51 protein-coding genes and 1 tRNA gene (1 of these 52 cut by a window edge) are annotated in these 56,320 nt (G+C 62.0%); 27 read left to right on the forward strand and 25 right to left on the reverse strand.

The features are described 5' to 3' along the window. Positions 1-234: transposase (locus tag AC1DVW_RS25325; RefSeq protein ID WP_477326762.1), on the forward strand; the 234-nt coding region annotated here is incomplete at its 5' end. Between the two features lie 89 nt (positions 235-323). Here the strand turns inward: AC1DVW_RS25325 and AC1DVW_RS25330 are convergent. Next, entirely contained in the window at positions 324-797 is a 474-nt protein-coding gene (locus tag AC1DVW_RS25330; RefSeq protein ID WP_477326764.1) for a hypothetical protein, read from the reverse strand. 53 nt (positions 798-850) lie between these two features. After that, on the reverse strand, positions 851-1,846 hold the full coding sequence (gene moaA / locus AC1DVW_RS25335) for a GTP 3',8-cyclase MoaA (protein ID WP_477276160.1): 996 nt from the start codon (positions 1,844-1,846) through the stop codon (positions 851-853). Positions 1,847-2,043: 197 nt separating this feature from the next. On the opposite strand from moaA, the gene AC1DVW_RS25340 reads away from it, so the two are divergent. Next, on the forward strand, positions 2,044-2,397 hold the full coding sequence (locus tag AC1DVW_RS25340; RefSeq protein ID WP_477247004.1) for a gamma-butyrobetaine hydroxylase family protein: 354 nt from the start codon (positions 2,044-2,046) through the stop codon (positions 2,395-2,397). 66 nt (positions 2,398-2,463) lie between these two features. After that, on the forward strand, positions 2,464-3,075 hold the full coding sequence (locus tag AC1DVW_RS25345; RefSeq protein WP_477326868.1) for a pyridoxamine 5'-phosphate oxidase family protein: 612 nt from the start codon (positions 2,464-2,466) through the stop codon (positions 3,073-3,075). A gap of 22 nt (positions 3,076-3,097) precedes the next feature. Here AC1DVW_RS25345 and AC1DVW_RS25350 read toward each other — a convergent pair whose 3' ends face one another. Then, a complete protein-coding gene (locus AC1DVW_RS25350) occupies positions 3,098-3,550 on the reverse strand; it encodes a MarR family winged helix-turn-helix transcriptional regulator (RefSeq protein WP_477247000.1) in 453 nt (150 codons plus the stop codon). 48 nt (positions 3,551-3,598) lie between these two features. Between AC1DVW_RS25350 and AC1DVW_RS25355 the strand changes: the two genes are divergently transcribed. Further along, positions 3,599-4,510 carry an alpha/beta hydrolase gene (locus AC1DVW_RS25355; RefSeq protein ID WP_477326766.1) on the forward strand — a complete coding sequence of 304 codons (912 nt, stop codon included), beginning with the start codon at positions 3,599-3,601 and terminating at the stop codon, positions 4,508-4,510. Positions 4,511-4,517: 7 nt separating this feature from the next. Here AC1DVW_RS25355 and AC1DVW_RS25360 read toward each other — a convergent pair whose 3' ends face one another. Further along, the gene (locus AC1DVW_RS25360) at positions 4,518-4,922 is read right to left on the reverse strand and encodes a rhodanese-like domain-containing protein (protein WP_477246996.1); all 405 of its coding nucleotides are present in this window, start codon (positions 4,920-4,922) and stop codon (positions 4,518-4,520) included. A gap of 276 nt (positions 4,923-5,198) precedes the next feature. On the opposite strand from AC1DVW_RS25360, the gene AC1DVW_RS25365 reads away from it, so the two are divergent. After that, positions 5,199-7,079 (forward strand): L,D-transpeptidase family protein, encoded by a 1,881-nt coding sequence (locus AC1DVW_RS25365; protein ID WP_477276152.1) that lies wholly within the window; start codon positions 5,199-5,201, stop codon positions 7,077-7,079. A 29-nt stretch (positions 7,080-7,108) separates the two neighbouring features. On the opposite strand, the gene AC1DVW_RS25370 is transcribed toward AC1DVW_RS25365, so the two are convergent. The 3 genes from AC1DVW_RS25370 to AC1DVW_RS25380 all read right to left on the reverse strand — a co-directional run bounded on the left by AC1DVW_RS25370 (position 7,109) and on the right by AC1DVW_RS25380 (position 8,788). Beyond that, positions 7,109-7,555, reverse strand: coding sequence for a hypothetical protein (locus AC1DVW_RS25370; RefSeq protein ID WP_477247198.1), 447 nt, complete (start codon positions 7,553-7,555; stop codon positions 7,109-7,111). A 147-nt stretch (positions 7,556-7,702) separates the two neighbouring features. Beyond that, positions 7,703-8,446 (reverse strand): lysozyme inhibitor LprI family protein, encoded by a 744-nt coding sequence (locus AC1DVW_RS25375; protein ID WP_477326768.1) that lies wholly within the window; start codon positions 8,444-8,446, stop codon positions 7,703-7,705. Positions 8,447-8,530: 84 nt separating this feature from the next. Continuing rightward, the gene (locus tag AC1DVW_RS25380; RefSeq protein WP_477246990.1) at positions 8,531-8,788 is read right to left on the reverse strand and encodes a PepSY domain-containing protein; all 258 of its coding nucleotides are present in this window, start codon (positions 8,786-8,788) and stop codon (positions 8,531-8,533) included. Positions 8,789-9,217: 429 nt separating this feature from the next. Between AC1DVW_RS25380 and AC1DVW_RS25385 the strand changes: the two genes are divergently transcribed. Further along, complete coding sequence (locus AC1DVW_RS25385; RefSeq protein ID WP_477246988.1) at positions 9,218-10,990, forward strand: adenylate/guanylate cyclase domain-containing protein; 1,773 nt, start codon at positions 9,218-9,220, stop codon at positions 10,988-10,990. 127 nt (positions 10,991-11,117) lie between these two features. Beyond that, the gene (locus tag AC1DVW_RS25390; protein WP_477326770.1) at positions 11,118-15,443 is read left to right on the forward strand and encodes a cytochrome P450; all 4,326 of its coding nucleotides are present in this window, start codon (positions 11,118-11,120) and stop codon (positions 15,441-15,443) included. 16 nt (positions 15,444-15,459) lie between these two features. Here AC1DVW_RS25390 and AC1DVW_RS25395 read toward each other — a convergent pair whose 3' ends face one another. Continuing rightward, entirely contained in the window at positions 15,460-16,146 is a 687-nt protein-coding gene (locus AC1DVW_RS25395; protein WP_477246984.1) for a Crp/Fnr family transcriptional regulator, read from the reverse strand. 159 nt (positions 16,147-16,305) lie between these two features. Next, positions 16,306-16,608, reverse strand: a complete 303-nt coding sequence (locus AC1DVW_RS25400; protein WP_477326772.1) for a hypothetical protein — start codon at positions 16,606-16,608, stop codon at positions 16,306-16,308. A gap of 269 nt (positions 16,609-16,877) precedes the next feature. On the opposite strand from AC1DVW_RS25400, the gene AC1DVW_RS25405 reads away from it, so the two are divergent. The 3 genes from AC1DVW_RS25405 to AC1DVW_RS25415 all read left to right on the forward strand — a co-directional run bounded on the left by AC1DVW_RS25405 (position 16,878) and on the right by AC1DVW_RS25415 (position 22,453). After that, positions 16,878-20,543 carry a S8 family serine peptidase gene (locus tag AC1DVW_RS25405; protein ID WP_477326774.1) on the forward strand — a complete coding sequence of 1,222 codons (3,666 nt, stop codon included), beginning with the start codon at positions 16,878-16,880 and terminating at the stop codon, positions 20,541-20,543. Next, on the forward strand, positions 20,536-22,056 hold the full coding sequence (locus AC1DVW_RS25410; protein WP_477246978.1) for an MBL fold metallo-hydrolase: 1,521 nt from the start codon (positions 20,536-20,538) through the stop codon (positions 22,054-22,056). Before AC1DVW_RS25405 ends, AC1DVW_RS25410 begins: the two co-directional genes overlap by 8 nt. A 121-nt stretch (positions 22,057-22,177) precedes the next feature. After that, the gene (locus tag AC1DVW_RS25415; RefSeq protein ID WP_477326776.1) at positions 22,178-22,453 is read left to right on the forward strand and encodes a hypothetical protein; all 276 of its coding nucleotides are present in this window, start codon (positions 22,178-22,180) and stop codon (positions 22,451-22,453) included. Here AC1DVW_RS25415 and AC1DVW_RS25420 read toward each other — a convergent pair. The 4 genes from AC1DVW_RS25420 to AC1DVW_RS25435 form a co-directional block, all read right to left on the reverse strand. Next, on the reverse strand, positions 22,450-22,830 hold the full coding sequence (locus tag AC1DVW_RS25420; protein WP_477326778.1) for a hypothetical protein: 381 nt from the start codon (positions 22,828-22,830) through the stop codon (positions 22,450-22,452). The genes AC1DVW_RS25415 and AC1DVW_RS25420 overlap by 4 nt on opposite strands. Positions 22,831-22,850: 20 nt before the next feature. Next, complete coding sequence (locus AC1DVW_RS25425; RefSeq protein ID WP_477246972.1) at positions 22,851-23,525, reverse strand: peroxiredoxin-like family protein; 675 nt, start codon at positions 23,523-23,525, stop codon at positions 22,851-22,853. A 490-nt stretch (positions 23,526-24,015) separates the two neighbouring features. Beyond that, positions 24,016-24,090: transfer RNA gene (locus AC1DVW_RS25430), tRNA-Val, on the reverse strand. A 140-nt stretch (positions 24,091-24,230) separates the two neighbouring features. Further along, positions 24,231-24,917, reverse strand: a complete 687-nt coding sequence (locus AC1DVW_RS25435) for a phosphoglycolate phosphatase (protein ID WP_477326780.1) — start codon at positions 24,915-24,917, stop codon at positions 24,231-24,233. 143 nt (positions 24,918-25,060) lie between these two features. Between AC1DVW_RS25435 and rpiA the strand changes: the two genes are divergently transcribed. The 3 genes from rpiA to gor all read left to right on the forward strand — a co-directional run bounded on the left by rpiA (position 25,061) and on the right by gor (position 27,891). Continuing rightward, positions 25,061-25,792: a ribose-5-phosphate isomerase RpiA gene (gene rpiA, locus AC1DVW_RS25440; protein ID WP_477326782.1), complete on the forward strand. Its 732-nt coding sequence runs from the start codon at positions 25,061-25,063 to the stop codon at positions 25,790-25,792. After that, on the forward strand, positions 25,779-26,378 hold the full coding sequence (locus AC1DVW_RS25445) for a DUF2059 domain-containing protein (RefSeq protein WP_477246967.1): 600 nt from the start codon (positions 25,779-25,781) through the stop codon (positions 26,376-26,378). Before rpiA ends, AC1DVW_RS25445 begins: the two co-directional genes overlap by 14 nt. 121 nt (positions 26,379-26,499) lie before the next feature. Beyond that, a complete protein-coding gene (gene gor, locus AC1DVW_RS25450; protein ID WP_477326784.1) occupies positions 26,500-27,891 on the forward strand; it encodes a glutathione-disulfide reductase in 1,392 nt (463 codons plus the stop codon). Positions 27,892-28,110: 219 nt separating this feature from the next. Here gor and mgtE read toward each other — a convergent pair whose 3' ends face one another. Continuing rightward, positions 28,111-29,475, reverse strand: a complete 1,365-nt coding sequence (mgtE, locus tag AC1DVW_RS25455) for a magnesium transporter (RefSeq protein ID WP_477326786.1) — start codon at positions 29,473-29,475, stop codon at positions 28,111-28,113. Between the two features lie 394 nt (positions 29,476-29,869). Beyond that, positions 29,870-31,756 carry an ABC transporter ATP-binding protein/permease gene (locus tag AC1DVW_RS25460; RefSeq protein WP_477326788.1) on the reverse strand — a complete coding sequence of 629 codons (1,887 nt, stop codon included), beginning with the start codon at positions 31,754-31,756 and terminating at the stop codon, positions 29,870-29,872. A 591-nt stretch (positions 31,757-32,347) separates the two neighbouring features. On the opposite strand from AC1DVW_RS25460, the gene AC1DVW_RS25465 reads away from it, so the two are divergent. Then, positions 32,348-32,782, forward strand: a complete 435-nt coding sequence (locus tag AC1DVW_RS25465) for a hypothetical protein (protein ID WP_477246959.1) — start codon at positions 32,348-32,350, stop codon at positions 32,780-32,782. Position 32,783: 1 nt separating this feature from the next. On the opposite strand, the gene AC1DVW_RS25470 is transcribed toward AC1DVW_RS25465, so the two are convergent. Next, on the reverse strand, positions 32,784-33,464 hold the full coding sequence (locus AC1DVW_RS25470; protein WP_477326790.1) for a DsbA family oxidoreductase: 681 nt from the start codon (positions 33,462-33,464) through the stop codon (positions 32,784-32,786). Positions 33,465-33,488: 24 nt separating this feature from the next. Then, the gene (locus tag AC1DVW_RS25475) at positions 33,489-35,309 is read right to left on the reverse strand and encodes an extracellular solute-binding protein (protein WP_477326792.1); all 1,821 of its coding nucleotides are present in this window, start codon (positions 35,307-35,309) and stop codon (positions 33,489-33,491) included. A gap of 244 nt (positions 35,310-35,553) precedes the next feature. Here AC1DVW_RS25475 and AC1DVW_RS25480 point away from each other — a divergent pair, with 244 nt between their 5' ends. Continuing rightward, positions 35,554-36,180, forward strand: coding sequence for an invasion associated locus B family protein (locus AC1DVW_RS25480; protein ID WP_477246953.1), 627 nt, complete (start codon positions 35,554-35,556; stop codon positions 36,178-36,180). An 83-nt stretch (positions 36,181-36,263) separates the two neighbouring features. Here AC1DVW_RS25480 and hspQ read toward each other — a convergent pair whose 3' ends face one another. Both hspQ and AC1DVW_RS25490 read right to left on the reverse strand, forming a co-directional pair. Then, on the reverse strand, positions 36,264-36,587 hold the full coding sequence (hspQ, locus tag AC1DVW_RS25485) for a heat shock protein HspQ (protein WP_477246952.1): 324 nt from the start codon (positions 36,585-36,587) through the stop codon (positions 36,264-36,266). A 221-nt stretch (positions 36,588-36,808) separates the two neighbouring features. Then, on the reverse strand, positions 36,809-38,020 hold the full coding sequence (locus AC1DVW_RS25490; protein ID WP_477326870.1) for a UbiH/UbiF family hydroxylase: 1,212 nt from the start codon (positions 38,018-38,020) through the stop codon (positions 36,809-36,811). 60 nt (positions 38,021-38,080) lie between these two features. On the opposite strand from AC1DVW_RS25490, the gene AC1DVW_RS25495 reads away from it, so the two are divergent. The 8 genes from AC1DVW_RS25495 (at position 38,081) to AC1DVW_RS25530 (ending at position 46,338) form a co-directional block, all read left to right on the forward strand. Continuing rightward, positions 38,081-39,019: a DUF2182 domain-containing protein gene (locus tag AC1DVW_RS25495; protein WP_477246950.1), complete on the forward strand. Its 939-nt coding sequence runs from the start codon at positions 38,081-38,083 to the stop codon at positions 39,017-39,019. Between the two features lie 15 nt (positions 39,020-39,034). Continuing rightward, positions 39,035-39,649, forward strand: a complete 615-nt coding sequence (locus AC1DVW_RS25500; RefSeq protein WP_477246948.1) for a DUF1326 domain-containing protein — start codon at positions 39,035-39,037, stop codon at positions 39,647-39,649. Continuing rightward, positions 39,646-40,479, forward strand: coding sequence for a phosphatidylcholine synthase (gene pcsA / locus AC1DVW_RS25505; RefSeq protein ID WP_477246946.1), 834 nt, complete (start codon positions 39,646-39,648; stop codon positions 40,477-40,479). Before AC1DVW_RS25500 ends, pcsA begins: the two co-directional genes overlap by 4 nt. 25 nt (positions 40,480-40,504) lie before the next feature. Further along, positions 40,505-41,482: a quinone oxidoreductase family protein gene (locus AC1DVW_RS25510; RefSeq protein ID WP_477326794.1), complete on the forward strand. Its 978-nt coding sequence runs from the start codon at positions 40,505-40,507 to the stop codon at positions 41,480-41,482. 132 nt (positions 41,483-41,614) lie between these two features. Next, positions 41,615-43,192, forward strand: coding sequence for an ABC transporter ATP-binding protein (locus AC1DVW_RS25515; RefSeq protein ID WP_477326796.1), 1,578 nt, complete (start codon positions 41,615-41,617; stop codon positions 43,190-43,192). Continuing rightward, on the forward strand, positions 43,189-44,301 hold the full coding sequence (locus AC1DVW_RS25520) for an ABC transporter permease (protein WP_477326798.1): 1,113 nt from the start codon (positions 43,189-43,191) through the stop codon (positions 44,299-44,301). The genes AC1DVW_RS25515 and AC1DVW_RS25520 overlap by 4 nt, the downstream gene beginning before the upstream one ends. Next, complete coding sequence (locus AC1DVW_RS25525) at positions 44,301-45,221, forward strand: ABC transporter permease (protein WP_477326800.1); 921 nt, start codon at positions 44,301-44,303, stop codon at positions 45,219-45,221. Before AC1DVW_RS25520 ends, AC1DVW_RS25525 begins: the two co-directional genes overlap by 1 nt. A gap of 49 nt (positions 45,222-45,270) precedes the next feature. Continuing rightward, positions 45,271-46,338, forward strand: coding sequence for a BMP family ABC transporter substrate-binding protein (locus AC1DVW_RS25530; RefSeq protein ID WP_477246937.1), 1,068 nt, complete (start codon positions 45,271-45,273; stop codon positions 46,336-46,338). A 45-nt stretch (positions 46,339-46,383) separates the two neighbouring features. On the opposite strand, the gene AC1DVW_RS25535 is transcribed toward AC1DVW_RS25530, so the two are convergent. Continuing rightward, on the reverse strand, positions 46,384-47,349 hold the full coding sequence (locus AC1DVW_RS25535; protein ID WP_477326802.1) for an acyltransferase family protein: 966 nt from the start codon (positions 47,347-47,349) through the stop codon (positions 46,384-46,386). Between the two features lie 377 nt (positions 47,350-47,726). On the opposite strand from AC1DVW_RS25535, the gene AC1DVW_RS25540 reads away from it, so the two are divergent. Next, positions 47,727-48,170 (forward strand): hypothetical protein, encoded by a 444-nt coding sequence (locus AC1DVW_RS25540; RefSeq protein ID WP_477246933.1) that lies wholly within the window; start codon positions 47,727-47,729, stop codon positions 48,168-48,170. An 82-nt stretch (positions 48,171-48,252) separates the two neighbouring features. Here AC1DVW_RS25540 and rimO read toward each other — a convergent pair whose 3' ends face one another. From rimO to AC1DVW_RS25565, 5 genes are all read right to left on the reverse strand, one after another. Then, positions 48,253-49,566 (reverse strand): 30S ribosomal protein S12 methylthiotransferase RimO, encoded by a 1,314-nt coding sequence (gene rimO, locus AC1DVW_RS25545; protein WP_477326804.1) that lies wholly within the window; start codon positions 49,564-49,566, stop codon positions 48,253-48,255. 138 nt (positions 49,567-49,704) lie between these two features. Continuing rightward, on the reverse strand, positions 49,705-50,364 hold the full coding sequence (locus AC1DVW_RS25550; RefSeq protein ID WP_477246929.1) for a TerC family protein: 660 nt from the start codon (positions 50,362-50,364) through the stop codon (positions 49,705-49,707). Positions 50,365-50,572: 208 nt separating this feature from the next. Continuing rightward, positions 50,573-50,980, reverse strand: coding sequence for a DUF930 domain-containing protein (locus AC1DVW_RS25555; protein ID WP_477246927.1), 408 nt, complete (start codon positions 50,978-50,980; stop codon positions 50,573-50,575). Positions 50,981-50,999: 19 nt separating this feature from the next. Continuing rightward, positions 51,000-51,431 (reverse strand): hypothetical protein, encoded by a 432-nt coding sequence (locus AC1DVW_RS25560; RefSeq protein ID WP_477326806.1) that lies wholly within the window; start codon positions 51,429-51,431, stop codon positions 51,000-51,002. A gap of 106 nt (positions 51,432-51,537) precedes the next feature. Continuing rightward, entirely contained in the window at positions 51,538-53,274 is a 1,737-nt protein-coding gene (locus AC1DVW_RS25565) for a hypothetical protein (protein ID WP_477326808.1), read from the reverse strand. A gap of 242 nt (positions 53,275-53,516) precedes the next feature. On the opposite strand from AC1DVW_RS25565, the gene AC1DVW_RS25570 reads away from it, so the two are divergent. The 3 genes from AC1DVW_RS25570 to AC1DVW_RS25580 all read left to right on the forward strand — a co-directional run. Then, positions 53,517-54,380, forward strand: a complete 864-nt coding sequence (locus AC1DVW_RS25570; protein WP_477326810.1) for a bile acid:sodium symporter family protein — start codon at positions 53,517-53,519, stop codon at positions 54,378-54,380. A gap of 292 nt (positions 54,381-54,672) precedes the next feature. Then, positions 54,673-55,908 (forward strand): pilus assembly protein TadG-related protein, encoded by a 1,236-nt coding sequence (locus tag AC1DVW_RS25575; RefSeq protein ID WP_477246920.1) that lies wholly within the window; start codon positions 54,673-54,675, stop codon positions 55,906-55,908. A gap of 4 nt (positions 55,909-55,912) precedes the next feature. After that, a protein-coding gene (locus AC1DVW_RS25580; protein ID WP_477326812.1) for a TadE/TadG family type IV pilus assembly protein crosses the window boundary here: on the forward strand, positions 55,913-56,320 show its 5' portion. The gene runs 33 nt beyond the window's last position; 408 of the gene's 441 nt are visible here — the first part of the coding sequence; the start codon lies at positions 55,913-55,915; its stop codon lies beyond the right edge, outside the window.

A 56,320-nucleotide genomic window follows, 5' to 3' on the forward strand; every position in this document is an offset into this window, starting at 1 on the left:
GGGGCCGTGCGCCGCGCCATCCGCTCGGCCGGCGCCAGGCTGTTCTTGCTGCCCAAATACTCGCCTGACCTGAACCCCATCGAGAAGCTCTTTGCAAAGCTAAAGCATTGGCTCCGTAAGGCTGCCAAGCGTACCGTCGAAACCGTCTGTGACGCCATCGGCCAAATCCTCGGCACCGTCTCTTCAACCGAATGCAGAAATTACTTCACAGAGGCAGGCTATGCGCCAACCTAGATTCATCCCGCTCTAGGCCGGAACATGCTGGCGGTAAATCAGACAACCGCTTGCGGACGTGACTTTTTCCGGGGTGTTACCGAGAATGCTCATGGCCCCTTGAGGCTGCCGGCGATCGGCCCGACTAGAGGGTCGTATTTGGATTTCAGCGCAGGCGGATAGTCGATCCAGACGGTGCGGATGACGCTATCCTTGCCGAACAGGCGGCGCTCGTAAAAGATATTTTTGTCCTTGACGCCCGACAGCACCGCCCAGTCCTTGCCGGTCTTGCTGTAGGTGATCGTGTAGCCCGGCACCTTGCTGGCTTTCTCGGCAGCGACGAAGCTTTTCGGTGTGTCATCGTCGACGTTGTAGATGCCCGAGCAGGTCAGGCTGGCGCCGTCGGCGCTCAGCCATACCTGCCCGTCGCCATTGTCCGGTTCGGGTTGGCGATCGGTGAAGACCTCGTCGGGAAAGGTGCAGACCGTGCCGAAACGCTCGTTGACGTAGGTGAATGGCGCGGCAACAGCCGTGGTCGTTGCAATCGCTGCGAAAGACGCCAGGGTCGGGAAAAGTCGTTTCATGCCATGCCTCCAGCCAATGACGGAGGCGATCTTGCACGAGATCGGCGAAAAAATCAGCCGCCGGTGACGCTCATATGCCGGGAAACCGAGGGGCGGCTGGTGCGGCGGTCGATGATGAAATCATGACCCTTCGGCTTGCGGCCGATGGCTTCATCAATGGCATCGGCGACCAGTTCGTTGCCTTCGGAGGCACGCAGCGGTGCGCGCAGGTCGGCTGCATCTTCCTGGCCGAGGCACATATAGAGCGTGCCGGTGCAGGTCAGGCGGACGCGGTTGCAGCTTTCGCAGAAATTATGCGTCATCGGCGTAATGAAGCCCAGCCGTCCGCCGGTTTCAGTGACCTGGACATAGCGGGCCGGGCCGCCGGTCTTGTAGGGGATGTCGGTCAGCGTGAACTGGCGCTCCAGCGAAGCGCGCAGCAGCGACAGCGGCAGATACTGGTCGGTGCGGTCGGCGTCGATCTCGCCCATCGGCATGGTTTCGATGACCGTCAGATCCATGCCGCGGCCGTGCGCCCAGCGCATCATCTCCGGCAGTTCGGCGTCGTTGAAATCCTTCAGCGCCACCGCATTGAGTTTCACCTTCAGCCCCGCCGCCTGTGCCGCGTCGATGCCTTCCATGACCTTGCCGAGATGGCCCCAGCGGGTGATCTTGTGGAACTTGTCGGCGTCGAGCGTGTCCAGCGAGACGTTGATGCGCTTGACGCCACAATCGGCGAGCTCGGCGGCAAAGCGCGAAAGCTGCGAACCGTTGGTGGTCAGCGTCAGTTCTTCCAGCGCGCCGCTTTGCAGGTGTCGCGAAATCTGGCGCACCAGATGCATGATGTTCTTGCGCACCAGCGGCTCGCCGCCGGTCAGGCGCAGCTTGCGCACGCCCTTTTCGATGAACACGGTGCAAAGGCGGTCGAGTTCCTCCAGCGACAGCAGGTCCTTCTTGGGCAGAAAGGCCATGTCCTCGGCCATGCAATAGGTGCAGCGGAAATCGCAGCGGTCGGTAACCGACACGCGCAAATAGCTGATTGTGCGACCGAATGGGTCGATCATGTTCATGCTTGTGCGTTTCCCGTGGCCGCGAACGGCGGCGTTATATACCGCTATGTGATACGATCCGGCTTCGCATTCAAGATAGCGGCTCTCGATCTTTGGTAACATTCCCTGGCCGACATGGCATGTCGGTTGCCCCTAAAGCGCCTTTTCCCGCTGCGCGAAGCAGCGTAGGGAAGGGCGATCGATGCGGGTCTACCATCATGACGGCACCAAAGGAACTCAGGGTCTCGAAAGACCGCAGACTGCTCTCGGTGACCTTTCCGGATCACCGGCCGTTCGAACTGCCGGCCGAGCTGCTGCGCGTCGCCTCGCCTTCGGCCGAGGTGCAGGGCCATTCGCCGGAACAGCGCGTGACCGTTCCCGGCAAGCGCAACGTTGCCATCCTGAAGATCGAGCCGGTCGGCAACTACGCCGTGCGCATCACCTTTGACGATTTCCACGACACCGGCATCTTCACTTGGAACTACCTGCATACGCTAGGCCACGAGAAGGACGCGCGCTGGAACGCCTATCTCGCGGAGCTCGAGGAAAAGGGTCTCAGCCGCGATCGTTAGTTCTGGATTGTCGTCAAAACGTCACGGATCTGGGATAGCGCCGGCAAAGGTTCGGAGATGAACAAGATGTCCGTCATCACCTCGGTCGAACAGCTCGAAGCCCTCTATGGCCTGCCAGGCGAAGCGTCGGTGGTCAAGGAACTCGATCATGTCATTCCCGAATACGCCGCCTTCATCGAGGCATCGCCGTTTGTTGCGCTCGCGACCAGCGGGCCGGAGGGGCTGGATTGCTCGCCGCGCGGCGATCTCGCCGGCTTCGTGCGCATCCACGATCCGAAAACCCTGATGATGCCGGACCGGCGCGGCAACAACCGGGCTGACTCGCTGAAAAACATCATTCGCGATCCGCGCGTCGGCCTGCTGTTTTTGGTACCCGGCTCCGGCACCACGCTGCGCGTCAATGGTCGCGCCCACATCACCACCGATGCGGCGCTTTGTGCGTCGTTCACCGTCGAAGGCAAGCCGGCGCGCTCGGTCACCGTGGTCGATGTCGATTCGGTCTATTTCCAGTGCGCCCGCGCCATCGTCCGCTCGGAACTGTGGAACCCGGCAAAGCATGTCGATCCAAAATCGCTGCCGACGCCGGGACAAATCCTGGAAGTCACCAGCCGCAAGAACATTGACGGCGAGACCTACGACAAGGAATGGCCGGAGCGGGCGAAAAAGACGATGTGGTGAGTGGGTCGCGAGGCCGGTTGGATCACGCTTCCTTCAGTACGTCATAGATCTTGCGCATCTGCTCGCCGATCATGTCGCATTGTTCCGGCGTCGACTGGCTCATCGCCTTCTCGATCAGCGCCATATGCACCTTCAGCGCCTTCATCAACAGGTCCGTGCCGGCTTCGGTCAGGGTCAGCCGCAAAACGCGCTTGTCCTTCTCGTCACCTTCACGGCGCAGCAGGCCGCGGCTCTCCAGCTGCGGCAAGAGCATGGTGATGTTGGAGCGCCCGACCAGCAGGCGGCGGGCGAGATCGTGCTGCGACATGCCGGGGTGGCGATAGAGGTTCATCAGCACGTCGAGCTGCGCCGGCTTGAGGTCAAGCGGCGCCAGCTTTGCCGCCAGCGCCCGTTCCAGCGCATGGCAGGCGCGCGCCACCGCGACCCAGTTGCGAAAACGCGGGTTGTCCCAGGGTAGCTCTTGCTTAATGTTCATGTTTGAACTATTATGTTCATGCTTGAACGGAATGGATGGATCGCCACTATGCCATCATTTGGACTGAAGGTCATCCGGGGCGTGTTCGCAGCCACTGAACATGTCGCTCCGCGCCTGAGCGGCCGCGCGGCATTCGAATTGTTCTGCCGCACGCCGAATGTGAAGGCGCTTAGCGATGGCGAACGGCGCGCTGTCGCGCGCGCCGCCGATTTCATGGCCGAGGCGCGTCATCACCGGCTGAAGACCAAGACCGGCTGTGTGATGGTGCATGAATTCAGGCCCGAGCCGGGCAGGGCGTCCGCCGGCACGGTGCTCGTCATCCATGGCTGGCGTTCGCGCACCGAATATATGCGCACGCTGATCGAAGGCTATCGCAGCGCCGGCTACAAGGTCGTCTCGCTCGACCTGCCGGGCCACGGGCAGTCGCAGGGCCGTCGGTTGAACCTGGTCAATGCCGTCGAAGCCGCGCGAATCGCTGGCGAATGGTTCGGACCGTTCGCAGCAGCGGTCGGCCATTCCTTCGGCGGTGCCGTTGCCGCCAATGCCGTTGCCGGTTCGGTCAGGAACATTGCGCCGCTGGCGGCCGAACGGTTGGTGCTTATCGCTGCGCCGAGTTCGTTGCCGACGATCTTCGCCGACTTCAGCCGCATGCTCAATGTCGGCCCGCGCTCACAAATCGCGATGGCCGATCGGGTCGAAAAACTATCCGGCCGGCCGCTGCACGAATTCACGGGCGACCGCCAGCTTGCGCACAGGCCGGTGCCGACGCTGGTCATCCATGCGCCGGACGACCGTGAAGTCTCCGCCGATCACGCAACGCGCTATGCCGGCGCCGGCGACCATGTGCGGCTTCATTGGGCCAATGGACTCGGCCATCGCCGCATCCTCGCCGACAAGGGCGTGGTCGAGCGCGCCGTCGGCTTCATTGCCGACCATCGGGAATCGGTGCTGCTGCACTGAGCCGGGCTTACACGGTCTGTTTCTTCTTCTCGCCGGGCTCGACCGGCAGTCCGGCCGCTTTCCAGGCGGTGTAGCCGCCGAGAATATGCTTCACCGGCGAAAGCCCCATATCCTGCGCCGTCTTGGTGGCAAGCGCCGAGCGCCAGCCGCCGGCGCAGAAGAAGACAAAACTCTTTCCTGAGGCGAAGAACGGCTTGTGGTACGGGCTTTCCGGGTCGATCCAGAATTCCAGCATGCCGCGGGTGACATGTTTTGCGCCGGGGATCTTGCCGTCCCGCTCCACTTCGCGCGGATCGCGCAGGTCGACGAAGATCGTTGCTTCGTCGTCAAGCAGATCAGCCGCTTCCTCAGGCGAGACCACTTCGATCTCGGCATTGGCCTCATCGAGCAGCTCACGATATCCCTTTTTCACCGGCTATCCTCCCGACCGCGTGTTTGCCGGCCTTGCGGATTTCCAGCACAACGGCCGGCCTTTGTCACGCCGTGTCGGGGCCCGTCATCGCCCCTGCCAAAATCGCTTCGACCGTCACGATGTTGTGAAACCGTTCTGCAACAGACCCACCGAAATTTATGGAAGCTTAACGAAATCAGTATGAATCGGTATAGTTGCGCCTTACATCCGCCATGCGGTGGGCGAGACAATCTAGCGGCGCGGAACGGGGCCGGTTGCGACCGGAGCGGGTGATCCATGAAATTCCTTGGAAAAAGAGCAACCTTGGTGCCGCTCGCAGCGGTTGCAGCGACGCTGGCCTTCGGGGCGCCGCAGGCAGGCGCACAGGGGCTGTTCGATATGCTTTTTGGCGGCGGCATCAAGCACGGGCAGCAAGGCGAATTTCCTCCGCCCCCCAAGCGCAAACCCCCGGCAGCTGGCGGTGGCGGCGGCACCAGGATCAGCAGCCCGTCCTACTACACCTACAAGGCCGACCGGCTGGTGCGCGTCGACTTCGCGTCGCTGGTTGCAGCGCAGCCCCAGGTGGCGACGGCCGAGGACGCCGCCTTTGTGCCATCGGCGACGAGCACCGCCTTCCGCGAAGCGGTTGCCGGGCTGAGCGACTATGAACTCTATGCAGAACCCGACATCGCCAAGGCGCTGATCGCCTACTATTCGGCCAACCCGGATTTCATCTGGGTGACCGGAACGACCGTCAACAGCCGCGCCCAGGATGCCGTGCGCGTGCTCGGCGAAGCGGCGAGCTACGGCCTCACGCCTGCTGACTACACGGTCGAAGTGCCGGCCGCCAGCGCGTCGGCCGGCGATGCCAATGCCCAGATGAAGGAACTCGTCCGCTTTGAGATGGCGCTGTCGGCGCGCGTCCTGCGCTACGCCCATGATGCCCAAAGCGGCCGCGTCGATCCCAACCGCATGACCGGCTACTACGAATTTCCGCCCAAGCCGGTCGACATGGAAGCCGTGCTGAAGACGCTGGCGCACACCCAGGAAGTGCGCACCTATCTCGAATCGCGCCATCCGCAGAACCCGGAATACCAGGCGCTGCGCGTCGAACTGGAATCTTTGCAGGCCAGTGCCGAAAACGAAATCGTCGTCGACCCCAAGCTGTTGTTGAAGCCGGGCGAAACCAGTCCCGAACTGCCGAAGCTGCTGACGCTCATCGCGCGCAATCTCGATGACGAGATGGGCGGGGCCTATGGCGAGATCCTGGCCCGGCTCGGCACCAGCGAAGTCTATGTTCCCGAACTGGTGCCGGTCATCAAGGCCGTGCAGGTGAAGGCCGGCATGAAGGGCGATGGGGTCATCGGCCCGCGCACGGTCGCGTCGCTGGCCGGAACCTCCAAAGCCGACAGGCTGCAGAAAGTGCAGGTCGCGCTGGAAGAGTTGCGCTGGATGCCATCCGATCTCGGCAGTCCGCGCGTTTTCATCAACCAGCCCGCATTCACCGCAACCTATATCGACAATGGCGAGGAAAAGCTGAAGACCCGCGTCGTCATCGGCAGGACCACCAACCAGACCGCCTTCTTCTTCAAGGAGATCAAGCAGGTCGATTTCCACCCCTATTGGGGCGTGCCGCAGTCGATCATCGTCAATGAGATGCTGCCGCGCTTGCGCAACGATCCTGGCTATCTCGACCGTGCTGGCTACGAAGTGACCGATTCGCGCGGCAAGCGGGTTCCTTCGTCCTCGGTCGATTGGGGCGCCTACGGCGCCAACATTCCCTACAGCGTGCGCCAGCAGCCAAGCGAAGCCAATGCGCTCGGTGAACTGAAAATCCTGTTTCCCAACAAGCACGCCATCTACATGCACGACACGCCGCAAAAGTCGTTCTTCGAGCGTGACATGCGGGCGCTGAGCCACGGCTGTATTCGCCTGCAGGATCCGCGCGGCATGGCGGCGGCAGTGCTCGGCGTCTCTGTCGACGACGTCGCCGAGAAGCTGAAGCACGGCCATGCGACCGAAGACGTGACGCGCAAGATCCCGGTCTACGCCGCCTATTTCACCGCCTGGCCGAACCTGTCCGGCAATGTCGAATATTTCAACGACGTCTATGATCGCGATACGCGGCTGATGCAGGCGCTGGATGCGACCGAGGCAGTGCGCTCGCCGACGAGCTGAAGCCCATCCCAATTCGGAATGGGCCAATTCTAGGTTTGATCAAAGCGTTGATAAAGCGGGCGACGAAACCCGGCTTCGCGCCCGGCAATCAGCCAATAGATCAGGCCTGCGACAAGGCCGGCGGCGGCGATGATGCCTATATCGGCCCAGCGCTCCGTATCTTCCGGCGCGCCTGGCCAGATCAGAAGAAAGCCCGCAGCCGCCGATGTGGCGCCGAACAGCATGTGCAGTACGAAATTGCGCAGCGAAAAGAATTCGGCGATCAGCGCAAAGATCAGTGATTGCAGGCCTGTCAGGATGATCGTCAGGAAGTACACGAACATGCCGACCGGCGGCACCAGCAGCACCGCGATGGGCGTGACGCCCATGGCATCGAAATAGTCCGGCGCATTGGGCAATGAACTAAGCGCGCCGTAGATTGCCGCCACCGCGACCAGACCGACCAACACCGCAACGAAATAGCCGGCGAGCATCATCAGGATGCGTTTCAAGACATGCCCTACAGTAGCCACGCGCGCCCCCGTGCGATGCAATCATAAGGCGCAGTCAGCCATCAAAGACGAAATGGCGCAAGTGGAGGCTGAAGAGACTGTTGCCGCTGGCTCCGCCTTTGCCCGGTGCGCTCAGGCACCGCCGCACAGATGCTCCGAATCCGGCAGCACCCACCAGGCACTTTCAAAATTCAGATCGACGCCATAATAGACCCTGCCGCGCAAATCGCCTTCGGGGCAATCCCTGGGGATGGACATCAGGCACAGCACGGCGGGGTCACCGACCGTCGAAGCGGCCAGCCCCGGATCGCGCTCATAGGAAACCGCCGAGCCACCATTGACGAAGGTCGCGGCGGCACCACCGTCAGCCGAGGCGGTGGCGAGAGGATCGTCGCCGAGCCGTGTCGTAAGCGTGGCGATATGGGTGACCGCGCATTGGCCGATCGCGGCGGGCAGGGGCTGGTTGGCGCCTTTGGGTTCGCGTGCCCCGGTGTCCAGTGCCTTCTTGCCGATCAGTCCTTCATTGTAGGCTTCGACCCAATGCGGCGAGAAGCCGAATGTTTGCAGTGCGTTGTTCTGCGCGCTGACGATACAAGCGACGTCGCTCTTGCAGGCGTCGCGGTCGGCGACCAGCGCGCGGGCGATCTTGCGCTTGTCGCCACCAAAGGCCGGCTCGAAATCCTTGAAGGCCTTGGCTATCAGGGCGTCTATTGCCGACAGTTGCGGGTCTGCACAGATCGCCTTTTCCGTTGGCGAACTCGACCTTCCACAATCGAAGGACGGCCCCTCGGCGCGTGCCGGACCAAGAACGGCAAGGCCGCCGGCCATGACGACGGCTGGCAACAGCCGGTTGGAAATTCGGCTGCAATAACGCATGACCGCCCCCATTGTTCGATGGTGGGCACTCTAGGGAAAATGCGCGCCAAACGGAATGTCCGGCATAACAATCCAGCTGCGATGCTATTTCGGCGCGGCGGTCACCGGGTCGTAGGTGATCTCAACCTTTGCCTTGTCGGTCGTGTAGTAGGTGACGGTGTAGCCGTCGCTGTCCCAATCGACCTCCTTCACATAGCGAAAGCCGTCGCGCTGCTCGACCTTGGCGATGATTTCCGAGAGCTTTTTTGCATTCGGCGGCGGCAGCGGTTTGTCGTCGGCCGCGAAAGCCGATCCGCTGACGAGGAGACCTGCCAGACCGATCGCCAGAACAACAATGCGCATGATTGCCCTCATTTCATGTTGGCGTGAATTGTGTAGGAAAACTCGCTTCCATGCCGGTTTGTTCCGTCGCGCCCAGAACCGGTTTCGCCTCCTGATTGAGCCGGCGATCCAGGTCCATCTAAAAGTAGGTCCAATATGTCCATGAGCATCGTCTAATATTGGTAAAAGCCATTTTGTTTCAATGCGTAGGACGAATATGCCGTACAGAATATTAGGTAACGATCAAGTAACCATTGATGCTGCCGCGCTATGCCTTCCATTAGCTGATCGTGGTAGAGCTTTCACCAAGACCCTGTTAGACTTCCTGATGGGACAGGGCGGCATCGGCGCGCCGCACCTGCTGATATTTTCTTTCAGAAAAGCGGCGAAAATGTTCAGGAGCGGGTAGTCCCTGTGCTGGAGCAGAGCCAGAAGGACCGAGGCGTGAAAATGGCTGAACGGAATTACACCCGTCAGCTGGCGACGATTATTTCTATCGATGCTGTCGGATTTTCGCGCTTGATGGGTATCGACGACGAATCCGCCGTCGCCGCCTTCGAGGAGCGCCGCGACATTATCGCCGACAGCTGCGGCACATTTGGCGGCCGCACGTTCGGCGATGCCGGCGACAGCATCATGGCCGAATTCGGCAATCCGATCGAGGCGCTGCGCGCGGCCTTCGATTTCCAGGGGCGGATCGTTACGCTCAATGCATCGGTTGCCGAAGACATGCGCATGCCCTTTCGGGCCGGCATCAACACCGGCGACGTCATCGTTCGCGAAGGCCGCCTCTACGGCGACGACGTCAACATCGCCGCCAGAATCCAGGAATTCGCACCGCGCGACGGCCTCGCCGTTTCAGAGACGACATGGCACCATGTGAAAGACAAGACGGCAGCCGAGTTCACCGATCTTGGCGAATTCATGCTGAAGAATATCGCGCTGCCGGTGCGCGTTCTGATCGCGGGTCGCAGCGACAACGGTTCCTCGCCGGCGGCATCGTTTGCGGCCATTCCTCAGGTTAATGCACAGCAGAAGCTGTCGCCCAAAGGTCCGCCCGCGATCGCCGTCCTGCCGTTCCAGAGTGATGGCGACGAGCGCGACGTCGGCTATATGGCGGACGGCATCGCCGAGGACATCATCTATGGTCTTTCCAACACCAGATGGCTCTCGGTTATCGCCAAAGGCTCCAGCTTCCAGTTCCGCGACGATACTCTGGGAACGCGGGTGATCGGCAACGCGCTTGGTGCACGCTACATCGTCAGCGGCACGTTGATGCGCAACGGCGGCCAGATACGCCTGCACACCTCGCTGGCCGATGCGTCAAACGGGCGACTCGTCTGGTCGCAGCGCTTCGATCGCGATCTCGTCGACATATTCGAGCTGCGCGACCAGATCGGCGCGGAGATCGTCTCGATCCTCGACAAGGAGGTCGACCGGGCGGAGCAGGCGCGAACGTTCCAGGTGCCGTGGGAAAGCCTCGAAACCTGGCAGTTGGTGCGGCGAGGGCGCTGGCACATGAACCGGCGCACCCGCGGCGACACCGAAACCGCGCTGGAATTTTTCGAGAAAGCCTACCAGGAAGACGCCAATTCGAGTGCCGTGCTCAACGAACTGGCATGGTGGTATTTCTGGCGGGCGTGGCTGCGTTCCGGCGATGGCGACGATTTAAACAAGGTCGAGCAGTTCGCGCGCAAGGCGCTGCTGATGGACAGTCTCGATGCGCGTCCGCATGCCCATCTCGGCGCCGTCGCGATCATGCGGGGAAAACCCGGAGTCGCGGTCGAGCATCTGGCGGAAGCGATCCACATCAATCCGAGCTTTGCCTTTGCGCGCTCGGGGATGGGCAGTGCCCATCTGCTGCTCGGCAATGCCGCCGCCGCCATACCGTTCTTTGTTGATGCCGAGCGACTGAGCCCCTTCGATCTCTACCGGTTCCACAATCTGGGGGAATTGACGGCGGCTTATAGTTTCGTCGAGGACTGGCCGTCTGCCATCGCCACCGCCGACCGTTCGCTCAACCTGTCGCCCGGCTATTTCTACGCCAGGTTCCTGAAGATCGGCGCGCTGATGCGAAGCGGTCGGCCGGAACAGGCGCGGCACGAAATGGCCATTTTCGCTACGAGGCACCCCGATTTTTCCGAGCAGAGGGTTCGCTGGATACCGTTCGCGGACAAGGCGGCAAACGAATTCCTGATCGCCAATTTCGAAGGCGCCAAATGAGCTGCTGTCATTGGCTGGCCGAACGCTGACAACTGTGAAAAAATTCACATACGCAGAGCCGATGCAACCATAGGCCTTTGAGAGCCGGCATCGCAATGACGTGGACAGCCGGGGGGCTTGAACGCGCATGACAAAATATTTCGACGGCATTCGCAAGGCCCAAGAAAACCAGCGCCCGCTGTCGGAGATGCCGGCATTCGATCTGGGTCGGCTCCGCAAAACGGGCCTGTTGGCGCGCATCGGTGAATTCATCGTCGAAGATCATCCACGCGTCTGGTTGGCCTTCTTGCGACGCTTCCGCCCGAACATCACCGTGCTCGGGGTTCTGCTCGTCACCAAGAGCGCCGATGTCCGCGACATACTGGAGCGCGGCGACGAATTCCAGACCCCGTACGGCCCGGAAATGACCGAGTTCGCGCGGGGGTCCAATTTCATCCTCGGCATGCAGGACGGCGCCGACTACCGCCGCATGAAATCGTCGGTGCTGAGCGCCTTTCCGCCAGCCGAAGTGGAAGCCGCCGTCAGGCCGATCGCCGCGCGCCATTCGCAGGAGATCATGACCCGCGCCAGGCCCGGATTCGATGCGATCTCTGGATTGATGAAGCTCGTTCCGGTGCACATCTGCCGCGACTATTTCGGTATCGAGATCGACAATGAATCCGAATTTGCCGACTGGTCCATAGCTTTAAGCGCGTTGTTTTTTTCCGATCCGAGCGGGGCACCCACCGTACGCCAACTTGCAGTGGTCGCCGGCGATCGGCTGATCAAGGTTATCGACCGGTCCATCGATGCGATCAGGGACAAGGGGGGCAACAGCCAGCAGCCGCTGGCGAGGCTGGTTGCCCAGATGGATCAAGGGCGTCTGTCCAAGGCCGACCTTCATTCGATCATGCTCGGCATGATCGCCGGCTTCGTGCCGACCAATGTGCTGGCCGCCGGCAATTGCCTTGACGTGATCCTGTCGCGGCCGGATGCACGGCAGGCCATCGACGCGGCGCTCGCCGAAAACGACACCGGCAAGCTCGACCGGGCCGTTCTCGAAGCCATGCGCTTCAAGCCGATCTGGATCGGCCCGTGGCGCTACACCGCGCGCGACGCAATCATCGGCAAGGGCACGCACCGCGAGCGCCTGGTGAAGGCGGGCACTGTGGTGATGCCGGCAACGCTGTCGGCGATGTTCGACGCGGACGCCGTACAGAACCCGAACGCGTTCGACACGTCACGCCCGCACCGCGACTACATGGTCTTCGGCCACGGCATCCATCAGTGCATCGGTGCCGAGATCGCCAGGATCCAGATCGGCGAGAGCCTGCGCGCTCTATTCCAGAAGCAGGGTCTGCGCCGCATGCCGGGCAAGGCCGGGCGGATGACGCGCATCGGTGCTTACCCCGAAACCCTGAAGGTTGATTTCGAACCGGACGCCCTTTGCAAGACGGTCGACCAGTCAATGGTGACAGTTGTTTGTCCAGTCACCCGGGGCACCTCGTTGGACACCATCCGCACCAAGGTGGCAGAGCTCGGCAACCCCGCCGGCGACGCGATCCGCGACGCGCTCAACAGTGCTGGCACCATTCATTTCTCCAGCCTCGCTGTTGTCGGCACCGGCGAGACGGACAAGGCGTCAGGTCTTGAAAGAGGTGCGCTCGTTCTCGAGATCTCCGGCGACGGCAGCGCCGCTGAGGTGATCGCTGCTGTCGCGCAGGCAATCGAAAGCAGGCTGCGGCCGATCTTCAAGGCCTGCGGCTTGCCGGAAGGCGGAGCGCTGAGCGACTTCCTGCGCAAACACAATGTCGACATCTCGCCCTCTTTCGGCAGCAATGCCGGGCTGGTGTTTTCGGGCACGCCGGGGCACTCGGTCCAGCGCATCAAGGCCGAGCAGGCGCTTTTCGAAGCCGTGCGCGACATTGTGGAGAAGCCACGCAAGGGCACCGGCAACGCCCCGGCCGTGCTCGCTGAAGTTCGCCAGCATGTCCAGTCATTGGGAACGTTTGCCTGGGCATTCAAGCCGGCCGAAAGCAAGCTGGAAAAGCCGCCGGGCCATTGGGGCCGTGCCTTGATGACGACCCTGCTGGTGCCGCCGGTCTTCGTGACGGTGGCGGTCATCTGGGCCGCTTGCTGGTACATGACTTACAGCGTGGTGTTCGGCAGATCGATCGACATCAGTTCCCATGAAATCTCCTTCACCGCCATAGCCGTAGCAGTCACGTCGCTCCTGTTGTCGGGACTTGGGGTGTTGGTCGCGGCGGCGCTGCTGGTGTTTTTGTGCTTGCTGGCGCTGCGGCGCCGCGAGGACAAGGACCATGCGGAAAGCACATCGATCGGCATATCTGCATTGAACGCGATACTCGCCAAGGAGGACCACGCGGCACAGAACCATCTGACCGCGATTTCGACGATGAAGGCCGGCATCCTGCGGCGGCTGGCGCTGAGGTTTTCCTTCTACCTGATCTCGATCGCCGCGCAGAAGGTGTTCAAGCCAGGCTTTCTCAACACCATCAACACAATCCATTTCGCCCGCTGGGTGCTGCTGCCGGGCTCCAACAGACTGATATTCTTCTCCAACTATGGCGGCAGCTGGGAAAGCTATCTCGAGGACTTCATTGCCAAGGCATCCGCCGGCCTGACCGGCGTGTGGAGCAACACCGTGGGCTATCCACGCACACAATGGCTGTTCCTCGACGGCGCGCGCGACGGCGATCGCTTCAAGCGCTGGGCGCGGCGCCAACAGGTACCAACTCTGTTCTGGTACTCCGCCTATCCCGATCTCAACACCACGCGCATCCGGATCAATTCCCGGATCAGGCGCGGCATTGCTTCCGCCGTCGGCAACGAGGCGCGCGACTGGCTGAGCCTGTTCGGTTCGCTGCAGCGTCCGGCGAGCGAAACGACCACCGTTCAAAAGACCACCTCTGTGCTGGCCAACGTCAGTTCGGCCTTTCCGCCGCCTCTCGAGCAGCAGCTGGAAACCGGCGAGATCCAGTCCATCTTCTTCGGCCCGTTCGGCCCGCTTGGTTATTCGCATATGCTTGCGATCCAGGTGCCGGACAAATTGCCGGCAGCCAAACGCCGGGCCTGGCTCGATTTTATTATCGAACAGACGAGTTTCGGCGAAGGCAAGCCTGCCGGGCGAGCCATGACGGTAGCCTTTGGTCCCGGTGGCCTGCGGCAGCTTGGGCTCGACGAAGGCGTGGAGGACGATCCTCTGGACACATTCCCGATTGCCTTTCGCCATGGCATGGGCAACCCCGAGCGTAGGCGCATCCTGGACGACCGAGGCGACGCAGCGGACGAATGGGAGTGGGGGTCGCTGAAGAAACCTGTCGACCTGGTCATCGTCTGCTATGCGGAAGAACCGGGAAAGTTGCAGACCGAGATCGCCGCCGTGAAACGAAAGACGACCGGTGCAGGCATGAAGGTCGCCGCTGAACTGCCGCTCGCCGTCAATCGGGGTCCGACCAACAAGCAGACGAAATCGTCGAGTGCGGCGTCGAATGCGGCAAAGGGTGACGACAAGTCGGAACGTGGGCCAGCCTATGAGCATTTCGGCTTCGCCGACGGCATTTCGCAGCCGATTGTCCGCGGCACCACCCGCGCCAGCAGGGGCGCTGCATCAATGCATCTGGTCGCGCCCGGCGAGTTCCTGTTCGGCTATCGTGACGAGCACGGGTTCTATCCGTCCTCGCCCTCGGTAAGCGCATCACGCGATCGGACCGGCATCCTTTCGCAGGTGCGCCGTAGCCGGCTTGTTCCAGGCCTGCCGCCACCGCCGCGCGATTTCGGTCGCAACGGCTCGTTCCTCGTCATTCGCCAGTTCGAGCAGCATGTCGACACCTTCAACGACTATTGCAAAAAGGCCGCGGCGTTGGCGGCAAGCCAAACCGGCAACCAGGCCATCACGCAAGATTGGGTTGCCGCCAAGATGCTCGGCCGTTGGCAGAACGGTAGCTCGCTGGTGCGCAACCCCGATCATCCGGGACCCGTCATCGACAACAACTTCGCCAGTGGCGCCGAGGATCCGCAAGGGCATCGCTGCCCGCTCGGGGCTCACATACGCCGTTCCAACCCGCGCGATTCGCTGGGCGAGGACCGCGACACGCAGATCAATATCGGCAAGCGCCACCGTATCCTGCGGGTCGGCCGCACCTATGAGAAGCAGGACGGCGAGACTGGAAAGGTCGAGAAGGGGCTGCTCTTCATGTGCCTTAACGCCGACATCGAGCGCCAGTACGAATTCATCCAGCAGACCTGGGTTTCGTCGAGCTCGTTCCAGGGCCTCGTTGCTGAAAAGGACCCGACGATCGGTTCGCGCGACGGTGATGGCAAGTTCACCATTCCGTCCTGGGAAAAGGTCACGACGCTCCGGGACATGCCGCAATTCGTCACCACCAAGGGCGGCGGCTATTTCTTCATGCCGAGCCGGTCTGCGTTGCGCTACCTGATTTCGCGGCTGTGATTCGCCACCGAAATCGTCACTCGTCGTCCTGAGACTCGGCGATGTGGCGAAGAACGCCGCCGTCGGTTATGCGCAGGCCGCCGCGCTTAATGGCAATGATCGAGCGGTTGCGCCAGTCATTGAGCGTCTTGTTGACCGACTCGCGCGTGGCGCCGAGGAATTCCCCGAGCTCCGACTGCGAGATCGGAATCCATCCGGCGCTGTCCGCCATCACCTCAGCCAGAAACACCAGCCGCTTGGCGAGCCTTGCCTCGATGCCGAAGAAAGCCTGGTCGCCGAGCTCGCCGCTGACCCAGCGCAGCCTTGCGCACAGCAATTCGATCATGGCGCGCGCCAGGGATGGGTTTTTTTCAATACGATCAAAGAGTTGCGTTCGACTGAGCGAGACCAGTTCACAACTGGTGAGGCAGATGGCGGTGGCGGTGCGCGGACGTCCGTCGAGCGCGCCGATCTCGCCGACGAGACTGCGCGACAGTTCGATATTGGCCACCAGCTTCTGGCCACCCGGTGAATAGATCGAGATTTCCACCGTGCCGCTCATCACGCCGTAGATGCGGTCGCCGGCATCTTCCTGGACAAAGAGATGCTGGCCGACGGCATAGCGTTCGATCTTGCAGCCGCTGAAGAGCAGATCGAACTGGCGCGGATCAATCCGCGCGAGGCGCGGCAGATCGCTTCTGTCGTTCGCGCTGGCGGTCGGCATGATGAAATTCCGTCTGTCGTGGCTGTGATAGTTGTACGACAACGGCGCGATCGATCAAAGCAAATGTGGCAGAAGGCCGTCTGCACGCCCAGCCGGGAGGTGTCTGGAAGCGTGCAGACGGCAACTGTGAAAATGACTAGGTGATCGAAATTCCTGCATTTACTGGTTGTTGCCCAGCATCCACAGGGTGACGCGCTTGACGCCCTGCTTGGCTGGGATGTCGACGCCGACGGCCTTGTTCAGGCTGGCAAGGTCGTCGCAAGCAATCTGGACGACGATCTCGTCAGGGCGAAAACTGTGGGACAGTCCCAAGCATTGGCCAAAACCCCAATTGGTGGCCAAGACGTCGCCTGCCGCGCCGGATTCCGTTTCGATGAGGACATAGGCATCGGTGTTCGCCATCGCCGGAGCGGTGAACACTATTGCCGCGATAAATGTGCCAAAGGCAAACAAGATCCGCATCTGTCCTCTCCCGGCTGACCTCTCCCGGCTGAAAAATACTGTCATAAATCGCGGCGGGACTGGTCGCATTGGCGATGCCCGTTTCCGTTGATGCCCGTTTCCGTTCGAGCCATAGGGACGCGCAAATCGCTTCCCCGTCTGTGAAAGGGATCACAGAGATGACACGCAAAGGGTGCGATGGTCTTATCTTGCTTGTCACTCGGCATTGCTTCAGTCTGAAAGCAGTACCGCAGTTTTCTACTTTGACAGCTCGGGAAGTGGGGCGTGCCATGGCACTGGTGACAGGGCTCCTGATCAAGGTTCGTGGTGACGGTACCGGCTTTGCCGCAGGCAGCCCTTCGCTTGGCCTCGGCGCTGTCGAGGTCGAGCCGATCCTGACTGTGCCGCCCGGCACCGCCGGCAGCGATTTCGGCGCCGGCGCCGATCGCGGCGCAACCTGGTTCAGGCTTGCCGCGCAACACGCGCAAAACCCCTGGGATGACGCCCATGATCTCGTCGCTCGCGGCGAGGCTTTCGGGGCGGCCGGCGGACCCGAGGTGCTGGCCGTGGAGCCCGACCTCGTCCAGCAATGGGATTACAAGGACGCCAACGGCGACCGTGGCATGGCGGCAAGCGCAAGTCCCCCCTGTACCTTTGACGACCAGAACCCAAGCGGCGGACAGGCCACCGTGGCCGCCGGCGTCGCCTGGAATGCGGGTGCGGCCTTCAGCCAGTTCGCGACCGCCCGCACCAAGGTCGGCGCCAAGCAGGCCAACATCACCATCGCCCATCTCGACACCGGCTTCGATCCGGCGCATCGCACCGTGCCGGCCGCGCTGGCCACGGCGCTGCAGCGCAATTTCGTCAATGACGGCGCCGGGCCGAACAACGCTACCGATCACGCCCCGGCAGGGACGCTGACCAGCAATCGCGGCCACGGCACCGGCACGCTCAGCCTGCTCGCCGGCAACAGGCTCGACGGAACATCACCGCATTGGCCGGGCTTCACCGATTTCGTCGGTGGCGCCCCGCAGGCAAACATCATTCCGGTGCGTATCGCCGACTGGGTGGTGCGGCTCACCACCGGCACCATGGTGCAAGGCATCGACTATGCCCGCTCGAAAGGCGCGCAGGTGCTGTCGATGAGCATGGGCGGTCTCACCTCGCAAGCGCTGGTCGACGCGGTCAATCTTGCCTACGACAACGGCGTCGTGATGGTCACTGCGGCCGGCAACAACTTTACCATCACGCCGAGCAGCATCGTGTTTCCGGCCCGCTACAACCGCGTGCTGGCGGCTTGCGGCGTCATGGGCGACGGCGGCGCCTATTCCGGCCTCAGCTTCGGCACCATGCAAGGCAATTACGGGCCGCAATCGAAGATGGCGACGGCGCTTGGCGCCTATACGCCGAATGTGCCATGGGCGGAGATCGACTGCGCCAAGATCGTCGACATGGACGGGTCCGGCACCTCAGCCGCAACGCCGCAGATCGCCGCAGCCGCCGCACTCTGGCTGGCCGAGCATTGGGATGTCGTGAAGAACTATTCACAACCGTGGATGCGCATCGAGGCGGTTCGCTTCGCGCTGTTTTCCGCGGCGGCCAAGTCGACGGCCAAGATGGGAGCCGCCGAGACATTGAAAAAAATCGGCCAGGGCGTCGTCCGGGCGGATGCCGCGCTCGCGGTGATGCCGCGGGCCGAAAACCAGCTGCAGAAACTGCCGCCGGCCAAATATTCCTGGGGTTGGCTTGATTTGATCATCGGTGGCGGCAATTCCGTGGCGCCCTTGTCGCCTGTGGAGCGACAGCGCCGAAAGATGTTTGCGCTGGAGCTGACCCAGATGGCGCAGCGTGTCGCGTCGGTCGACCAGGCGATCGCCGACCCGGATGGCGATCCAGCAGGCATCTCGGCCGCCGCGCGCAACCGCTATCTCGAGGCCGCTCTCGATGAGGGCAAGCCGTCGAAGCCTCTGCGCGCTTTTCTCGAAAGCACGCTGGGCAGGGCGGGCGCCAAGCCGGTTGCCAGCAAGGCGACAAAGCCGGCGCCGCCGATCAAGCGCAAGCCGCGGCCATTGCCGCCACCAAAGCGCCGGCTGCGCATCTACGCGCTCGATCCGTCAGTGGCCAAGCGGCTCGATTCCGTTTCCATCTTTCAGGCAACGCTGTCCGTTCCGTGGGACGACAAGCCGTCGACCGCCAATGCCTTGTTGCCTGGTCCGGTCGGCGAATATCTCGAGATCGTCGATGTCGATCCGGCGTCCAACCGCGTCTACGATCCGGTCGACCTCAACGACAAGATGCTGCTCGCCCAGGACGGCTTGCCGCCATCGGAAGGCAATCCGCAGTTCCACCAGCAGATGGTCTATGCCGTCGCCATGACCACCATCGGGCATTTCGAGCGTGCACTGGGCCGTCGGGCGCTGTGGGCCCCGCACTATGCCGCTGGGCGCAGCGGCGACATGACGATGAAGGCCAACGAAGTGCGGCGGCTGCGCATCTATCCGCACGCGCTGCGGGCCGAAAATGCCTATTACAGCCCCGACAAGAAGGCCTTGCTATTCGGCTATTTCCCCGCCGAGGGCGGCGCGGGTGACGTCACCACGCCGGGCACGACGGTGTTTTCCTGCCTGTCGAGCGACATCGTCGCCCACGAAATGTCGCATGCGCTGCTCGACGGACTCCACCGGCGTTTCCAGGAAGCGTCCAACCCGGACGTGCCGGCTTTCCATGAGGCCTTTGCCGATATCGTTGCCCTGTTCCAGCATTTCACCCTCAAGGAGCTGGTCTCCTTCGAGATCGCCAAGGCGAGGGGCGATGTCTCGGCGGCAACGCTTTTGTCCGGCATCGCCAAACAATTCGGCGAGGGCAGCGGCCGCGCCGGTCCATTGCGTGACTACGGCAGCGCCGGCATGGCCGATCTCGACTACGACAAGACATTCGAGCCGCACGACCGCGGCTCGATCCTGGTGTTCGCCGTCTACCAGGCGTTTCTGGCAATCGCCAGCCGCCGCACCGACGATTTGATACAGCTGGCCACCGGCGGAACCGGCGTGCTGCCCGCCGGCACGCTGCACCCCAGCCTGGTCGAGCGCCTCACCGACGAGACCGCCAAGACCGCGCAGCAGATGCTGACCATGTGCATTCGCGCGCTCGATTATTGCCCGACCGTCGACATCACCTTTGGCGAGTATCTGCGCGCGCTGATCACGGCCGACATCGACGCCTTCCCCGACGACCCACTCCACTATCGCCTGGCCTTCATGGAATCCTTCCGCAAATGGAAGCTGTTGCCTCGCGACGTGCGCACCATATCGGAAGAGACGCTTGTCTGGAGCGCACCCGACGACCCTTCGCCAAGCTGGCTGACCGGCTTGTTGCGCGACATCGATCTGAGCTGGAACCAGAAGCTCGATCGCTCAGAGATTTTCGCGCTCAACGAGAAGAACCGCTACACGCTCTGGAAAGCCATGCGGCAGGCTTTCGTCGCCACCCCCGATCTCCATAGCCAATTCGGCCTGCTGCCGCATTTGCCGCGCTACGATGAGCATGGCGCGCTGATGCACAAGGCGCGCAAGGGCGAGACCACGTTCGACATTTTCGGCGTGCGACCGACCCGCCGAGTCGAGCCCGATGGCTCGTTCCGCACCGAGGTGATCGCCGTCATCCAGCAACGCGTTCCCGTGGGTCTAGACGGCACGCCGGCGCTGAACGGCGTGAAGAAAGGCGACGGCTTTTTCTGGTTCCGGGGCGGCGCCACCGTCATCATCGACCCGCGCCAGGGCCAGGAAGAAATCCGCTATTCGATCATCAAGAACACCGGCAGCGCCGATCGGCTGAAACGCCAGTCGCAGACAGCGACCGCGAACTTCTTGTCGCCGCTTCGGGCGCTTTATTTCGGCCGCGAGGTTTCTGAACCCTTCGCCATGCTGCATGCCAGCCATGGAGACGACGATGTCTAGAAAACCGTCAACCCGCAGGGCGCCCCGGCCTGCCGCGCCCGCGCCGGCCCAATTGCCCGCCGTCACCGTGCGCCATTATTGCCAGGGCATCGGCGACTGCCATTTGCTGAGTTTTCCCAAGCCGGACGGCTCGCTGTTTCGCATACTCATCGACTGCGGCATTCACGTCTCGATCAAGGGTGGACCGGCGCTGATCGGCGACATCGTCGCCGACATCAAGGACGAGACCGGCGGCAAGATCGACGTTCTCGTCATCACCCACGAGCACTGGGACCATGTCTCGGGTTTCCTGACCTCGGACGAATTGTTCGCGGGTTTTTCCGTTGGCGAGGTCTGGATGGCCTGGACCGAAAACCCTGGCGATGCCGAGGCGATCGAGCTCGATAAATTCAAGGCCCAGGCTTTGACGGCGCTGCAGGGCGCCAGCCAGAGGCTCGAGGCCGAGCAGGGCTTGAACCCGTTCATGGCCGGCGTCCGCGACGGCCTGCAATCCGTCCTCGGCTTCCAGTTCGGCGCCACCGGCGAAAGGGTGCGCGCCGCGCGCGATGCCGCCAAAAAGCTTTCGGCAAAACCTCCCGTCTATTTCGAACCCGGCGGGCCATTGCCGTCCGTTCCGGCGCTGCCCAATCTGCGCGTCTACGTGCTCGGCCCGCCGCGCGACAAGGCGGCGTTGCGCCTGGAGGACAAGGCGAGCGAAATGTTCCCGCTCAGCCTCGGCGGCCCCTTCGCGCGGGCGCTAAGCGCCGGCGTGGCCGTGAACGAAAACAGCGACGGAACCTATATCGACGAGCTCAGCCCCTTCGAGCGCAGCGTCGGCACCGAACTGTCGGCGGCGTTGAGCGCCGGCGCGGCAGCCGATGCGCCAGGCGACACGTGCGCCTTCGTCTGGGACCACTATTCCGGCCCCGCAGCCAACGCCCGGCCCGATGACGATCCCGACCAGTCCTGGCGCCGCATCGATGCCGATTGGCTCGGCATTGCCGCCGACCTCGCCATGCAGCTCGACCGCGGCGTCAACAACACCAGCCTGGTGCTGGCGTTCGAATTCATCGACACCGGCAGGGTTTTTCTCTTCCCCGGCGATGCCCAGATCGGCAACTGGCTGAGCTGGAAGGATCTGAAATGGCCGCAGGGGCAGACGACCGTCACCGCGGCCGATCTGATGGCGCGCACCGTCTATCTGAAGGTTGCCCATCACGGCAGCCAGAACGCGACGCCGCCAAAGCAAGGTCTCGATTTGATGACCAGCGCCGACCTGTCGGCCTTCATCCCGACCAACAAGATCGATGCCGTCAACGTGCACTGGGGCGCAATGCCCTACGACGCCATCCTGACCGCACTTGCCGCCAAGACCAGCGGCCGCGTCATCCGCGCCGACGATGCCTGGCTGGCCAACAAGAACGGCAAGCCGGCCTTTGCCGCGCCCTCCGGCTCGATCTTGGCCGTCCGCAGTGCCCCGCGTGATGAGGCGCGGGGTACGGGTGGGCTTTGGGTGGAACTGGATCTGGCGTGAGAGGCCCTAAACCGGATCGCCGCCGAGCCCGGCGCTAGCCTCGTCGCTGGCTACGCGCCAAAAAATGTCATGATGCGCGCGGCGACAATAGCGCGGCAAATCACTCAAGGGGGTCTTTCTCATGCGCACGCGTCATGCCGTCATGCTTGCACTTTCCATGCTGTCAATTCCGGCCGTTTTCATACCGGTGCAGAAAGCCAGGGCGCTGGAACCTGACCGCTACACGGTCTATTGCGCCAACGATCACATCGAGGTTTCATTCTGGGATCTCGAGCAGATGAAGGTGCGGAACGGCTCCAATGTCTGCCAGTTCCAGAGCTACAGCAGCGCCTTGAATTTCGCCCAGAAGAATTTTGGTGGGGAAGGGGCGAGTTGTACCTCAGGTCTCTCAGGCTAGAGCTTGGCAGACATGCGCAGGCATACAGAGACCTCACCCTTCCAGCCGACCATCGATGTCGGTGAGAAGGTAAGTCCATACCTTCCGGCTTGGGGAACCCGTGTGAGCTGCCACTTCTGGTCGTACTCAGTGAACACATGCTTTTCATCATCGGGTAGGTCAGCCACGCGCCAAAAGACAGGCTCATGGTATTCCCAGGTGTTGCTATCTTCTTCTCTGTTTTCGGTGGTGGCGCCACGCATAGCCAGGAACACGAAGGTTCCGGGCTTTGCGACTTTGATTCTGAATTCGTAATCTTTCGAAATCGATGTCCAGCAACCGGTTTCCTTGTCGACCGTGATGGTGATCCAGGAGCTCGCCTGCGCTGGTCCGTGCACCCGCTCAGCGCACTGCGCCGCTACTGACCAATATGCGACGCGACCGACATCATGGCCTCAGAGTTCGGGTGGGCGCCCAAGCCGCCATCGAAAACCTCGGAGAACGTCCAGCGAACGACGCCGTTGCGGTCGAGCAGGAACTGGCCCATGAGCTGGCCCACGCCGGTCGCCATCATTTGCTGGTCCGCTTCAGTGATGTCGTAGTTGTCTTTTTTGTTCAGATATTCGAGCGTGGCAAACGGATCCATCGGCTCAGGCATTTCGCCCGGGACGTTGACCCGCATCGCCTTCACATCGTTCATTGAGACCTTGTGCGGCAATGCGCTCTCGCCCTCAGTTATTTGCATATTGGGCAATCCAAAGGCGCGGTGTGAAACGCGCTCCGGATCGGATGCGGCAAGCAAACCAACCATCGGATGGTACCGGAGATAAAGGCGCGCCCGCTCAATGGGCGTGTTCACCACCGTGAGGCTTTCGATGCCCTTTGCGTTAAGGGCTGGTGTAAGCAACGAAACCGTCGCAATATGACGCCTGCAAAACGGACAATGCAGACCTCGATACAGCCCAACCAGCACTGGCCTTTCGCCGCGGAAATCGTCGATAGCTATCTTGCCCTCGCGAGTAATTGCGTCGAGTACGAAATTGGGCGCTCGTTCGCCCAGTTGCAGAGGGCCTACGTCGGTGCGGTCGGACATGCCTGATCCTCCTCGCGGGTCAATCCAGTAACGGAAGCGCGGCGGTGCATTGTAGCACAGAGATGGCGGACGTTGGGGCGCTAACGCCTACCGTGACCCAAAACATGGTCAGCTGGGGTAGTGTGACAGGTATAGCCGCATACAAATGACCGGCGAGTTGTGCTTCCGGGAAAGGGTAGCCACTGCCGACAGCACCCTCGAAGCTTCTCAGAGCCCGGCCCCAAACGGCGATATCGGACGCACTCGCTTTGATCGGCTGCACTACTGCACCTGTCTTTCGAAGACCTTTGCGTAGCAGGATTTGTGGTTATTAGCACCCGCGCTACGCGCCCCCACAGCCACCCACCCAAAGTGGATGCGGCAGTGGAGCACCTGGGAGCGTCGAGTTTTTCCGGCCAAGATTCTCGGGTTGCGCGCCAGTTACGCGCCAGTGCCGATTTTCAGGGATTTCTCTGAAGGCCAAATCATCTAACCATTTCGTGAGGTTAGATGGTGGGCGATGCAGGGATTGAACCTGCGACCCCACCCGTGTGAAGGGTGTGCTCTCCCGCTGAGCTAATCGCCCGCTCGTTGCCCGAAGGCCAAGCGAGCCGCGATATAAGGGAGGCCGGCAGTTGAAGTCAAGGCGGTGTGCGGCGTTGCGAACAGGATCGGATTTGCCGTGCTTTCGACCCTGTTTGCGACGTGACGCTGCCCCTTGCCCGATCAGCGTCCCGCTGCGGCCTTGATCAGCCTCTCCGCCAGGTCGAGCGTCAGCGCGTCGAAATGCGAGATCACCGCCGACGGTTCGAATTCGCTGACATGGCGATCGGTGTAGCCGAAATCGACGGCGACCACCGGAATGCCGGCGGCTTTGGCGGTATCGATGTCGGTCTGCGAATCACCGACCATCAGCGCGCGATCGGGGTCGCCGCCGGCCAGCGCGATGGTTTCCGTGAGATGGCGCGGGTCGGGTTTGCGGAAGGCGAATGTGTCTTGTCCGGCAATTGCCGAAAAGTGTTTGGTCAGGCCGAGCGCCTCGATCAGCGCCACGGAATTGGCCTCGTATTTGTTGGTGCAGATAGCCAGGAGATAACCGGCCTTCTCGAATCGGGCGATGGCCTCGACGACGCCGGCGTAGGGGCGCGATTTGCCGGGAATGTTGTCGGTGTAGTGATCGAGAAACAGCTTTAGCAGCCGGTCATGTTCGTCCACCGCGAGCGATTTTTGCTGCGCGGTATGCGCGCGCTCGATCATCACCCGGCCGCCCTGGCCAACGAAGCGCTTGAAGCCGGCTTCGTCGACGGCCGCGAGTTCGCTGGCGGCAAGGCTGTGGTTGAGGCTGTCGAGCAGATCCGGCGCGGTGTCGACCAGCGTCCCGTCGAGGTCGAACACGATGATCGGTCGGGTCATAGCCTGTCCTGTGGCGAAATGCGTTGCCGGCAGGCGATAGCCCTTGCTGCCCATTCAGGCAAGCAGGCTTGCTCGGTCCACAGCCTTTGACCGGGCCGGCAAAAATGCTAGGAGCGCCCGAACAAACGGATTCCGGGGCAGGCATGGATGCGAGGCAACTGAAGGTCGAGGCTGCGCGGGCAGCGCTTGCCCATGTCACCGATGGCATGCGGCTTGGGATCGGTACGGGCACCACGGCCGAAGAGTTCGTGCGGCTGTTGGCGGAAAAGGTTGCCACCGGGCTGACCGTTGTCGGCGTGCCGACGTCTGAACGCACCGCCATCCTTTGCCGCGAGCTTGGCGTGCCGCTGTCGACGCTGGAGGAAACGCCGGAACTCGATCTCACGATCGACGGCGCCGACGAGGTCGACCCGGAGCTGACTCTAATCAAGGGCGGTGGCGGCGCACTGCTGCGCGAAAAGATCGTCGCGGCGGCGTCCCGGCGCATGATCGTCATTGCCGACCGCTCGAAAATGGTCGAGACGCTCGGCCGTTTTCCACTGCCGATCGAAGTCAATCAATTCGGCCTGCGCGCTACCGAAATCGCGGTAGGTGCCGCGGCGCAAAGCCTCGGTCTTTTCGGGCCCGTTACATTGAGGATGACGGGGAGCCAGCCTTTTGTTACAGACGGCGGCCATTTTATCCTCGATGCATCTTTTGGCCGCATTCCGGATACAAGAGCGCTTTCGAATGCTCTCCACACCATTCCTGGTGTGGTCGAGCACGGTCTTTTCATCGGGCTGGCGTCAGCGGCCATCATCGCCGGCGGCGACGGCATCCAAACCGTCCATGCCGCCCGAAAACCAGGGAGTTCTACCGATCATGATGTTGCATAACCGGGTTCGCAACCTTTCCGCCATTCTGATGGCTTCGGCTGTCTTTGCGTTTTCGTCGCCGGCGTTCTCGCAGGACGTCACCGAAGCACATCTGAAGGCCGCGCGCGCCGCAGTCGCTGCCATCCACGCAACGGACCCGTTCGACAACATCCTGCCGCAGGGCGCCGCCGCACTCGAGCAGCAGCTGATCCAGAAGAACCCTGACATGGAAGAGTTGATCACCAAGACGGTGGCCGAGAAGGCCCTGGCGCTGGCCTCGCGCCGCACCGATCTCGAGAAGGAAGCAGCACTCGCCTATGCCAAGGTGTTTTCCGAAAAGGAACTCACCGACATCGCCGCCTTCTACAATTCCGATGCCGGCAAGAAGCTGCTCGACAACGGCCCGATCGTGACGCGTGAACTGGTGAAGGCCGCCGACATCTGGCAGAACGGCGTCGGCCGCGATCTCGCCCAGCAGGTTGGTGAAACGCTGGCCGCGGCAGCCAAAGCCAAGGCGCCGGCGCCGGCTGACGCCACTGCGCCTGCGGATGGTGCGGCCCCGGCCGATGGCGCGGCTCCCGCCGATGGCGCAGCGCCCGCCAACTGATCCCCTTTTTCGAGCGGCGTTATCGTCACTGGACCAGAAAGCCCGGCTTTGTCCGGGCTTTTCTTTTGGAACTTTGCAGCCTACCTGTGGCGCAAGTTCATCGCGCTTCGGGAGCCTCGTCATGGCCGGTTACGACTACGATCTTTTCGTCATCGGCGGCGGTTCCGGCGGGGTGAGGGCGGCCCGTATCGCGGCGGCGCTTGGCAAGCGCGTCGGCATCGCCGAGGAATTCCGCTATGGCGGCACCTGCGTCATCCGCGGCTGCGTGCCGAAAAAGCTCTACGTCTATGCCTCGCAATTTCCCGAGCATTTTGCTGATGCCGCCGGCTATGGCTGGACGGTGCCCGAGGCGAGCTTCGACTGGCCGACACTGGTCGCCAACAAGGATCGCGAGATCAGCCGGCTGGAGGCGATCTACGAGAAGAACGTCAAGGGCGCCGGCGGCGACACATTCCATTCGCGTGCCATGCTGGTCGACAAGCATGTGGTGCATCTGCTGGGCGAGGACCGCACCGTCACCGCCGACCAGATCCTCATCGCCACCGGCGGCCGCCCGGCGCCGCATCCGGCACTGCCCGGTCATGAACACTGCATCTTTTCCAACGAAGCCTTTGACCTCAAGCAACTGCCGAAGGCGATCATGATCGAAGGCGGCGGTTATATCGCCGTAGAATTCGCCAACATCTTTCATGGCCTGGGCGTCGACACCACGCTCGTCTATCGCGGCAAGGAGATCCTCTCGCGCTTCGACATGGATCTGCGGCGCATGCTGCACGACACGATGGAAAAGAAGGGGATCAAGATCCTCTGCCACGCTGTCACAGAATGGATCCGCAAGCGCCCGGACGGCCGGCTCGATGCACTGGTCACCGGCGGCAGGATACTGACCGTCGACCAGGTCATGCTCGCCATCGGCCGCATTCCCAACACCGAAAACATGGGCCTGGAAGGCGTCGGCGTCGAGCTCGGCCAGACCGGCGCCATCAATGTCGACAAATATTCGCGCACCAACATCGACAACATCTGGGCGATCGGCGACGTCACCAACCGCGTGCAATTGACACCGGTGGCGATCCACGAGGCGATGTGTTTCATCGAGACCGCCTTCAAGGGCAATCCGACCGCGCCCGATCACGACACGATCGCCACCGCGGTCTTCTCGCAGCCGGAGATCGGCACCGTCGGCCTGTCGGAGGATGAGGCCGTCAAGCGCTTTGCCGAGATTGAAATCTACCGCGCCACCTTCCGGCCGATGCGCCACACGCTGTCGGGCCGCGACGAAAAGATGCTGATGAAGCTGGTGGTCGACGGTGCCTCGAAAAAGGTGCTCGGCGCCCATATCCTCGGGCCGGATGCCGGCGAGATGGCGCAGCTTCTCGCCATTCCGTTGAAGGCCGGGCTGACCAAGGGCGATTTCGACCGCACCATGGCCGTGCATCCGACGGCGGCGGAGGAACTCGTCACCATGTACAAGCCGACCTATCGGGTGAAGGACGGCGTGCGGGTCGATTGATTTAAAACGCTGAGGGTGTGTTGAGATTCAGGTCAGGCCGAGCCGAGAATGGTGGCTTTCGAGAACCGGAGCGGAGCGTACTAAAAGTACGCGAGCACCGACCTACGCCGGCCGTGGCCTTAATTACCGCCGCACTTGTAAGTGCTTCGGCCGGCGAGGGTCGGAAGCCCAGAAAACCGCCATTCGCAGGCCGGCATCACCTGAATATCAGCACACACCCTACAGCAGCGTGCCGCGCAGGATCACCATCGCCACCGAGAAATAGATCACCAGGCCGGTGACATCGACCAGCGTGGCGACGAACGGCGCCGATGCGCTGGCCGGGTCGAAGCCGATCCGTTTCAGCGCGAACGGCAGCATCGACCCCGACAGCGAGCCGAAGGTGACGATGCCGACCAGTGCCGCACCAACCGTGGTTGCGATCAGCAGCCAGTGCGGGCCGTAGTCGTAGAAGCCCATATATTGCCACAGCGAGATGCGGCAGATGCCGACCACGCCAAGCATGGCCCCCAGCACGAGGCCGGTGGGCAGCTCGCGCAGCGCCACCCGCCACCAGTCGCCAAGACCGATCTCGCGCAGCGCCAGCGCCCGGATGACCAGCGAGGTCGCCTGCGAGCCGGAATTGCCGCCGGAGCTCATGATCAGCGGGATGAACAGCGTCAGCACGATCGCCTTTTGCAGTTCGCCCTCATAGCTTTGCATGGCGTTGGCGGTCAGCATCTCTGAGATGAACAGTGCGCACAGCCAGCCGCCGCGTTTCTGGATCATGGCGAGAAAGCTCATCTTCATGTAGGGCTCGTCGAGCGCCTCCATGCCGCCGAAACGATGCACGTCCTCGGTCGTCTGCTCGACCATCGTATCGATGATGTCGTCGACGGTGACGATGCCGAGGATCTTGCCGTGGTCGACGACCGGAACGGCGAGCAGATCGTATTTCGAGATCAGCTGCGCCACGTTTTCGCGGTCGGTCAACGGTGAGACCATGACCGGCACGCGGTCCAGCGCGACGTCGATCACCAGGTCGTCCGGCTCGCCGGTGATCAGCCGGCGCAGGCCGGTCGAGCGCACCAGGACATGCGTCTCGGGGTCGACGATGTAGATGGCATAGATGGTCTCACGCGTCCGCTCCACCTTGCGGATGTAGTCCAGCGTGCGGGCCACGGTCCAATCCGCGGGAACGCTGACGAACTCCGTCGTCATCAGTGACGCAGCACTGCCTTCGGGGTAGCCCAGAATGGCAAGCAGGGTTGCCCGCAGCGGCGGCGCAAGCCCGCCGAGCAGCTCGGAGCGGGCCGACTCCTCCAGCTCGCGCAGCAGGTCGGCGGCGCGATCGACCGACATGGCGGTGAGCAGCTTGCCCGCCTTGGCGCGGGGCAACGCCTCGACAAGCTCGGGCGCAGCGTCGAGCTCCGGCTGGTCGAAGATTTCGACCAGCCGCTCGAACGGCACTTCACACAGCAGCTCTATCGCTGTTTCGTGAGGCTCCCGGTTCAGGGCCTCGACGACGTCGGCGACGTGGTCGTTTGCAAGGATACGGGCGATCGCGACGGCATCGTCGCCCGCTACGGGGGAAAATTCGTTCATGGTTCACTCCTTGCCATCCGGCAGGACGTGAACCGGTCAGGTCACGTCTAGGCGGACGGCTGTTGCGTTCGACTGTGACTGTCGCCAGGCATGGCGCGGTGACCTTTCTGCTCGCGGGCTAGCGCATGACCCCGAAAATCGGTTTCGATTTTCGGAAAGGATCATGCGCAAATGCAAAGTTTCTACAGCGTCCTTTGCGCGTCCGAAGTGACGCACGGCGCTGTAGGTTGGAATTCTGCGAGCCGGCGCAACATAGGAGCGCGTTTTGCCGAGTCAATCGCGATAGGGGCCGAAAACGCCAGCGAACCGGGCCAATCGCGAGACTGTGATCGCTGTCGGTGTATGGCAACCGCTCAAGGATAGTCTGCGGCGGCCAGAGCCCTTGGCGCCGCTGCTATTTCTGCTTCAGCCGCCGCGAGAATCGCAGCCATTTGTCCTCGGCCGGCCTTGGCTGGGCGAGAATGGTGGTGAGTTCGCGCGGCAGGTTCGGCACCAGCGGCTTCTTGGTGGCGACGCCGTCGGCGATCGACACCACGCTGTGGTAGAATTCGGCCCCCGACAGCGATCTCGGCGCCACCGCCTCATGCATGATGCTGATTACCGTGACATCGGGGCAATTGTCCTTGATCGCCTGGTGGAAAGCGATCTTGCCGTCGGGATCGAGGGCGCCGGTGGCTTCGTCGAGGAACAGCAGCCCCGGCTGCTGCAGCACGATACGTGCGACGACCAGCTTCTGTTTCTGGCCGCCGGAAAGAATCTGATCCCAGTTCTTCCCCTCGCGGTTTTCGTCGGCCATGTGTTCGATGAAATCGCCAAGACCGGCTTTGTGCAAGGCGGATGCGACCTGTGCGTCAGTGTGGTCGTATTCGGAGCCGGGCAGGCAGACCAGCTGCTTCAGCGAGACCTGCTGCAGTTTGACCTCCTGGGCGGCGAAGAAACTGCGCACACCGTCGGGGAAGACGATGGTGCCGCGGCCATAGGGCCACAGGCCGTTGATCGCCTTGATCAGCGAGGTCTTGCCGCAACCGGATTCGCCCTTGAGGAACGTCCACTCGCCGCGCCGGAAGCGCAGATTGGCAGCACTCAGGAACGGCGTGGCGTCTTCGCCCTGATGCGCCAGTTCGAGTTTCTGGATGGTCAGGCCGAAAACCGGGTTCTGGCGGTCGTAGCGGAAATCCGAACGTCCGGTCTGGCTGTAGAACTCCTGCGGATGCTGGACGTTTTCGATCGCATTGGCCAGTTCGGTGACACGCTGGCTGTTGGCCCGCAGCGTGGCGATGGCCGGCATGACATGGATGAACCAGGAACATTGACTGATCAGCGAATTGACCATCTCGGAGCCGGTTATGTAGCCCTTGAGGTCGAAGCCGTTGTGGATGAAGGGCACCAGGCCAGGTCCGTAGGCGACAATGCGGGCGCCGATGAAATTGTAGATCAGCTCGAACGAATTGTAGCTTGTGTTGACGATGTTCAGCCGCGCCCACGTGCGATCGATATCGACATAAAGCTGGCTGTGCATGGTCTTCTGCACATTCTCGCCGTGCGACGCGGCGACATGGAAACTGCGGCGCAGGAAGGTGATCAGCTCGCCGCGATAGCTGCCTTCGGACTGCTGCATCTTGACGTTGAGCCGTTCCAGCAACCTGCCCAGTTTGACCGCGATCCAGGTGTTCAGCGGCACATAGGTGGCGACCGCCACGAAGGCGAGGACCGCGCTGCCATAGCTGCCGAGGAACTCAAGTCCTTTTACTTCGACAGAGTTTGTCAGCAGCGCTCCGCCGACAAAGTAGAGCGAGGTGGCGACGCCCAGGACACCCATGGCAAGGCCGATGGCGCCGCCGGTCATGTCCTTGATCGATTCCTGGACGCGCTGGTCGATGTTGTCGGGAGCGGCGTTGCCGGACGAACCGTGCTGGGCATGGAAATGCGTGTGATTGGGGTCGAGCAGCGCTTCGTTGAACCGGCTGTCCAGCCAGCCGCGCCATTTGCGATGCAGCGTCGCGGAGACAAGGCTGCGGATGCCGGTAAAGCCCGCATCCTTGAGCACGACCAGCAGCACAAGGATGCCGGCATTGGTCAGCAGCGATTCAAGCGGCGCGGTGTTTGCTGCATCGTGGAAAAAGGCGATCGAGTTGACCAGTTCTCCCGATGCTTCGGCGAACCAGACCCCGGACTTGCTGGACAGCGCCGTGAGCAGCGCAATCACCAGCGTCAGTGTCCAGGCTTCCTTCCAGCGGTCCGAGAACCAGTAGGCCCGCATCAGCCCCCAGAAGGTCCGCATCGACGAAACCGGCGTCAGGGACGACGGCCTTGCGGCATCGCCAGGTGTTTTTTCAGGTACTGACTCTTGCGATGGTCTACCGACCCGAATCACGATCCCGCCCAAACCTTTTTTCTTTTGTTACGGATAGTAACACCAATTGATCATTTTCTATTAATTTTCTCCCGGCGACTGTGAACAGGCGCACGCAACGTTGCCGCTGGGCAACAGGTCCGGCTGCGGAGCCTGTATGCGGAAAGGAAATATTGCTATTTATTACAATGGGTTGAGCAGTGGTGAGGCGATCGTCTTTACCTTCCCTTGGGGAAGCTTTTCACACGGTTTTGTGAACCTCTCCGCCTTGCCGGTCAGCCAATTCTCCTCCTAAGGGCTGAGTGGCAAGCCCCCAAATTGGCTGTCTCCAACCACATCAGGAGTACCGTCGTGATCGCTGACCGGCAGCCCTATCTGCCTCGATTCGTTTCGGGCGAAGGGTTCCGGGCGTCTGGGCGATCCGCCAAATCGCACTTTCCCAGATGCACGCCAAACCGCGTTTGACAACGCTGCCATCCGGATCGAACCTGATGCGGCGCATCGGATTGAGGGGCTTCCATGTCTACACGAACATTTTCAGTCGCGACACTTGCTGCCTTGGCCTGGCTGCCTTTGGCGCATGCCGCCGAACAGTCCATTCCGGCGAGTGCCGAAGGGCAGGTCGAGTTCAACACCCCGTCAGGCAACATTGGCTGCATCTACACGCCCAAGGGCGGCACCAGCACCTATGAGCCCCAGGACGGTGGTCCGGAACTGAGTTGCTCGCGCGTCGAGCCAAGCTACATCACGGTTATCTTGGGACCGAAGGGACCAGCCATATTGATCAAGAACCCCGGCGAGCAAGGCTGCTGCAGCGATGTCGCCAAGCTGGCCTACGGAAACAGCTGGAGCAAGGGCCCGTTCAAGTGCGAGTCGTCAACTAGGGGGCTGACTTGCACCGGCTCCAACGGCCATGGCTTTTTCGTCAGCAAGGCCAAGGTGACGGTGAACTAGTTCAGCCGGTCTTTTCCAGTTCGCCCTTCGCCTTTGCCGCAGCAACCTGGCGGATGGCGTCCGCCAGCGTGTCGGCGTCCTGTGCTCCCATCACCGCATATTTGCCTTCCAGCAGGAAGCACGGCACGCCTGTGATGCCCATGCGTGAAGCAGTGGCGATTTCGGTGCGCACCGCGTCGACATCGGCGTCGGTCGGCAAAAGCGTCTCCACCACGGCGGCATCCATGCCGGCTTCGCGGGCGGCCTCGATCAGCACGGCATGATCGCCGATGTTGACGCCTTCCTCGAAATTGAGCTGGAACAGCCGGCGTACAAGCCGGTTCTGCACGGCCTCGCCGGCCGCACCCGCCCAGCGGATGACGCGATGCGCGTCCAGCGTGTTGGGCGCGACCTTGATGGCGTCGAAAGCGAAGTTGATTCCCTCCGCTTCGCCCAGCGGCTCGATGCGGGCATGGATTTCGCGGATGCGCTGCTCGCTGCCGAACTTGCCCAGCATATATTCGCGGCGATCCTTCCCTTCGGGCGGAATGGTCGGGTCGAGCTGGAATGGCCGCCAGCGTATATGCACATCGACATCGCCGGCGGCGGCAATCGCCTTGTCGAGCCGCTTCTGGCCGATGAAGCACCATGGGCAGACGACATCGGACACCACATCGACGGTGATCGAGTTCAGTTCGCTCATTGCTTGATCTCCTGTCGCGGAAGTTCAGTTCGCCTTGCGCCACCAACTTGGCAGTTCATAGCCGGCCAGGGGCGTCTTTTGCGGATGTTCCAGATAGTTCCAGTAGGCAATCCATTGCTGCGTGTTGTGCTGCATCGGCACCACATAGTTGCCCGAGATCAGCAGCCTGTCGAGGACGCGGACAGCAGCCACATAGTCTTCGCGGCTGCGGGCATTGAGCATTGCGTCCAGCGCAGCGTCCACCGCCGGGTCGGCAACGCCGGCAAGGTTGAAGGAGCCTTCCGCCTTAGCGGAAGCGGATCCCCAGCGCCCAAGCTGCTCGATGCCGGGCGACAGCGAGTTGTTGAAACCGCCCGAGCCGATGAGGACGTCGAAATCGAAACGCTGCTTGCGCGACTGGATCTGGTCGCCCTCGAGGCCACGGATACCGACTTCGATGCCGATTTTCTCCAGCGTGCGCTGATAGATGGCGGCAAGGCGTTCCTCGTCCTGCGAGGACGTCAGGATCTCGAACGCGAAAGGCTTCCCCTCGGGATCGAGCATCACGCCGTCCTGAACGGTGTAGCCCACGCTTTTCAGCAGATCGAAGGCGGCCTTCAGCACCTTGCGATCCTGGCCCGAGCCGTCGGTGACTGGCGGCCGGTACGTGCCGTCCATGACGTCGGCCGGAACGCGGCCGGGGTAGGGCGCCAGCAGGGCCTTTTCCCTGTCGTCAGCCGGATGGCCGAGCGCGGAAAGTTCCGAGTTCTGCCAAAAACTCATGGTGCGCGTGTATTTGCCTGCGAAGAGGTTCTTGTTGGCCCATTCGAAGTCGTAGAGCATGCCGAGCGCGCGCCGTACGGTGGGGTTGGAAAACTTCTGCAGCCTGGTGTTGAACAGGAACCCGGTGACGACAGGCGGAATACCGGTGTCGAAGGTCTCGGCGACCACATCGCCCTTGTGGAAGGCTGGGAAGTCGAGATCGCGCTCGCGCTTGACCGGATCGCTCTCGTCGTCGATGGCGCAGATGCCCTTCTTGAACGCCTCAAGCTTGGCGTTGGCGTTGAGGAAATATTCGATGGTGATCTGGTCGTAATTGTCGAAGCCGCGCTTGGAAGGAATGTCCTTGCCCCAATAATCCGGGTTGCGCTTGAACACGATGCGCTGGCCGGGCTGCACTTGCGCCACGGTGTAGGGCCCGCTGCCGATCAAGGGTTTCAGCGTTGTCTTGTCGAAGGTCTCCTTGTCGAAGGCGTGCTTGGGCAGGATCGGCGTCAGCGCGATGATCAATGGAGTCTCGCGGTTGGCCTTGTCGTTGAAGGTGAAGCGCACGCTGTGGTCGCCGGTCTTTTCGAGCTTGGCGATCAGGCTCATGCGCTGGCTGTAAGGCGGCCGACCCTTGTCGGTGTAGACGTCATAGGTGAACAGCACGTCTTCCGGCGTCACCGGCTGGCCGTCCGACCATTTGGCCTTGGGATCGAGGTGAAATTCGATGCTCTTGCGCTCGGGATCCATGTCGGCGCTGTCGGCGAGCAGGCCGTAGAGGCTGAAGGGCTCGTCGTCATTGCGCTTCATCAAGGGCTCGAAGACGAGATTGCCGTAGTTCTGGTCCATCATGCCGCGCGCCGTGGTGCGAAGGCTTTTGAGGATGAACGGGTTGAGATTGTCGAAGCTGCCGACGACGCAATAGGTGATGCTGCCGCCCTTCGGCGCGTCSGGATTGACGTATTTGAAATGCGTATAGTCSGSGGGCAGCGCTGGCTCGCCATGCATGGCGATCGCGTGCTTCGGTTCTGATGCGGCCGGCTGGAGCGAAAGGGTGAAAAACGAGAGGGCGGCGATCAGCCAAACAAGAACGCGGTCCATGACCGTCTCCTTACTGGGCGGCTTGATGATTCGCAGTGCACCCTAGAGCAAAGGATGGTCAAGTTGAACCATTCCGCCGGCCAATCGCACCGCCAAGAATTCCAGGCGCCGGGCTGGATTCGGCCGCACATGCAGTGTAACACGCCGTCCAAAGTCATCCTGTTGCCTCAATTCGGCAACAGGTAGCTGGACCGCACGGCACGAAAAAGCCGGTCCTGAGATCATTTGAGAGGAAGCGCACGACATGACGAGCCTGAACAGCAACGCGTACCGCCTGACGGTCATGGCCGCAGGTGTGGTCGGCTTTCTGGGCGCCGAACTTCCCGCCGCTTCCGCACAGCAACAGCAGATTCCACAGGGCTGGTTCAAGGCCTGCACCAAGCAGGAAGATGTCGACATCTGCAATGTCCAGAACATCACCACGGCCGGCAACGGCCAGCTGGTCACCGGCGTCAGCTTGATCGAACTGAAGGGCAAGGTGAACCGCAAGGTGTTCCAGGTAACGGTTCCGTCCGGTCGTCTCGTGCCTCCCGGCATCGGCCTGCAGATCGACGCCAACAAACCGGTGAAGCTCGACTACGTGGTCTGCTTCCCCGATCGCTGCGTCGCCGAAGTGCCGTTGACCGACCAACTCGTCCAGTCCTTCAAGAAAGGACAGGCGATCACGCTCACCTCGATCAATTTCCAGAGCCAGCCGAACCCGATCAAGGTTGCGCTCAGCGGCTTCAGCGGCGCCTTCGACGGCCCGCCGCTGCAGCAGTCCGACATCGAGGACCGGCAGAAGAAGCTCCAGGACTTCGTTGCAAAGAACAACCAGGATTTCGCCAAGAAGCTCAAGGACGAACAGGAGAAGGCGAAGGCCGCCAACTGATCGACCGACAGGCCAGGATTTAAGAAGAAAGCGGGGTCATGCCCCGCTTTTTTCGTTCCTGCCCATCTTAATGTCTGGCCGTATCAATGCTTGGATTGGCGTTTCGGCTCGTAGCGACCGTCCGGCCGCTTGTCGAACATCTCGCCGATCTGCGGATGCCGCACCGGCTCGCCCGACTGGTCCTCGAGCAGGTTCTGCTCGGACACATAGGCGATGTATTCCGTTTCCGAATTCTCGGCCAGCAGATGGTAGAAGGGCTGGTCCTTGCGTGGCCGCACATCCGCCGGGATCGCCTCGTACCATTCGTCGGTGTTGGCGAATTGCGGATCGACATCGAAGATCACGCCACGGAACGGAAACAGCCGGTGGCGAACCACCTGTCCGATCGAGAATTTGGCTGTCTTCATCTTACTCACCACTTAAGTCCTAGAGCGCTATGCGTCCTTTGGAAGGGTCAAAGACGCTCTAAGGCTTTGAATCTACGCAACACGCTGCCAAAAATCGAGCCCGACTTTAGGGCTGATTGCCAGTCCTATTTGGCGCAGACACCACATCAATTCAATCCCGACGCGATTGAGGCCTCGTTAAGCTACGCGCCGAATGGATCGAAAGTTTTGGCACAGGCCTGCTAGCGTCGGGCCGGCCTTCGCAAACCGCCGGCGAGGGCAGCAAAGCCGCTGCCGGGCCGCAGCCCCTCGCGCATGAAGAAGGCGCGCAGCGGCGCGAAACTGCCGAGCACGCCAAGGCCGGCGCTGCGCGCCATCTGGGCCGGGAGCATGTCCGAGAGCAGCGACATGTTGAGCAGATTGACCGCGCCGCTGCGCGCCAGAATGTCGGGCCGGCGTCTGGAATCGTAAGCCGCGAGCGCTGTCGCTGCTCCTGGATCAGAGCGATTTTCGCAAGCGATTCCAATCAGGTCGTCGATGTCCCTGATGCCGAGATTGAGGCCTTGGGCGCCAATCGGCGGAAACACATGCGCGGCCTCGCCGACCAGCGCCACCCGGTTCCGCGCGAAGCGCCCGGGCGACGCCGCCGAAAGCGGGTAGATTTGCCGGCCGGGTTCGACGGTCACGCGGCCGAGCATCGATTGCATCTGCTGTTCGACCCGCTGCGAGAGCGTGGCATCGTCGAGGGCTGCAAGCTCCTTCGCCGTCTCCGGCTTCACCACCCAGACCAGGCTGGAGCGGTTGCCGGGCAGCGGGACCTGCGTGAACGGGCCGGTTTCGGTGTGGAATTCGGTCGAGGTGAAGGCGTGCTCGCTGCGATGGCCGAAATTCAGCACCAGCGCCGCCTGCGGGTAAGAGCGCACGGATGCGTGAATACCCGCTGCCTCGCGCGCCGGCGACAGGCGCCCGTCGGCCGCGACCGCCAGCGACGCGGTAACCTCGCTGCCGTCGGCGAGGGCGGCATGGGCACTGTCGGCGTCGAGGCGCCATGTCTGCACCATCGATTTTCGCCACTCGATGCCGGCATGGGCGGCAACCGCCTTGGCAAGTGCCGGATTGAGAACGCTGTTGGGCAGATTGAGCCCGAACTGCTCCTCGTCGATTTCCGTGGCGCGAAAGGTGACCACCGGGCTGCGGATCAGCCGGCTGGTTGCATCGATGATGCGCATCACCTTCAACGGCGCCGCCTTGGGCCTGATATCCGCAAGGACGTCCAATCGCTCGAGGATTTTCAGGGCCGGGTTCATCAAAGCGGTGGTGCGGCCATCGGGGCCGCCTGCCTCAGGTCCGACGAGCGTGACGGGAAAGCCAGCCTCGGCAAAGCCGAGCGCCGCGATCAGCCCTGCCGGGCCGCCGCCGGCAACCAGTATCCGCGCTGTCTGCTGATGGTCCAAATTCGGTTTCCGCATCACGATGCAGGCACGTTCGGCCTGCTGATGGATATAGGTCAGATCATGCGGCTTGATCAACGCGGCGATTCGGCTCATTCGATTGCCATGACCGGCCAGGATCATGATTTCAGCCATCTCGACCGTGCCGGTCGCGCCACGGCGGGCGTTGCGCGCAATCCGCGGCTGGCGATCAACATCATCCTCGGCGCGGGCATCCTGCTTGCCTGGCTGCTGCTCGGCAGCATCGCGATCCGCAGCGCCGAAAGCCGGGTCCCAGGCACCGATGCACCAGGCGATTCCATGCTGAGATACCTGCCGCATCTGCCGCTGCCCGATTTCCTCGATCGATTCTTCGCGCTTTGCCTTACGCCTGCGACGCTTGATGGAACTGTCGGCACAAGGGCGCTGGCGCTCATTGCCATGTGGTTCCTGATGGCTGTCGCGACCATGCTGCCGTCGGCGGCGCCGATGATCCGAATTTATTGCGAGATCGCCGACACGGCGCGGATCAAGGGCGAACCGGTCGTCCATCCGCTTGTTCTGGTCGCCGGCTACCTCGGCACATGGCTGGTCGCCGCAGCAGGCTTCGCGGCTCTGACGCTTGCCGTCCATGCTTTCGCCACGTCAGTGCAATTGCTGGCTCCAGTGGTTGGGCTTGCCGGAGCGGCCGCCCTGCTGGTTGCTGGCCTCTACCAGTTCAGCGGTCTCAAGGAGGCCTGCCTGACGAAATGCAAAAATCCGTTCTCGATCCTGTTCGCGAACTGGAGTGCCAAGCCTGTGCGCATTTTCCAACTCGGCCTGCAGCAAGGCGTGTGGTGCCTCGGCTGCTGCTGGGCGCTGATGCTGGTGATGTTCGCCGTCGGCACCATGAACGTGTTCTGGATGGCACTCATCGGCCTGTTCACCCTGATCGAAAAACAAACGGCGGGCAGGCTTCCAACCCGGCTGGCCGGTGCGATACTGCTTGTCTGGGCCGCCGCCCTGCTAGTAGTCTCGGCGTAGGGGGAGAGAATTTCGATGGCAGATCACGGCTGGGCAATGAAAGGAGAGCTCGTACTCTCCTGCAATTGCACGGTTTTTTGCCCTTGCGTGCTGTCTCTCGGCAACCATCCGCCGACCGAGGGCTATTGCCAGACCTGGGCGGGATTCCGCATCGACGCCGGCCATTTCGGCGAGGTCGACCTGTCCGGCCTCAATCTGGGGCTGATCATGGAAATCCCCGGCTATATGAGCCGCGGCAACTGGACGGCCGGCCTGTTCATCGACCAGCGCGCCTCGGTCTATGCCGTCAAGGCGCTGACGAAGATTTTCACCGGCAGGGCCGGCGGGACCACGTCGCTGCTCTCCATCCTTGTCGGAAAGTTCCTTGGTGTCGAGCAGGTGCCAATCACCTATGAGACGCGTGACAAGACGCGTATCTTCCAGATACCGAGGATCATCGACGGGGCGGTGACGCCGATTCCCGGCAAGGATCGCGAGAAGGATACGGTGATCGCCAACTCGGAATACTGGATCGCACCGGAAATCATCGTGGCCAGGTCCGAAAAGAGCAAGCTGCGGGCTTTCGGCCGCAACTGGAATTTTGCCGGCCGCTCGGCCGAAATCTGCAAGCTGGACTGGCGGGGCCCGTGAGCAAGAACACAACGGCAAGGAAAACGGCCAAGAAAATCGCGGACCGGATTCCAAGGCCGAAAAAGAAAGTCACCTGGCCGCAGGCGCGTGCGTTTTCGGTCCATCTCTTGACTGCATCGGGTTCGTTCCTGGCATTCCTGTCGCTGGTCGCGGCAAGCGAGCAGCGCTGGACGGCGATGTTCTGGTGGCTCGGCCTGGCACTGTTCGTTGATGGCATCGACGGACCTATCGCCAGGAAGCTCGAGGTCAAGGAAATCCTACCGACATGGTCGGGCGAAATGCTCGACAACATCATCGACTATGTCACCTATGTGCTGATCCCGGCCTTCGCGCTTTACCAGCGCGGCTTCATGGGCGAGCGGTTGTCGTTCCTGTCGGCGGCGATCATCGTCGTGTCGAGCGCGATCTACTACGCCGACACCGGCATGAAGACCAAGGAGAACTTCTTCAAGGGTTTTCCGGTGGTCTGGAACATGGTGGTGTTCACGCTGTTCGTCATCGAACCGGGACAATGGGTTTCTTTCGCCATCGTCGTGGCGGCCGGCATTCTCACCTTCGTGCCGATCAATTTTATCCATCCGGTCCGCGTGGTGCGGCTGCGGCCGCTCAATCTCGGCATGACGCTGCTATGGTGCGCTTTTGGCGCGCTCGCGCTAGCGCAGGCCGCCCTTGCCGCCTTCTACGACCAGATCGGCGTGTTGGGCGAGCAGGTCAGTGTCTTCACCAAGGTCGGCATCACCTTCACCGGTCTTTACCTCGCTTGCATCGGCGGTATCATGCAGTTCTTCCCGGCGCTTGGCGCCAGGAAAGATGATCCCGACAAAGCCTGATCCTGATTCCAAGAAAGCCTGTTCAATGTCCAAAGCAATCCGTATCCACGCCCATGGCGGTCCGGAGGTTCTGACCTATGAAGACGCAGATCCCGGACAACCCGGCGCCGGGCAAATCCTGATCAGGCACACGGCGATCGGCCTCAACTTCATCGATGTTTATCATCGCTCGGGCCTCTATCCGCCGCCTGGCGGCTTCCCGCTGACACCGGGCAGCGAAGCCGCCGGCGTTGTGCAGGAAGTCGGCCAAGGCGTCGACTGGCTGAGACCGGGCGATCGCATCGCCTATGCCGTCACTGTCGGCGCTTATGCCGAACAGCGTGTGATTGCCGCGGACCGTGTGGTGAAGGTGCCGGACGGAATCAGTGACGAGCAGGCCGCGGCCATGATGCTGAAAGGCATGACGGCGGAATATCTGCTGCGCCGCACCTTCAAGGTAAAGGCCGGCGACACCATCCTGTTTCACGCCGCCGCAGGCGGCGTCGGGCTGATCCTCGGCCAATGGGCAAAACACCTTGGCGCGACCGTCATCGGCACCGCCAGTTCAACCGACAAGATCGAACTCGCCAAGGCGCATGGCTTCGACCATGTCATCAACTATCGCGAACAGGATTTCGTCGCCGGGGTCGCCGCCATCACCGGCGGCAAGAAATGCGATGTCGTTTATGATTCCGTCGGCAACGACACGTTTCCCGCTTCGCTCGATTGCCTGAAGCCTCTCGGCATGTTCGTCAGCTTTGGCCAGTCGTCGGGACCGATACCGCCTTTCAGCATGTCGCTGCTGGCGCAAAAGGGCTCGCTGTTCGTGACCCGACCGACACTGTTCGTCTACAACGCCACACGCGAAGCCCTCGAGACCTCCGCCAAGGCGCTGTTCGACATCGTGCTGAGCGGCGCCGTCAAGATCAAGATCAACCAGCGCTACGCACTCAGGGATGCCGGCAAGGCACATTCCGACCTGGAGGGCCGCAAGACGACCGGGACCACCATTCTCATCCCTTAGTCCCCTAGCCTTGCTATCCCTTGAGTTTCCGCTGAAATTCTTGAAGCTCTTTCAAGTCGTGTGCCGCTTTCCGACAGGAGCCGGCCGCGCCTACCATGCTTGCGGGAACACAGAACATATCTGGCAAACCAGATGGGAGGCACTGTGAGTGCAAATCAGGACGACGCGACCTTGCTTGAGGTTCGCGGGCTCACCAAGATATTCGGCACGCTGACGGCGTGCGACCATGTCGATCTCAACATCGCCAGGGGTGAAATCCACGCGCTGCTTGGCGAAAACGGCGCCGGCAAGTCGACGCTGGTCAAGATGCTGTTCGGCTCGCTCGAGCCCAATTCGGGCGAGATCTTCTGGAACGGCCAGGCGGTCAGGATTTCCAGCCCGGGCCTTGCAAAGAAACTCGGCATCGGCATGGTTTTCCAGCACTTTTCGCTGTTCGAGGCGCTGACGGCGGCCGAGAACATCGCTTTGTCGCTGGATGACGGGTCGCCAATCAGCACCATCGCCGCCAAGGCGAGGGCGCTCTCGTTCAGCTACGGTCTGCCGCTCGATCCGGAATCGCTGGTCGGCGACCTCTCGGTCGGCGAACGCCAGCGCATCGAGATCATCCGCTGCCTGCTGCAGACGCCGCAGCTCATCATCCTCGACGAGCCGACATCGGTGTTGACACCGCAGGAAGCCGACAAACTGTTCGAGACGCTCGAGCGTTTGCGCTCGGAAGGAAAGTCCATCCTCTACATTTCGCACCGGCTGGAAGAGGTCAAGCGCATCTGCGACCGCGCCACCGTGTTGCGTCATGGCAAGGTGGTCGGCCATTGCAACCCGCGCGAGGAAACCGCCTCGTCGCTGGCCCGTATGATGGTCGGCAACGAAGTGCAGGCGGTGGTGCGGGCGCCGGCGGAGGGCATCGAGACGGCCCAATCGTTGCTTGAGATCCGCGCGCTGAGCCGCAAGCCGGCGACGCCGTTCTCGATCCCGCTGAAGAACATCAATCTCAATGTGCGTGCCGGCGAGGTGATCGGCATTGCCGGCGTGGCCGGCAACGGCCAGGGCGAATTCTTCGAATCCGTCTCCGGCGAGGTGCTGCAGCAGGACATCGCCTGCGTGCGCATCCGCGGCAAGGATGCGGGTGGCCTCTCGATTACCGGCCGTCGGCTCATCGGTGCTGCCTTCGTCCCCGAAGAGCGGCTGGGCCACGGTGCCGCGCCGCGCATGAAGCTTTCGGAAAACCTGCTTCTGTCGCGCCACGCCACCGACGGCAAGGTTTTCGTCGGCGCCGGAGGCGTGGTCAAAAGCGCCGCGATCTACAGCGCTGCCCAACGCATCATCGAGGCCATGGACGTGCGTAAGAGCGCGCCGGACCCCGAAGCGGCAGCCCTTTCGGGCGGCAATCTGCAGAAATTCATCGTCGGCCGTGAGCTCGACCGCAAGCCCAGCGTCATGGTCGTCAATCAGCCGACCTGGGGTGTGGACGCCGGTGCAGCCGCCCACATCCGCCAGGCATTGATCGAGCTGGCGCTTAGCGGCTCGGCGGTTCTGGTCATCAGCCAGGACCTCGACGAGCTGTTCGAGATATCGGATGCCATCGCGGTCATGCACAATGGTGAGTTGTCAAAACCGTTGCCGATCGCCGAGGCCACTTTCGAGAAGATCGGACTGCTGATGGGCGGCGCCGAGCCCGGCCACGCCGAACATGTTCTGGAGATCGCATGATGCGCCTCGAACTCGTCAAACGCCCGCAGCGCTCGATGCTGTTTTCAGCACTGTCGCCCTTCATTGCCTTCGTGCTGACGATGATCGCCGGCGCGGTTCTGTTCGCGTTGCTTGGCGTCAACCCGCTGACTGCATTCCAGATTTACTTCATCGAGCCGATCAGCCAGGTCTGGCAGCTGCATGAGCTGGCGATCAAGGCAGCACCGCTGATCCTGATCGCGGTCGGCCTGTCGGTCTGCTACAAGGCCAACATCTGGAACATCGGCGCCGAGGGCCAGTTCATCCTCGGCGGTATTTTCGGCTCGATCATTCCGGTGCTGTTCCCTGAGTTCGAGGGCCCCCTGGTACTACCGATGATGCTGCTATCCGGCATGGTTGGCGGCGCTGCCTATGCGGCGATCCCTGCCTTGCTGAAAACACGCTTCGGCACCAACGAGATCCTGACCAGCCTGATGCTGGTCTATGTCGCCCAGCTGTTCCTTGACTGGCTGGTGCGCGGTCCGTGGCGCGATCCGCAGGGCCATGGTTTTCCGCAAACCATCCAGTTCAACGACTCGGCGGTATTGCCGGAATTGATGCCGGATGCCGGACGGGCCAACTGGGGTTTCGTCTTTGCGCTGGTTGCCGCGGTGCTGATCTGGGTCCTGATGAGTCGCCTGCTGAAAGGCTTCGAGGTGCGCGTGCTGGGCTCCAGTCCACGGGCAGGGCGCTTTGCCGGCTTCGGCCTCAACCGCATGGTGTTCTTCGCCTTCCTGCTGTCGGGCGCGCTGGCCGGTCTTGCCGGCATCTCCGAAGTCTCCGGCGCCATCGGGCAATTGCAGCCGGTGATCTCACCCGGCTACGGTTTCACCGCCATCATCGTGGCGTTCCTTGGCCGGCTCAATCCGCTGGGTATCGTCGCCGCAGGCTTGGTGCTGGCGCTGACCTATCTCGGTGGCGAGGCCGTGCAGAGCGCGCTCGGCATCTCCGACAAGGTGGCGCGCGTGTTCCAGGGCATGCTTTTGTTCTTCGTGCTCGGCTGCGACACGTTCATTCACTACCGCATTCGCCTGATCGGCTTTACCGCGCCAAAACTTGAAGCCGCACCGAAGCTGGAGGAGGCCCGCTGATGGACATCGTCGTCAACATCCTTTTGACCGTCGCCACGGCGGCGACGCCGCTGCTCATCGCGGCGATCGGCGAGCTGGTCGTCGAACGCTCCGGCGTGCTCAATCTCGGCGTCGAAGGCATGATGATCATGGGCGCGGTCGGCGGCTTCGGCGCCGGCTATCTCACCGGCTCGCCCTGGATCGGCCTTTTGGCGGCAATCGCCATGGGCGCGCTGTTCTCGCTGCTATTTGCCGTCATGACCTTGTCGCTGGCCACCAACCAGGTGGCGACCGGCCTGTCGCTGACGCTTCTCGGCCTCGGCCTTTCCGGCATGATGGGAACCAGTTTCGTCGGTCAACCCGGCGAGCGGCTGCCCAACCTCGATATTCCCGGCCTGACCTCGATCCCCATCGTCGGCAGGCTTTTGTTCGGCCAGGACCCGATCTTCTACATCTCGATCGCGCTGACCGCTGCCGTCATGTGGTTCCTGTTCAAGACCCGCACCGGATTGACGCTGCGCTCGATCGGCGACAGCCACACCTCGGCGCACGCGCTCGGCATCCATGTCATTCGCTATCGCTATCTCGCAGTGATCTTCGGCGGCGCCTGTGCAGGGCTTGCCGGCGGCCACCTGTCGCTGGTTTACACGCCGCAATGGGTGGAGAACATGAGCGCCGGCCGCGGCTGGATCGCGCTGGCCCTGGTCGTGTTCGCTTCGTGGCGGCCGTGGCGGGTGCTGGCCGGCGCCTATATCTTCGGCGCGGTCTGGATCGGCCAGCTTCATGCCCAGGCATTTGGCATTCCGGTCCCTTCGCAGCTGCTTTCTTCGCTGCCCTATCTGGCAACCATCGTGGTTCTCGTTCTAATCTCGCGCAACAAGCGTCTGACGATGATGAACACGCCGGCTTCCTTGGGGCAGCCATTCGTTCCGGATCGTTGACAATAAAAACAAACGGGAAGCTCCAAGGCTAACACAGAGAGGTAACACAATGAAAAAACTGCTTATTGCCCTGATGACCACGACCGCCGCCGTCTCGCTGGCGGCGTCGGCGCAAGCCGCCGACAAGCTCAAGGCCTGCTGGGTCTACACCGGCCCGATCGGCGATTTCGGCTATTCCTACCAGCACGACCAGGGCCGTCTCGAAGTGGAAAAGGCGCTCGGCGACAAGGTCGAGACCGCCTATCTCGAGAACGTCTCCGAAGGCCCTGACGCCGACCGTGCTTTCGAGCGCCTGGCACGCGAAGGCTGCAAGATCATCTTCGGCACGTCCTTCGGCTTCATGGATCCGGAAGTGAAGGTCGCCAAGAAGTTTCCCAAGGTGATGTTCGAGCATGCAACCGGCTACAAGACCGGTGACAATCTCGGCATCTACAATGCCCGTTTCTATGAAGGCCGCTATGTGCTCGGCCAGATCGCCGCCAAGGAATCGAAGGCCGGCGTTGCCGGCTACATCGTATCCTTCCCGATCCCCGAAGTGGTGATGGGCATCAATTCCTTCATGCTCGGCGCGCAATCGATCAACCCGAACTTCAAGGCCAAGATCGTCTGGGTGAACTCCTGGTTCGATCCAGGCAAGGAAGCCGACGCCGCCAAGGCGCTGTTCGACCAGGGCGCCGACATCATCGTCCAGCACACCGATTCCACCGCTGCCCTGCAGGTGGCGGAAGAGCGCAAGCTGCACGGCTTCGGCCAGTCCTCCGACATGATCAAGTTCGCGCCGAACGCCGCATTGACCTCGCTCACCGACGAATGGGGTCCGTACTACATCAGCCGGGTCCAGGCCGCACTCGACGGCACCTGGAAGCCCGACAATGTCTGGCTTGGCATCAAGGACGGCGCCGTCAAGCTCGCTCCGTTCACCAACATGCCCGACGACGTGAAGGCGATGGCCGAGGCAACGTCGAAGAAGATCGCCGACGGCTGGAACCCCTTCACCGGGCCGGTCGCCAAGCAGGACGGCACGCCGTGGCTCAAGGACGGCGAAGTCGCCGACGACGGCACGCTGCTCGGCATGAACTTCTATGTGAAGGGCGTCGACGACAAGCTGCCGCAGTAAGCCGGCAACACATCGAACGGGAAGGGCGCCGCAAGGCGCCCTTTTTCATTCTGCGGGTTGGGTGCCGGAAGGGGTCGGACGAAACCGCACCAGCACGGCATCGACCGCTTGGCCGAGCCAGATCTTGACCATGCGTTGGGCCGGTCGTTCGAAATGGTGCCAGATCGCCCACGAAACCTGGAGCATGAGAGCGACGCAGCCGAAAGCGGCGACCCATTTTCCGACCACAGGTGCCACGGCATTGATCGCGAGATAGCCGATGTTCTGGTGCAGGAGGTAGAGCGGGTAGGTCAACCCGCCGAGCGCCAGCGTCAGCGCGGACGGCCTGACACGGTTGCGCAACAGAACGCCGCCGATCAGCGCCGTATGCATGACGACATTGGCGGCCACGAGATGGGTCTGCGAAACGGCCATGCCATATTCATTGAGCATCCAGTGCTGCGTGACCGAAAGCGTGCAGCAGGACAACAGGAAGGCGGCCGCAAGCAGCAGCAAGGCTTTTGGCGAGTGGCCATGCGCATGGATATGGTGAACCAGCAGGCCTGCCGCGAAGAAGGGGCCGAACTCGGTGATGAACAGTAGCCTCAGTGCGCGACTGTCGACGAAGAACTCGTTCAGCGCTGCGATCGCCAGCCAGATGAGGATCAACTCCAGCTTCCATTTCTGGAAAACCCCTGACAGCAGCGCGAGCGTCACCCAGCCGTAGAAAACCAGCTCGAGCAGGATCGACCAGTAGACGCCATCCATGAAAGGCTGGCCCAGCGCCGGCGCGAACATCGACAGATTGGCGCCATATTGGCGCAAGGAGGTTGAAAACAGTGGCGCACCGACAGTGATGATAATCGCGAAGGTGATCGTCATGCAAAGCAGGAAGCCCGGATAGAGGCGGGCGAAGCGCGCGATTGCAAACTGTTGCCAATTGCGGTTCTCCGCCGACCAGGCAATGACGAAGCCGCTGATCAGAAAGAACAGATTGACGCCGAGATAGCCGTAGATGGCGACCGGCGCCACTGTCGGATAACCCTCGGCGAGAACGCCGCCGGCGGCGGAGCCGCGAAAGAAATATGGAAAGACACGACAGCCAGCGCCGCGGCCAGCCTCAGCAGGTCCAGCGTCGCGATGTAATCCGGCCTGCCAGGTTTGGTGTTCATCCGAGTTTCCGCATCCTGGAAACCATAAGGCAGGTCGCGGCCAAACAGGGTAAACGGCCGCAACTATCGCGAAATGTGGTAAATCGCGGTCTTTTCGTCGGACCGAGCGCCCGGCTCAATGTCTGCAACCCGGCTCCGTGACCGCCTTCACAGACGCATTTGCCTTTTACTTACATGTTCATTTTGCGGCCTGACGAAACTCGGCCGACGTTACTAATTTGAGCAGGAGAATGTCTTATGCAATTGAGCAAAAAACTCTTAGCCATTATCGGTAAGCGCATTCCCGCGATCTACGACGTCATCCCGCACGGACCACAGTGGCGGCTTGCGCAAATCGCACTCAATCCCCAGCCGCTCCCGCCTCACGAGCTGGGCGCTGCGATCGCCGACGAATTCGTGCGCTACGCATGGGGCGCCGAGCGAGGCGGGCTCGACATGAAAGCGTTGTTGAGCGACCTTGACGATTGGTGCCCCACGCGACCGAAGCTGCCGAAGCTTCCCCCGTGGTGGCCGCCCATTCCGGAGCCCGAGCCGCATCCCGAATGGTTCGTGGACTACCATCTGGGATTTGCCGCACGGCTGTCGGTGATAGCGGCCGGCTCGGCGGGCACGCGGCTGGACAAGACCCTCAATCAGGTCATCGATCGGTCCCTGGCTGCAATCGAGCAAGTGAAGCTCTGACGAAACGCTGCCAAAACGAGGGCGCCGCAAGGCGCCCTTTCGGCAGCTTGCGATCCCACAGGGACTTGGCGAACCGATTGATCTAGACCGCTGAACCGTAGAGATCGTAGGCGTCGGCGCGATCGATTTTGACGGTGACGATGTCGCCTTGGCCCAGCGGACGCCGCGACTGGATATGCACCGAACCGTCGATTTCGGGCGCATCGTATTTGGTCCGGCCCTTTGCCGACGTGCCATGCGCCTCGTCGATCAGCACCGGCAGGCGCTTGCCGACCTTCTTGGCCAGCTGCGTCGCCGAAATCTTCTGCTGGCGCTGCATGAAGCGGTGCCAGCGCGCTTCCTTGATCTCTTGCGGCACCTGTTCGAGGCCGAGATCGTTGGAACGAGCGCCCCTGACCGGCTCGTATTTGAAACAGCCAGCGCGGTCGATCTTCGCCTCATCCAGCCAATCGAGCAGCATTTCGAAATCCTCGTCCGTCTCGCCGGGGAAACCGACGATGAAGGTCGAGCGTATGGCGAGATCGGGACACACTTCGCGCCAGCCACGGATACGCTCCAGCGTCTTTTCGCCATGCGCGGGACGGCGCATGTTCTTCAGCACCTGCGGCGAGGCATGCTGGAACGGGATGTCGAGATAGGGAAGGATCTTGCCCTCGGCCATCAGCGGGATGACGTCGGCGACATGCGGGTAGGGGTAGACATAATGCATGCGCACCCAGATGCCGAGCTTGCCCAGTTCCTCCGACAGATCGAGGAACTTAGCCCGCACTTCGCGGTCGCCGAACATCGACGTCTGGTACTTGATGTCGATGCCGTAGGCGCTGGTGTCCTGCGAGATGACGAGGATCTCCTTGACGCCGGCCTTGGCCAGTTTTTCCGCTTCGCGCAGCACATCCGCCGCCGGCCGCGAGACGAGATCGCCGCGCAGCGCCGGGATGATGCAGAAGGTGCAGCGGTTGTTGCAGCCTTCCGAAATTTTCAGATAGGCGTAGTGGCGTGGCGTCAGCTTCACGCCTTGCGGCGGCAACAGGTCGATGTAGGGATCGTGGCTGGGCGGTGCCGCCTCATGCACCGCCGCCATCACGCTCTCGTAGGCCTGCGGGCCGGTAATGGCGAGAACGTTGGGGTGCCGTTCGCGGATCACGTCCGGTTCAGCGCCGAGACAACCAGTGACGATGACCCTGCCATTTTCCGAAAGTGCGGAACCGATGGCGTTGAGCGACTCGTCGCGGGCCGAATCGAGGAAACCGCAAGTGTTGACGACGACCAGATCGGCGCCGTCATGCTTGCGCGCGATCTCGTAACCTTCGGCGCGCAGGCGCGTGATGATGCGCTCCGAATCCACGAGGGCCTTCGGGCATCCAAGGCTGACGAAACTGACGCGAGGGGCAGACATAGCGGTTTTCCGGGTTTTCAGGATTGGCGGCGCAGTACCACACTTATTGCGGCATTGGTATGGGCGCGCCGCAGATGCGGCGAAACGCACGGCATCTGCCTTCGAAACGAATCTATCGAAACCGCGGAACGGGTGGCTTCAGCCCACCGCGGCGTTCACATGCGGCAACACTTCCACCACGCCGCGATAGACCATGTCGACCGCGACATAGAGGATGATCGCCAGGCCGATATAGGCGATCCAGCGGTGGCGATGCAGCAGCTTGGCGATAAAGCTTGCAGCCAGGCCCATCAAGGCAATCGACAGCACCAGGCCAATGACCAGCACCGGGAAATGATCGCGCGCCGCACCCGCGACCGCCAGCACATTGTCGAGCGACATCGACACATCGGCGACGACGATCTGCAGCGCCGCCTGGCCAAGCGTCTTGCGCGGCGCTTTGCCGGCCACCATTCTGTCGCTGTTGAGGTCGGAATCAGACAGCGCCTCGGTCGCCTCCAGCTCATCGGCATGGGACGTGCGCAGCTCGCGATACATCTTCCAGCACACCCACAAAAGCAGGATGCCGCCGGCAAGCAGCAGTCCGACGACCGCCAGCAGCTTGACGGTGATGGCGGCAAAGCCGATGCGCAGCACCGTTGCCGCCAGCACGCCGACGAGGATAGCCTTCTTGCGCTGTTCGGCCGGCAAGCCGGCGGCGGCCAGGCCGATGACGATGGCATTGTCGCCAGCGAGCACAAGGTCGATGGCAATGACCTGAAGCAGGGCGGTCAGGCTGGCAGCGCTGAAAATGTCCATCGACTGGAAGTCCCTTGCTCGTTGGCCGAGTGTGCGTCGTCGGATATCCCGACGCCCTAACGTGGATACTTCCTGCGCGTCAAGACACCGCCGGAAACAACATCAGCGCGTCAGGCTTTTGCGGCGGCAAAGCGGCGGACTACGACGATCGCCGACAGCGGGTGAAATACCGCTTCATCCCGGCAAATCCAATCGTAGAGGGCGAATTCTAGTCGTAGAGGTTGTATTTCGCCCAATCGGTTTCCGGGATCTCGTCGCCGATCCGGTAACGGAGCTGTAGCACTTCCATATGGTCCGGCGCCGTTTCGCATTTGAATTTCAGCCGGTACCACTGCCCCTTGCTGCGAAAGGCAGCCCCTGGGCTCTTGATTGCGTCGGCGCCCATTTCGGGCGTCGAAAAGGCGTAAGCGACGACACGATCGGCTTTGAATTTGCTGTCGTCATGCGTGATCCGATCCAGAACTTCGGCGTCACATCGCTGTTCGAGGCGGGTTTGCGGGTCTAGCTTCAGCAGGCCGGCGCGTAGCGCACTGTCCATCGCGAAAGCCGGAAAACCCAGCGTCACCGACGCCAGGACCATAAGGCAGAGCTTTTTCATGGGCGCGAGAAGCATCATATTTTGTCGGAGAAATCAACTATGTGCCGTTCTGGGGCGCGTCCGATCCGGTCAAACCATCGTGTTCGTGGGGAAGGGGCCGGCTCATGATCGGATCAGGAAACGGGGCAGCACGCGACTTCAACCAGCTGTAGAGCTGGGCAAGCCGCAGACGAGCAAGGGTCAACCCAGCGGCTTTGCCGATGAGTGCGGCAGCGGCGAGATAGAGCAGGATGCACCACCAGGCGAGGGCGCCGTCGAACCCCCTGAGTAGCCCGAGCAGTATGGATCCGACAAGGACGGCCATGACGGTGACCGAGCCCTGTTCGCAGCCGCAGGCGAAGTAAGCGCGGTTCAACGCGCGCTCGGTGCCTTCATCGGCGAGCGGGCCGGCCAGCCGGATGCGCCGGATAGCCGGCTTGCCGCTCCGCAGCTGCTCCAGGCTGGCGAGGCTGTCTACTATGTACTCCATGGTGGTCTTCTCCCCAAAGCACGCCGCGTGCAGACGGCGGCGCGCTTCAAGCCCTTGTTTTCATGCATGCCACCCAGAACCGCTGCGCGCTTTCGGGCGACCTGCATCAGGGAAAGATCTTGTCGAGCGCTTCGGGCGTGGTGGTGATCCACTGCCACACCGCCTCGGCGTCGGCACGGGTGAAGTTGGCTTCGCCGCTGCCAAAACCGTAATTGCCGATCGTCTCGCCCCAATTGGTGCCGAGCGCCGGCTTCCACATGATCTCGGCCGGGCTGGTGTGCCCGTCATGGTTCAGTCCGACATAGTGCCCGATCTCGTGGATCGCGACATACTGAAAGACGACTTCCGGGAAGCGGTCGCGGAAGGTGGTGCCGGTCGGGCTGCCGTCGCCCAGGGCCGGTCGAAACCATGAGGTCAGGCCGTGCAGGCTGGTGCTGACGTAACCGAAATGGGCAATCACCGGCACCACACGCAGGTCCTCGTCACGGTCGGGGCGACCCATCAGCCGCAACAGGTCTTGCTGCACGGCATCGTCGTTTTCGTCACTGGCGAGCGGGACGAAGCGGGACTCGGTCACCGCGACCTCGCCGATCGACGGCCATGTGAAGTTGATGCCGACCTGAAAACCCTTGCGCTGGGCAAGCTCCAGTCGATTGCGGAACGCATCCCGCTTGATCGGGTAGGCGGTGAAGGAAGGCACGGCGCCGGCGCCGAGTTCGAGGAAATCGTCGAGATCGGTTTTCGTCACCGTCGTCCTGGTGCCGGTGTAGACGACCTCGCCCTCGAATTGTTCCCAAGCCGCCTTACCCTGGCAGTCGGTGAAGCGCCCGGCGACAGCGTAAAGATTGAGGGCGCCGGAACGGTGCAATTCACGCAGGAACTCGCTGGAGTGAATTGCCATGCGACGCGGCGCCAGTTCCATGGGCACGCCGATCGGAGCGCCGCCCAGGCGTGCTCTTTCTTTCGAGCGCGCCAGCCGGTCCGGATCCTTGGCCAGTGCCGCCGACAGGGCGTCGTCGATGATGGTTTCAAGACCGCGTTTGTCGATGAGCTCGCGCGGGCCGACATAAAACACCATGCCGAGCAGGCGCGTAACACTGGTGATCACCCGCAGGACATTGAAGATGCCCAGTCCTTTCTGGATGCGGCACCAGTCCAGACTGAGGATGCCGATGACCAGATCGCGGATGCCTTCGACGGTATCGCGCACCCAGTCGACCACATCGGCCGCCCAGTCCAGCAGGCCTTCGAGGGCGCCGAAGATCGCGCCGAAGAAGGCGCAGGCGCCGTCGCCGAAGATGCAGAAGGTGCGGCCCAGCGAGCCCAGAAGGTCGCCGACCTCGTGCAGGATTTCGGCCACGTCATCGAGCAGCGACACCACCAGTTCGAACACATCGTCGACCGCGTCGACGACGTCGTTGACCAGGTCCCAAAGGGCCGAGAACGCCTTCACCGGATCCTCGAACAGGCAGACGAAGAAGGTGACGAGCCGGGTGATCACCTTCAGCACCAGTTCGACGACGATGCCGACAACCGTGGTGACGATCTTGCAAACCAGATGCGTGACCCATTTGCCGATGGTGACGACGACCCAGGTGACGACCCGGACCACGACGGTAACCAGCCAGCAGAACCACTTGTTGCAGCAGGCGCACCACCAGTCGCAATCCTGCTCGCGGCAGCGCTTTTCCTGCTTGCTGACCCAGTTCTCAACCGGCTGTTGCACCTGCTCCTCGACCCATGTGGTCACATTCTCGCAGGCTTCGCGCGCCTCGGTGATGAACCGCTCCACGGGAGTGAGCACATTCTCGGTGATCCATGTCGACACTTCACGGCAGGCCATGACGCTGTCCCTCCTTGGCTAGGCCAACCGCTGAAGTCCGATCAGCCTCGGCCTTTATCTGTGCCATCTAGGCGATCAAGCGTCTGTGACCTGCTTCTCAATCCAGCCTCAGGGGCAGCACGCCAGCTTGCCGACGGCGCGTGCCGACGAGGCAGGGCAAGATGTGGAATAATTCCGTATTCATTATTTTGCGCTAATGGATCCGTTCGCGGACCTTGGCTGGTCAGCGGGGGAGCACCAGCATGCAGCACAGCGCCACCTTCAACATCTTCCTGCCGGTGGCGCTCGTCATCATCATGCTGGGGCTTGGCCTGTCGCTGAAACTCCAGGATTTTTCGCAAGTCCTTTTGCGGCCAAAGACCTTGCTGGTTGCACTTGTCGTGCAGATCCTCGTGCTGCCGGTCGTCTGCTTCGGCATCGTCTCCGTTTCAGCACTGCCGCCGGCCATCTCGGTCGGCATGATGCTGCTCGCCGCCAGCCCCGGCGGACCGACGGCCGTTCTCTATACCCACCTTGCCAAGGGCGACACGGCGCTCAGCCTGACGCTGACGGCGATCACCTCGCTGGTGGCGCTGGTTTCAGTGCCGCTGATCACCAATTTTTCGCTGCAGCATTTTTATGGCGCCGGACAGATCCTGCCGTTACCGGTCGACAAGTTCCTGCAGTTTTTTGCCATTGTCCTGGTTCCGGCTGCGATCGGAATTGCGGTTCAGCACCGTTATCCCACGCTGGCGGACCGACTGGAGCGCCCGGTCAAGCTGTTGGCAACGCTTTTCCTGGCGGCAGTCGTTATTTTTGCGGCGGTCAGCCAGTGGGACGTGATCGTCACCTGGGGGCCGGTCGTCGGCCTTGCCGCCCTGGCCTTCAACCTCGCAAGCGTGACGATCGGCTATGGCATACCGGTGCTACTGCACCTCGAAAGGCGGCAAGCGGTCGCCGTCGCCATGGCCACCGGCATCCACAACGCCGCCTTCGTCATCACGCTCGCGCTCAGCGAATTCCTGCTCAACAATGCCGAGATGGGCGTGCCGCCGGCCATCTACGCCCTGATTGCCTACATCACCGCCGCAGCTTTCGTGTTCATGTTGAACAGGTCGGCCAGATAGCCCAAGTCTTTGCAGACGGTTTGCCGCGGCGGCGCGGACACGCGATCCTCCTGCGAATGACGATCCAGAAGGCACCGGAAGGTGCTTTGCGCTCTGAAGGAGAACCGCTCAACTTAGAGATCGGGGTAGCCGGCACCTGCAACGGAGGTACGCCAGCTGCGAGCCTCTAGGAAGGCCTTTTTTGCTGTTGTATCGGCGGAAGAAAGAAATTGCCGGCTGCTTCTGTCATTTGCAAAGAATCGGAATGGAGTTCTTAGCCATTCGTTCACTTATGCATGTCTTCTAATAAGATATGTCATTCAGCGTCTTCACCCGGGTCCTCTTTGTCTTGGGCCGCCTAAGTCGGGCCACGAACGCGAATGTTGCCATCATCTTTGCGTTCACCTTGCCGGTTGTGGTAGGCGCCGCGGCCTTCGGGGTCGAGACCTCCTATTGGTATTACAGCAGCCTCAAACTGCAGGCAGTTGCGGATGCCGCAGCTTATGCTGGCGCCCTGGAAAAGATTTCCGGCTCCAATAAGCCCACGATCATCTCCGCCGCAACGCTTTCGGCAACGTCCAATGGTTTTGTAACACCACCAGGGACAATTGGCGTTTTCACACCGCCGTCATCCGGTCCAAACGTCGCAAACAAGGCGGTCGAGGTGATCGTTCACCAGAACCTGGATCGATATTTCACCGCAGTATTCAACCAGGGGCCCGTTCCCGAACAGGCAAGAGCGGTGGCTCTCATCACGGACGCTTCAAAAGCCTGCGTACTGGCGCTCAATCCCTCCGCGTCGAAGGCGGCGCTCTTTTCCGGCAGCACAAATGTCAAACTGACCGGCTGCTCGGTCATGGCTGATTCGATTGCCGCGGATGCCATCAAGCTGCAAGGGTCGGCAGCTCTGCAGGCCGATTGCCTGATATCGGCAGGCGGCGTTTCTCTGAGCAACCCCGTAACGACCGTCTGCGCCGCGCCGATGACCCAGGCGTTGCCCGCCGCCGATCCTTTCGTGAATTTGCCGACGCCGGCAGCCACGAACCCTTGTCAGAACACCAAGCCGTCGACCCTGCAGCCCGGAACCTACTGCTCCGGACTGAGCTTGAGCGGCAATGTGACACTCAAGCCCGGTGTCTACGTCATTCAAGCCGGTGATTTCAAAGTGAACGCGAACGCCCACATTACCGGTACCGGCGTCACCATCTATCTGGCCGGAAGCTCGCGTGTCAGCATGAACGGAAACGCTTCAATCAAACTCAGCGCACCGACATCTGGCACCTATTCCGGGGTGCTGCTCTATGGCGACAGGACCAACCTTGGCGGGCAGAACACGATGAATGGAACCGCGGATTCCTTGCTGACCGGCGCACTCTATTTTCCAACGCAGCAGGTCAATTATCTCGGTAATTTTTCCGGCACGGGTGGTTGCACGCAGGTCGTCGCCGACACGATACAGTGGTCAGGCAGCAGCACCATCAAACAGGATTGCACGGGCCTCGGAATGAAGGATATTCCGGCGACGCAGTCCGTGAAGCTTGTCGAGTAGCACGATGGACCGGCCTGCCGCCCGAATTCTGCGGAACCAGTCCGGTGTTGCCGCCGTGGAATTGGCGATGGTGCTGCCCATCCTGTGTTTGGTTCTGCTCGGTATCATCGACGGGTGGTCTTACGTCACGAGCTCATTGTCGATGCGCGCCGGCGTCAAGACGGCGGCAAATCTCCTGATGGCCGGCGCAGCCAACGACGCGGCCACACAGGCGATCGCCCTTTCGAGTTGGGAAAGACATCCCGACGACGCACAGGTCACCATGGCGCGGCAATATATGTGCGGCAGTACGGTGGTGGATGCGTCAAGCCTCTGCGCCGGGCCGAAAGTGCCGTCGATCCTCGTCCAGATACAAGCGACAGCCACCTGGGTGCCACCTTTCGCTTTTGGCCGTTTCGTGGATCCCCGCACG

It is taken from the genome of Mesorhizobium sp. P3_B5, from assembly GCF_056402815.1.

Excerpts from the sequence above, each read along its gene's own strand:
- AC1DVW_RS25330 (WP_477326764.1), bottom strand. The coding sequence starts at position 797 with ATGAAACGACTTTTCCCGACCCTGGCGTCTTTCGCAGCGATTGCAACG.
- moaA (WP_477276160.1), bottom strand. The coding sequence starts at position 1,846 with ATGAACATGATCGACCCATTCGGTCGCACAATCAGCTATTTGCGCGTG.
- AC1DVW_RS25340 (WP_477247004.1), top strand. The coding sequence starts at position 2,044 with ATGACGGCACCAAAGGAACTCAGGGTCTCGAAAGACCGCAGACTGCTC.
- AC1DVW_RS25345 (WP_477326868.1), top strand. The coding sequence starts at position 2,464 with ATGTCCGTCATCACCTCGGTCGAACAGCTCGAAGCCCTCTATGGCCTG.
- AC1DVW_RS25350 (WP_477247000.1), bottom strand. The coding sequence starts at position 3,550 with ATGAACATTAAGCAAGAGCTACCCTGGGACAACCCGCGTTTTCGCAAC.
- AC1DVW_RS25355 (WP_477326766.1), top strand. The coding sequence starts at position 3,599 with ATGCCATCATTTGGACTGAAGGTCATCCGGGGCGTGTTCGCAGCCACT.
- AC1DVW_RS25365 (WP_477276152.1), top strand. The coding sequence starts at position 5,199 with ATGAAATTCCTTGGAAAAAGAGCAACCTTGGTGCCGCTCGCAGCGGTT.
- AC1DVW_RS25370 (WP_477247198.1), bottom strand. The coding sequence starts at position 7,555 with ATGATGCTCGCCGGCTATTTCGTTGCGGTGTTGGTCGGTCTGGTCGCG.
- AC1DVW_RS25375 (WP_477326768.1), bottom strand. The coding sequence starts at position 8,446 with ATGCGTTATTGCAGCCGAATTTCCAACCGGCTGTTGCCAGCCGTCGTC.
- AC1DVW_RS25380 (WP_477246990.1), bottom strand. The coding sequence starts at position 8,788 with ATGCGCATTGTTGTTCTGGCGATCGGTCTGGCAGGTCTCCTCGTCAGC.
- AC1DVW_RS25385 (WP_477246988.1), top strand. The coding sequence starts at position 9,218 with ATGGCTGAACGGAATTACACCCGTCAGCTGGCGACGATTATTTCTATC.
- AC1DVW_RS25390 (WP_477326770.1), top strand. The coding sequence starts at position 11,118 with ATGACAAAATATTTCGACGGCATTCGCAAGGCCCAAGAAAACCAGCGC.
- AC1DVW_RS25395 (WP_477246984.1), bottom strand. The coding sequence starts at position 16,146 with ATGCCGACCGCCAGCGCGAACGACAGAAGCGATCTGCCGCGCCTCGCG.
- AC1DVW_RS25400 (WP_477326772.1), bottom strand. The coding sequence starts at position 16,608 with ATGCGGATCTTGTTTGCCTTTGGCACATTTATCGCGGCAATAGTGTTC.
- AC1DVW_RS25405 (WP_477326774.1), top strand. The coding sequence starts at position 16,878 with ATGGCACTGGTGACAGGGCTCCTGATCAAGGTTCGTGGTGACGGTACC.
- AC1DVW_RS25410 (WP_477246978.1), top strand. The coding sequence starts at position 20,536 with ATGTCTAGAAAACCGTCAACCCGCAGGGCGCCCCGGCCTGCCGCGCCC.
- AC1DVW_RS25415 (WP_477326776.1), top strand. The coding sequence starts at position 22,178 with ATGCGCACGCGTCATGCCGTCATGCTTGCACTTTCCATGCTGTCAATT.
- AC1DVW_RS25425 (WP_477246972.1), bottom strand. The coding sequence starts at position 23,525 with ATGTCCGACCGCACCGACGTAGGCCCTCTGCAACTGGGCGAACGAGCG.
- AC1DVW_RS25435 (WP_477326780.1), bottom strand. The coding sequence starts at position 24,917 with ATGACCCGACCGATCATCGTGTTCGACCTCGACGGGACGCTGGTCGAC.
- rpiA (WP_477326782.1), top strand. The coding sequence starts at position 25,061 with ATGGATGCGAGGCAACTGAAGGTCGAGGCTGCGCGGGCAGCGCTTGCC.
- AC1DVW_RS25445 (WP_477246967.1), top strand. The coding sequence starts at position 25,779 with ATGATGTTGCATAACCGGGTTCGCAACCTTTCCGCCATTCTGATGGCT.
- gor (WP_477326784.1), top strand. The coding sequence starts at position 26,500 with ATGGCCGGTTACGACTACGATCTTTTCGTCATCGGCGGCGGTTCCGGC.
- mgtE (WP_477326786.1), bottom strand. The coding sequence starts at position 29,475 with ATGAACGAATTTTCCCCCGTAGCGGGCGACGATGCCGTCGCGATCGCC.
- AC1DVW_RS25460 (WP_477326788.1), bottom strand. The coding sequence starts at position 31,756 with ATGCGGACCTTCTGGGGGCTGATGCGGGCCTACTGGTTCTCGGACCGC.
- AC1DVW_RS25465 (WP_477246959.1), top strand. The coding sequence starts at position 32,348 with ATGTCTACACGAACATTTTCAGTCGCGACACTTGCTGCCTTGGCCTGG.
- AC1DVW_RS25470 (WP_477326790.1), bottom strand. The coding sequence starts at position 33,464 with ATGAGCGAACTGAACTCGATCACCGTCGATGTGGTGTCCGATGTCGTC.
- AC1DVW_RS25480 (WP_477246953.1), top strand. The coding sequence starts at position 35,554 with ATGACGAGCCTGAACAGCAACGCGTACCGCCTGACGGTCATGGCCGCA.
- hspQ (WP_477246952.1), bottom strand. The coding sequence starts at position 36,587 with ATGAAGACAGCCAAATTCTCGATCGGACAGGTGGTTCGCCACCGGCTG.
- AC1DVW_RS25495 (WP_477246950.1), top strand. The coding sequence starts at position 38,081 with ATGCGGCTTGATCAACGCGGCGATTCGGCTCATTCGATTGCCATGACC.
- AC1DVW_RS25500 (WP_477246948.1), top strand. The coding sequence starts at position 39,035 with ATGGCAGATCACGGCTGGGCAATGAAAGGAGAGCTCGTACTCTCCTGC.
- AC1DVW_RS25510 (WP_477326794.1), top strand. The coding sequence starts at position 40,505 with ATGTCCAAAGCAATCCGTATCCACGCCCATGGCGGTCCGGAGGTTCTG.
- AC1DVW_RS25515 (WP_477326796.1), top strand. The coding sequence starts at position 41,615 with ATGGGAGGCACTGTGAGTGCAAATCAGGACGACGCGACCTTGCTTGAG.
- AC1DVW_RS25520 (WP_477326798.1), top strand. The coding sequence starts at position 43,189 with ATGATGCGCCTCGAACTCGTCAAACGCCCGCAGCGCTCGATGCTGTTT.
- AC1DVW_RS25525 (WP_477326800.1), top strand. The coding sequence starts at position 44,301 with ATGGACATCGTCGTCAACATCCTTTTGACCGTCGCCACGGCGGCGACG.
- AC1DVW_RS25530 (WP_477246937.1), top strand. The coding sequence starts at position 45,271 with ATGAAAAAACTGCTTATTGCCCTGATGACCACGACCGCCGCCGTCTCG.
- AC1DVW_RS25540 (WP_477246933.1), top strand. The coding sequence starts at position 47,727 with ATGCAATTGAGCAAAAAACTCTTAGCCATTATCGGTAAGCGCATTCCC.
- rimO (WP_477326804.1), bottom strand. The coding sequence starts at position 49,566 with ATGTCTGCCCCTCGCGTCAGTTTCGTCAGCCTTGGATGCCCGAAGGCC.
- AC1DVW_RS25550 (WP_477246929.1), bottom strand. The coding sequence starts at position 50,364 with ATGGACATTTTCAGCGCTGCCAGCCTGACCGCCCTGCTTCAGGTCATT.
- AC1DVW_RS25555 (WP_477246927.1), bottom strand. The coding sequence starts at position 50,980 with ATGATGCTTCTCGCGCCCATGAAAAAGCTCTGCCTTATGGTCCTGGCG.
- AC1DVW_RS25560 (WP_477326806.1), bottom strand. The coding sequence starts at position 51,431 with ATGGAGTACATAGTAGACAGCCTCGCCAGCCTGGAGCAGCTGCGGAGC.
- AC1DVW_RS25565 (WP_477326808.1), bottom strand. The coding sequence starts at position 53,274 with ATGGCCTGCCGTGAAGTGTCGACATGGATCACCGAGAATGTGCTCACT.
- AC1DVW_RS25570 (WP_477326810.1), top strand. The coding sequence starts at position 53,517 with ATGCAGCACAGCGCCACCTTCAACATCTTCCTGCCGGTGGCGCTCGTC.
- AC1DVW_RS25575 (WP_477246920.1), top strand. The coding sequence starts at position 54,673 with ATGTCATTCAGCGTCTTCACCCGGGTCCTCTTTGTCTTGGGCCGCCTA.